At 61.5% G+C, this 43,640-nt stretch carries 34 protein-coding genes; 15 read left to right on the forward strand and 19 right to left on the reverse strand.

The window, feature by feature from the left end; translation table 11 throughout:
- Positions 1–703, forward strand: a 703-nt coding sequence (locus IJL83_07255; GenBank protein MBQ6553391.1) for a pyridoxal-phosphate dependent enzyme, incomplete at its 5' end; no start/stop codon positions are given.
- 76 nt (positions 704–779) lie between these two features.
- Here the strand turns inward: IJL83_07255 and IJL83_07260 are convergent.
- The 3 genes from IJL83_07260 to IJL83_07270 all read right to left on the reverse strand — a co-directional run bounded on the left by IJL83_07260 (position 780) and on the right by IJL83_07270 (position 5,794).
- Positions 780–2,918 (reverse strand): hypothetical protein, encoded by a 2,139-nt coding sequence (locus IJL83_07260; GenBank protein ID MBQ6553392.1) that lies wholly within the window; start codon positions 2,916–2,918, stop codon positions 780–782.
- Between the two features lies 1 nt (position 2,919).
- Positions 2,920–5,028, reverse strand: a complete 2,109-nt coding sequence (locus tag IJL83_07265; GenBank protein ID MBQ6553393.1) for an MMPL family transporter — start codon at positions 5,026–5,028, stop codon at positions 2,920–2,922.
- A 208-nt stretch (positions 5,029–5,236) separates the two neighbouring features.
- Complete coding sequence (locus IJL83_07270) at positions 5,237–5,794, reverse strand: TetR family transcriptional regulator C-terminal domain-containing protein (protein ID MBQ6553394.1); 558 nt, start codon at positions 5,792–5,794, stop codon at positions 5,237–5,239.
- A 123-nt stretch (positions 5,795–5,917) separates the two neighbouring features.
- Between IJL83_07270 and IJL83_07275 the strand changes: the two genes are divergently transcribed.
- Positions 5,918–6,772, forward strand: coding sequence for a sugar phosphate isomerase/epimerase (locus tag IJL83_07275; GenBank protein MBQ6553395.1), 855 nt, complete (start codon positions 5,918–5,920; stop codon positions 6,770–6,772).
- 48 nt (positions 6,773–6,820) lie between these two features.
- Here IJL83_07275 and IJL83_07280 read toward each other — a convergent pair whose 3' ends face one another.
- The 15 genes from IJL83_07280 to trmL all read right to left on the reverse strand — a co-directional run bounded on the left by IJL83_07280 (position 6,821) and on the right by trmL (position 23,369).
- Positions 6,821–8,260, reverse strand: coding sequence for a hypothetical protein (locus IJL83_07280; GenBank protein ID MBQ6553396.1), 1,440 nt, complete (start codon positions 8,258–8,260; stop codon positions 6,821–6,823).
- Positions 8,257–9,870: an alpha-galactosidase gene (locus IJL83_07285; protein ID MBQ6553397.1), complete on the reverse strand. Its 1,614-nt coding sequence runs from the start codon at positions 9,868–9,870 to the stop codon at positions 8,257–8,259. The genes IJL83_07280 and IJL83_07285 overlap by 4 nt, the downstream gene beginning before the upstream one ends.
- 3 nt (positions 9,871–9,873) lie before the next feature.
- Positions 9,874–11,364: an MFS transporter gene (locus tag IJL83_07290; protein MBQ6553398.1), complete on the reverse strand. Its 1,491-nt coding sequence runs from the start codon at positions 11,362–11,364 to the stop codon at positions 9,874–9,876.
- Between the two features lie 108 nt (positions 11,365–11,472).
- Positions 11,473–12,075 carry a TetR/AcrR family transcriptional regulator gene (locus IJL83_07295; protein MBQ6553399.1) on the reverse strand — a complete coding sequence of 201 codons (603 nt, stop codon included), beginning with the start codon at positions 12,073–12,075 and terminating at the stop codon, positions 11,473–11,475.
- Between the two features lie 292 nt (positions 12,076–12,367).
- The gene (locus IJL83_07300; GenBank protein MBQ6553400.1) at positions 12,368–15,142 is read right to left on the reverse strand and encodes a choice-of-anchor J domain-containing protein; all 2,775 of its coding nucleotides are present in this window, start codon (positions 15,140–15,142) and stop codon (positions 12,368–12,370) included.
- Between the two features lie 90 nt (positions 15,143–15,232).
- Positions 15,233–15,877, reverse strand: coding sequence for an HAD-IA family hydrolase (locus tag IJL83_07305; GenBank protein MBQ6553401.1), 645 nt, complete (start codon positions 15,875–15,877; stop codon positions 15,233–15,235).
- Positions 15,878–15,940: 63 nt separating this feature from the next.
- The gene (gene infB / locus IJL83_07310; GenBank protein MBQ6553402.1) at positions 15,941–18,319 is read right to left on the reverse strand and encodes a translation initiation factor IF-2; all 2,379 of its coding nucleotides are present in this window, start codon (positions 18,317–18,319) and stop codon (positions 15,941–15,943) included.
- Positions 18,313–18,630, reverse strand: a complete 318-nt coding sequence (locus IJL83_07315; protein ID MBQ6553403.1) for a ribosomal L7Ae/L30e/S12e/Gadd45 family protein — start codon at positions 18,628–18,630, stop codon at positions 18,313–18,315. The genes infB and IJL83_07315 overlap by 7 nt, the downstream gene beginning before the upstream one ends.
- Positions 18,627–18,878 (reverse strand): YlxR family protein, encoded by a 252-nt coding sequence (locus IJL83_07320; protein ID MBQ6553404.1) that lies wholly within the window; start codon positions 18,876–18,878, stop codon positions 18,627–18,629. The genes IJL83_07315 and IJL83_07320 overlap by 4 nt, the downstream gene beginning before the upstream one ends.
- A gap of 48 nt (positions 18,879–18,926) precedes the next feature.
- Positions 18,927–19,961 carry a transcription termination/antitermination protein NusA gene (gene nusA / locus IJL83_07325; protein ID MBQ6553405.1) on the reverse strand — a complete coding sequence of 345 codons (1,035 nt, stop codon included), beginning with the start codon at positions 19,959–19,961 and terminating at the stop codon, positions 18,927–18,929.
- Between the two features lie 70 nt (positions 19,962–20,031).
- Positions 20,032–20,481, reverse strand: a complete 450-nt coding sequence (locus IJL83_07330) for a ribosome maturation factor RimP (GenBank protein ID MBQ6553406.1) — start codon at positions 20,479–20,481, stop codon at positions 20,032–20,034.
- A gap of 134 nt (positions 20,482–20,615) precedes the next feature.
- Positions 20,616–21,068: a hypothetical protein gene (locus IJL83_07335; protein MBQ6553407.1), complete on the reverse strand. Its 453-nt coding sequence runs from the start codon at positions 21,066–21,068 to the stop codon at positions 20,616–20,618.
- The gene (locus tag IJL83_07340) at positions 21,065–21,925 is read right to left on the reverse strand and encodes a ParB/RepB/Spo0J family partition protein (GenBank protein ID MBQ6553408.1); all 861 of its coding nucleotides are present in this window, start codon (positions 21,923–21,925) and stop codon (positions 21,065–21,067) included. The genes IJL83_07335 and IJL83_07340 overlap by 4 nt, the downstream gene beginning before the upstream one ends.
- A gap of 76 nt (positions 21,926–22,001) precedes the next feature.
- Complete coding sequence (locus IJL83_07345; GenBank protein MBQ6553409.1) at positions 22,002–22,766, reverse strand: ParA family protein; 765 nt, start codon at positions 22,764–22,766, stop codon at positions 22,002–22,004.
- 117 nt (positions 22,767–22,883) lie between these two features.
- On the reverse strand, positions 22,884–23,369 hold the full coding sequence (gene trmL / locus IJL83_07350) for a tRNA (uridine(34)/cytosine(34)/5-carboxymethylaminomethyluridine(34)-2'-O)-methyltransferase TrmL (protein ID MBQ6553410.1): 486 nt from the start codon (positions 23,367–23,369) through the stop codon (positions 22,884–22,886).
- A gap of 212 nt (positions 23,370–23,581) precedes the next feature.
- Between trmL and rlmB the strand changes: the two genes are divergently transcribed.
- The 9 genes from rlmB to serS all read left to right on the forward strand — a co-directional run bounded on the left by rlmB (position 23,582) and on the right by serS (position 35,188).
- On the forward strand, positions 23,582–24,319 hold the full coding sequence (gene rlmB / locus IJL83_07355; protein MBQ6553411.1) for a 23S rRNA (guanosine(2251)-2'-O)-methyltransferase RlmB: 738 nt from the start codon (positions 23,582–23,584) through the stop codon (positions 24,317–24,319).
- Positions 24,316–26,853 (forward strand): hypothetical protein, encoded by a 2,538-nt coding sequence (locus IJL83_07360; GenBank protein MBQ6553412.1) that lies wholly within the window; start codon positions 24,316–24,318, stop codon positions 26,851–26,853. Before rlmB ends, IJL83_07360 begins: the two co-directional genes overlap by 4 nt.
- A 15-nt stretch (positions 26,854–26,868) precedes the next feature.
- Complete coding sequence (locus tag IJL83_07365; protein MBQ6553413.1) at positions 26,869–28,023, forward strand: isocitrate/isopropylmalate dehydrogenase family protein; 1,155 nt, start codon at positions 26,869–26,871, stop codon at positions 28,021–28,023.
- Between the two features lie 188 nt (positions 28,024–28,211).
- Positions 28,212–28,955: a sugar phosphate isomerase/epimerase gene (locus tag IJL83_07370; GenBank protein MBQ6553414.1), complete on the forward strand. Its 744-nt coding sequence runs from the start codon at positions 28,212–28,214 to the stop codon at positions 28,953–28,955.
- 48 nt (positions 28,956–29,003) lie between these two features.
- Positions 29,004–29,960, forward strand: a complete 957-nt coding sequence (locus tag IJL83_07375; GenBank protein MBQ6553415.1) for a glycoside hydrolase family 130 protein — start codon at positions 29,004–29,006, stop codon at positions 29,958–29,960.
- Between the two features lie 108 nt (positions 29,961–30,068).
- Positions 30,069–30,989, forward strand: a complete 921-nt coding sequence (locus tag IJL83_07380; protein MBQ6553416.1) for a diacylglycerol kinase family lipid kinase — start codon at positions 30,069–30,071, stop codon at positions 30,987–30,989.
- A gap of 51 nt (positions 30,990–31,040) precedes the next feature.
- Positions 31,041–32,873: a choice-of-anchor J domain-containing protein gene (locus IJL83_07385; GenBank protein MBQ6553417.1), complete on the forward strand. Its 1,833-nt coding sequence runs from the start codon at positions 31,041–31,043 to the stop codon at positions 32,871–32,873.
- Positions 32,874–32,920: 47 nt separating this feature from the next.
- Positions 32,921–33,877, forward strand: a complete 957-nt coding sequence (locus IJL83_07390; GenBank protein ID MBQ6553418.1) for an AEC family transporter — start codon at positions 32,921–32,923, stop codon at positions 33,875–33,877.
- A gap of 45 nt (positions 33,878–33,922) precedes the next feature.
- Positions 33,923–35,188, forward strand: a complete 1,266-nt coding sequence (gene serS / locus IJL83_07395) for a serine--tRNA ligase (protein MBQ6553419.1) — start codon at positions 33,923–33,925, stop codon at positions 35,186–35,188.
- A gap of 182 nt (positions 35,189–35,370) precedes the next feature.
- Here serS and IJL83_07400 read toward each other — a convergent pair whose 3' ends face one another.
- Complete coding sequence (locus IJL83_07400; GenBank protein ID MBQ6553420.1) at positions 35,371–36,213, reverse strand: GPR endopeptidase; 843 nt, start codon at positions 36,211–36,213, stop codon at positions 35,371–35,373.
- 66 nt (positions 36,214–36,279) lie between these two features.
- Between IJL83_07400 and IJL83_07405 the strand changes: the two genes are divergently transcribed.
- The 4 genes from IJL83_07405 to IJL83_07420 all read left to right on the forward strand — a co-directional run.
- Entirely contained in the window at positions 36,280–37,815 is a 1,536-nt protein-coding gene (locus IJL83_07405) for a YifB family Mg chelatase-like AAA ATPase (protein ID MBQ6553421.1), read from the forward strand.
- 9 nt (positions 37,816–37,824) lie between these two features.
- On the forward strand, positions 37,825–39,183 hold the full coding sequence (locus tag IJL83_07410; GenBank protein MBQ6553422.1) for a class II fumarate hydratase: 1,359 nt from the start codon (positions 37,825–37,827) through the stop codon (positions 39,181–39,183).
- Positions 39,184–39,646: 463 nt separating this feature from the next.
- On the forward strand, positions 39,647–40,819 hold the full coding sequence (locus tag IJL83_07415) for an NADP-dependent malic enzyme (protein ID MBQ6553423.1): 1,173 nt from the start codon (positions 39,647–39,649) through the stop codon (positions 40,817–40,819).
- A gap of 772 nt (positions 40,820–41,591) precedes the next feature.
- On the forward strand, positions 41,592–43,640 hold a 2,049-nt coding region (locus tag IJL83_07420), incomplete at its 3' end, for a hypothetical protein (GenBank protein MBQ6553424.1).

Below are 43,640 nucleotides of genomic sequence, written 5' to 3' on the forward strand. Positions count from 1 at the left end.
CACCGGCATCGGTCTGGCCTCCGTCGCCGCCGCCCGCGGCTACCGCATCATCATCGTCATGCCCGAGACCATGTCCGTCGAGCGCCGCCAGCTCATGAAGGCCTACGGCGCGGAGCTGGTGCTCACCGAGGGCGCGAAGGGCATGAAGGGTGCCATAGCCAAGGCTGAGGAGCTGGCCAAGGAGATCCCGAACAGCTTCCTTCCCGGCCAGTTCGTCAACCCCGCCAACCCCGCGATCCATAAGGCGACCCCCGGCCCCGATATCTGGCGCGACACCGATGGTAAAGACGATATCTGCGTCGCGGGCGTCGGCACCGGCGGCACCGTCACCGGCGCCGGCGAATACCTCAAGGAGCAGAACCCCGCCGTCAAGGTCGTCGCCGTCGAGCCGGATTCCTCTCCGGTGCTTTCGGAGGGCGTCGCCGGCCCGCATAAGATACAGGGCATCGGCGCGGGCTTCGTGCCGGACGTGCTGAACACCTCCGTCTACGACGAGGTCTTCCGCGCGACGAACGAGGACGCCTTCGCCGCCGCAAAGCTGCTGGCGAAAAAGGAGGGCGTCTCCGTAGGCATCTCCTCCGGCGCGGCGCTGCACGCGGCGCTGACGATCGCCGGGCGGCCGGAGAACAAGGGCAAGACGATAGTCGCGCTCCTCCCCGACAGCGGCGACAGATACTACTCCACCGCGCTTTTCACCGAATGACCGGAAGACGTAATATAAAAAAGACAGCGCCGTTGAGGAGCCCTCAACGGCGCTTTGCTGTGCACGGAAAGCGCGGCTATTTATCCGCCGCGATCCCGTTGAAGCGGTATATGAATTTAACTCCGCCGTCGGTCCCGTCGGCGATGCCGGCGAAGCTGCGGTAGTTTTCGGAAACGCGGATGATCGCCTTGAAGCGTTCGATAACGCCGCCGAGCTTTCCGCCGAGCAGCTCGGCGAGCCCGCCGAGTCCCTCGTCCGCGAACTGTTTCAGCCCGTCGGAAAGCTGCATCGCGCCGCCGCGAAGCTGCGCCGCGCCGCTTGTCAGTGCGGGCAGTCCGTTTTTGAGCGCGGTCAGCCCGTCGGAGAGCTGCGCCGCGCCCGCGGCGAGCCTGCCGGAGCCGTCTTTGAGCCCTTCGGCGCCGGCTTTCAGCGCGGATGCGCCGCCCGCGGCTTCGGCGACCGCGCCGGTGTAGGCGAGCAGTCCGAGGTAGAAGGCGTTGAAGCTGTCGAGCGAGGTTTTCAGCGCGATGACCTGCCTTGCGCCCTCGGAGGCGGCTGCGAGCTTCGCCTGCACCTCTTCGCCCGCCATATTGTCGGCGATCGCCTGCCGCACCTGCGCTTCGGTATTCTGTTCGATCAGCGCCCGCACGCCATCGCTCGCCATCTGCGCCTCGACGTTCTGCGCGATCAGCGCCTTCGTTTGTTCGGACGCCGTCTGCGCTTCGATCGCGGCGGAAACGGCGGCCTGCGTCGCCTCGTCCACGAGTCCTGCGGCGACGGCGGCTTCATAGTCGCCCTTGCTCATTCCGGTCGCGGCGGGGATGACCTGCTCCGCGACGCTCTCGCGCACGGCGGCGGCGACCTGCGCCGTCACATTTTCGCGCACGGCGGCGGCGACCTGCTGCGCTATGTATCCGCGCTGCGCCTCGACCGCCGCGGTGACTTGCTGCAGCGCCTGACTGTAAACGGCGTCCTCATCGAGCGAAGCGATAACGCCGGCGAGCGTCTGCGCGTAGTTCTCCGCCGTCAGCGGCGGCACGTCGAGCCCCGCCGCGGAAAGCTGCGTCTGCGCGGCGGCAAGCAGGGAGTCAAAGACCTGCTTTGCGCCGCCGGAAACAGCTTCATTATTCGCGGCGACGGCGGCGAGCCCCTGCGCGAGCTGCGCGGCGCCGGTCTGAAGCTGTGCGGCGCCGCCGTCGAGCTGTGCGGCGCCGTCTTTTAGCTCCGCCGCGCCCTGCGCGAGCGCGTCGACTCCGGCGACGAGCTCGGCGGATTTATCCAGCAGCGCGGTCAGCCCGTCGTAAAGCTGCGAGGAGCCGTCTATGAGCCGCGCCGCCGCGTCGCCGAGCTGATCGAGCCCGCCGGTGAGCGCGGAAGCGTCGAGCCTGCCGACGTCGATGCCGTTGAAGATGCCGTTTGCGGCGAGCGTGACGCAGGTGTTGGTCGCGAAGGCGCTCGTCTGCGCGGATATTTCGAAACAGTCCGGTATCTCAAACTCGCTTCCGGAAACGCCGAGCGATTCGGCGAGGCCGGGGAACGCCAGCCCGATGACGACCGTGCGGTCGCCGTCGTTGATTATCCTGCCGTTGGTGACCTTCACGTCGGTGAAGGCGTCGTTATCGAGCATAACTCCCGTCAGCATCGCGAAGGGGACGTAAACGCGCACCCTTTCGCCTCCGACGGAAACGATCTCGTATTGATTGTTCGTGAAATCGAAGCGCATCGTTACTCTGCCGCTTTTGCCGGCGAGCATCGAAGGCGCCGCCGCCCTGCCGTCGAGAGTATAGCTTACCCTGACGGAAACGGGCAGCTCGCGGTCGATATTGCCCTGATAATAGACGTCGCCGCCGGCGGCGTTCCAGACGCGGGTGCCGTCGCCGCCGAGGGTGAAGGTCGCGTCGCCCTTGGATACTTCGACGTCGGCAAGGTCGGTGCGGTCGGTTATCGAAGCGGCGCCGGCGGGATTCCTGATCCAGTCGCTGACGATCAGCTTTTTGACCGCGCCCTCGGCGTCCGCGAGGACATAGACGGTCTCGTCCTTGTATGCGCCCGGCGCCGGAGCGCCTGCGGAGACATCCCTGACCGCGCCTTCGGCGCCCGTGGCGGCGGGCGCATCGGCTTCCCCGCCGCCGGCGGAGACCACGCCGCCGCAGCCGGCGGCGAGCATCGCGGTGCAAAGGCAGACCGCGAGCAGCTTCATTAGATTCCTTTTCATATCATTTCTCCTCCGTATCGCAGCGGGCGGCGCCCGTTTTCTTCAGATGCCTCATTCCCGCGGTAGTCGCGCAGACGGCCCTGTCGCAGAGCAGCAGCAGCGCGGGCAGGGCGAGGATGACCATAACCATACTGATTATCGCGCCTCTCGCCATCAGCATACACATCGAGCTTATCATATCGATATCGGAATAGAGGGCGACGCCGAAGGTCGCGGCGAAAAGCCCCATTCCGGAAACGATTATCGACGGGATCGAGGTCGCCAGCGCGACGCGGACGGCTTCGCGCTTGTCTCTGCCGCCGAGGCGTTCGGTCTTGTAGCGCGTGGTCATCAGTATCGCGTAGTCGACCGTCGCGCCGAGCTGTATCGTGCTGATGCAGATCGGGGCGATGAAGGGCAGGCTCTGCCCGAAATAGTGCGGCAGACCGAGGTTTATGAATATCGCGAGCTCGATGACCGCGATGAGTATGAACGGGAGCGAAACGCTCTTTTCCACCAGCGCGATTATCAGGAATATCGCAAAGATCGATACCATATTGACGACGCGGAAGTCGCGGTCGGTCGTGTCGATCATATCCTTCATACAGGGCGCTTCGCCGATCAGCAAGCCGCCGGCGTCGTATTTTTTGAGTATCGCATTGAGCTCCGTGATCTGCGCGTTGACCTCGTCGCCGGCGACGGGGTATTCGGAGCTGACGAGCATCAGCTCCCACCTGTCGCTGCGCAGCAGGGAGGTAACGGAGTCCGGCAGCGCCTCCGCGGGCACGCGGGAGCCGAGCAGCGCGGAAAGGCCGATCACGCGCTTCACGCCGTCGACCTGCCGCATTTCACGCGTCATAGCGCGCACGTCCTTCTGCGGCACGGAGGTTTCCACCAGCAGCATATGAGTGGACGCCATATCGAATTCGTCACGCAGCTTGGCGGTCGCGATAACGCTCTCCATATCCTGCGGCATAACTTCGGTCATATCATAATATACCTCGCTGTTGGTCTTTGAGTAGCCGTAATACGCCGGCGGGATGAGCGCGACGAATATGACCAGCAGCAGCGGGAATATCCTGACGATGAATTTTGAAACGCCCTGCGTTTTCGGTATCAGCGAACGGTGCTTCGTTTTTTGCAGCGGCTTATCGAGCACGAGGATCAGCGCCGGCAGCACCGTCACGCTGCCGATAACGCCGAGCAGAACGCCCTTGGCCATAACGACGCCGAGGTCGCGCCCTATCGTGAAGCTCATAAAGCAGAGCGCGATGAAGCCCGCCACCGTCGTTACCGAGCTGCCGACGATGCTCGTCAGCGTCGATTTTATCGCGCGCGCCATCGCCGCCTTCGGGTCGTCCGGCGTCTGCTCGCGCTGCTCGTTATAGCTGTGCCAGAGGAAGATGGAATAGTCCATCGTCACGGCGAGCTGCAGCACCGCGGAGAGCGCCTTTGTTACGTATGAGATCTCGCCGAAAAAATAGTTCGAGCCGAGGTTGAGCATTATCATCAGCCCGATCGAGAGCAGAAATACCAGCGGGATCAGCCAGCTGTCCATAAAGAGCATCATCCCCGCCAGCGCGAGCGCCACCGCGATCCCGACATAGACCGGCTCCTCACGCTCGCACAGGTCCTTTAAGTCCGTGACCATCGCGGACAGGCCGGAGATAAAGCATTGCTTGCCCGCGACCGAGCGTATCTCGCGTATGGCGTCCATCGTCACGTCCTCGGACGTGGAGCTGTCGAAAAAGACCGCCATCACAGTCGCGTTTTCGCTGTTGAACGCCTCATAGAGTTCGTCGGGGAGTATTTGCATCGGCACGGATACGTCCGCAAGCGAATCGTACCACAGCACCGTTTCAACGTGCTCGACCTGTTCGAGCTTCGCCTTCAGCGCGGAAACGTCCTTCGCCGGCATCCCCTCCGCGATGATGAAGGAGAACGCGCCCTTGCCGAAATCCTCCATCAGTTCTTTCTGACCGATGACGGTGTCTATGTCCTCCGGCAGATAATCGAGCATATCGTAATTTACGCGGGTGTGTATATATCCGAACAGCGCCGGTATAAGCAGCAGCAGCGTGATAATGATGATCGGTGCGCGGTGCTTTACCACCGCCCTTGAGAACTTCATATCGTCAAGCCTCCGTTTAAGTTTATCGGTTCCGGCAAGCATAATTATATAATACGCCGGCGCAGCACAATACGGACATTAAATATACACGCGCACAGTTTTTGTGCATATGCACGATATTATCCAACTCAAATCGGACGAAAAAAACGCCGTCGCGCGGACGGCGTTTTGGGTATGGCGTCAATGGCTTGCGGAGCTTTAAGGCGCGTCAGCTCTTCGCGGCGCGGCGGAGCATCTCCTCCGGCACGCCGCGATGCAGAGCGCACAGGCGCGCCGCCCAGGCGCGCACGTCGGTCTTCATCCCGCCGGCGAGCCAATCCGCCACGATGCCGAAAAATGCGCACTTATAGAAGCCGGCGATCACTCCCCGGTCGCCTTCGCTTATCGGCGCCGTCGGCGGAACGCGCTTTGAATACGCCTCCACGATATAGTCGCAGACCTTCCAGAGATAGCGCTCAAAGATGTCGCGGCTGATGGAGTTATAGATGTGCAGTATCGCGCGGCGGTTTTCGCTGCCGAAGTCGATCGCGGCGCTTATCGCGTCCTCGGCGGAGTCGATGGTCGGGTGCGCGGAGATGATGCGCTCGGCCTCCTCGGTGATGATCTCCTCGATCAGCGCGGGGATGTCGTCATAGTGGTAATAGAAGGAGTTGCGGTGGATCCCGCATTCGTCAACGATCATCCTGACGGTGATGCGGCTCAGCGGGTTTTTATCAAGAAGAGCCATAAATGCGGATTTTATCGCGGTCTTCGTGAAGTTCGGCATAGCGTTTTCCTCCGTGGAGTTTGATTTGATTATAACATCCGCGCCGCCGGAAATCAAGTCGGCGGGCAAAAAGACTTGATTTTTCGCGCCGCGCCGGTTAGAATAGCGGTGTGGGGTGATGGTATGAAGCTTTGCGTCAGCAGCTACGGATTTTACTGGACGAGAGAAAAAACGCTCGAGGGGCTTATCGCCGTCGTGAACAAGGCGGCGGAAATGGGCTTTGAGGGCATAGAGTTTATGGAATACGACGAGGTCGGGCTGAAGGAGGCGAAGGCGCTGCGCGCCGCCTGCGCGGCGGCGGGGATAACGCCGGTGAACCTCTGCTGCGGCGCGCATTTCGCGACGCCGTCCGCGTCTGAAACGGAAGCGCAGGTCGAGGAACTGAAGCGCCGCGTGGACGTCGCCGCCGAGCTCGGATGCGTCTTCCTGCGGCACGACGCCGCGCGCGGGCCGCTGCCCGAGCCGTACCCGCAGACCTACGAGGCGGCCGTTCCGTATATGGCGGAGGGCATACGCCGCGTGACCGAATACGCCGCCTCCGCCGGCGTGAAGACGCTGACGGAGAATCACGGGCAGTTCTCGCAGGACGCCCGCCGCGTCGAATCGCTCATCAAGGCGGTCGGCCACCCGAATTTCGGCGCGCTCGTCGACATCGGCAACTTTATGTGCGTCGACGAAGACCCGCCCGTCAGCGTTGCCGTTCTCGCGCCTTACGCGCGCCACGTTCACTGCAAGGATTTCCTTTTCAGACCTGCGTCGGAGGCGGACTCCTGCGCGGACTGGCTGACGACGCGCGGCGGCAACAAGCTGCGCGGCTGTAATATCGGCCGCGGCGCGGCGAAGGCGGAGCAGAGCGTGAAGGCGCTCCTCGCCGCCGGCTACGACGGCTGGTGGTCGGTCGAATACGAGGGCTCCGACCCGCCCGAGCAGGGCATAAGGGAAGGAACGGAAAACCTGAAAAGGTATCTGAGTGAATAACGCAAAAACGCCGCCCGTGAGGGCGGCGTTTTCTTACGCGTATACGGTTTATTCAATTCCCGCGGCGAGCTTTACGCATTCATAAGCGCCGTCGTAGGCGCCCTGCGCCTTCAGCTCGTTTATGCGCCCGCAGAAGTGCGGGAGCAGCTCGCGGTCGGTCAGCAGGCGGTCGAGCGCAGCGTTGAGGTCCTTGACGTCGGGGTACTCGTTGTCGGAGTCGCCGAGCTCGCGGCCGCTGATCGCGCCGTAGACCTCGTGCCCGCCGATGTGCTTCATGAACACCTTCGGGATCGGGTAATAGACGAGCTCGCTCGGCTTCGTCACGAGAAGGTCGCAGACGGGCATCAGCATGTTCGTGCCGTAGACGGCGCGGAAGATGTCGTCGTCGCAGATGAAGGTCACGCCCTCGGCGTCGCCGTCGCGCAGGCCGCTGACGAGCTGTTTCAGCCCCGCCCAGTCGTTGCGCAGGAAGCGCGCTTCGTTCTCGACTCCGACCTTCTTCGCCATCATTTCGCAGACGTCGGCGTGGTCGCCGGCGTTGATGAAGAGCGCCGCCTTCTTCGCCCTGACGTAGGGGAGCAGGTGCTTTATCATCGCGGCGAAGGTGCCGCCTCCGGCTCCGGCTCCGCCTACGGTCAGCAGGATGCGCAGCGGTCTGCCCGCCTTCGCGCGTTCGATCCTGCGGGCGTTGTCCTCCTCCAGCCCGGCGAGCAGCTCGTGGTCGACGTAGCGGCCGACCGTCTTCAGCTGCGATTCGGGAATGCCCTTGAGCTGCGTTTTGGCGAAGCCGTCCAGCGTCTTATAGCCGAGGTAGGCGAAGGGCGTCTGCACGGTGTGTATCGAGCCCTCGGCGAGATGCAGTCCCATCGGCCAGTTATCCGGTATCGCGTTGACGACGTGAGTCATGCCCGCGTGCACCGCGCCCTGCGCGGGCCAGACGTGGGTGGCGACGTAGGGGATATCCTTCGGGATATTCTTAAAGATCGGCGCGAGCAGTTCGCTGTTTTTCTGATCCTTCGCGTTGTAGGTTATCTTCTTGAAGCCCTCGCAGTTGAGCGGCTCCCATACGAACCTGTTGAAAAGCCGCGACTTCTGCGAGATGCGGGAGGCGAGGGAATACATGTCGTTCTGCTTGCGGATCATCTTCGAGCCGGTCGCGTCGAAGGAGGCGAGGTCGAGCCAGTAGGGCGTGAAGCCCAGCGCCTTCGCGCAGGACGCCATCGCGATGGAGATGCGGTAGTGTCCGAAGCCCATGCGGATGTTGCCGACGATGAGCGGATTCCCGCCGAATTCGGCGTTTTCTTCGCCGAAGACGACGTTTTGAGCGCCGATGAAGTCGAGCGCCTCGATCGGCTCGAAGGCGAGCTTATAGTCGGCGGCGCTGTCGTCGCCGAACTTTTTGATATAGCTTTTCTTGCTCTTTTCGGCGGCGCGGACGGTCTTTTTGTCCATCGCGTTGCCAAATATGACGGCCGTTCTGTCGTTCATACGAGCACTCCTTTGTCGGTGAAGTATAGTATCGTTTTCGTTTCGCCGCCGAGCTTGTATTCGACGCTTATCATATGCCCGCCGCGGCTGAAGCCGGTGACCTCGGCTTCGCGGAAAAGCTCAAGTCCCTGCGCGAGCAGGGCTTTTTTCGCTTCGTCGTACTCCGCGAGGTTGTCGGAGGTCATCAGCACGCTGCCGAAGAGCGCGTTCAGCGTCAGCAGCGCGCGGCGCTGCTCCGGCGAAAGCTTCGTATTGCGGTCGCGGAGCAGGAAAACGTCGGGGTCGCAGCCGAACATCCGCCCGTCCGCGAAGGAGCGGTAGACGGTGTTCTGCAGCGTGACCTTCGTGGAGACGCGTTCGCGGTGCATATGCCGCATGAACCACTTGTCGTCAAAGTCGAGCGAAACGTCCGGGCCGACGCGCAGGTAGTCGAATCTGCCTGCGGAGCTCGATAAAGGCGCGCCGCAGCCGAGAATGAGCGCGTCGCCGAGCGCGTCGCGCAGGAAATCGAAGGCGCGGGCGGCGGCCTGCGCGCGGGTGAGCCCTTCATAGCGCGGCAGGCAGGCGGCGTAGAGGAAGTCCAGCTTGAAGAAGCCGAAGCCCATATCGAGATAATGCTTCAGACAGCGGCGTATATACCCGAGCGCGTCGGGATTCCCGAGGTCGAGCGCATAGAAACCGGACCAGTTGCAGCCGCACTTGACGAAGCCGCAGTCGTCGCCGCTTTTGAACCAGTCGGCGTGCTCCGCGAAGAGCTTGCTCTTCTCCTCCGCGACGAACGGCGCGAGCCATATCCCCGGCGTGAAGCCGCGTCCGCGTACGCGTTCGACGACGGGCTCCAGCCCGTTCGGGAACTTCTCCTTATCGACCTCGAGCCAGTCGCCGACGTGTTCGGCGTAGCCGTCGTCGATCTGGAAGAGGTTGAAGCGGCCGTCAAGCCCCTCGAGGTCGCGCAGCAGTATTTCTTCGTTGATATTCTGGTAGTAGTTGTACCACGACGTGTAGCCGAAGATCTTTTTGATATCGCGCTTTGGGAAATACTCGTCGGGCAGCCCCTTCCACTCGCCGCCGTAAACGAAGTCGCAGACGGTGAACTCCGCGCCGGGCGCGAGCTTCGCGCCGGCGACATCGGAAACGGCGGAGACTCCGCCTTTCCCGCGGTCGATCTCGAAGACGAGCCAGGCGTTGTTTGAATTGAGGTTTACCGCCCAGCCGCCGTCGCCGCCCTTGGCGTAGAAGACGTCGTAGCCGTGAAGCTTGCGGCGCGAATAGGGGTAAAACGTCGCGTCGCCGTAGCGGTCGAATGAGAAGGCGTTGACGAGCTTCCGCGGCAGGCGGGTGACGTCGCGCTCCTTTTCGCTGAGGCGGCGCTCCGCGCTGTCGGTCCAGGACTGGTAGCCGTTGGTGAAGCAGAGCCCGTCCCTGCTCACGCGGAAGGGGAGCTCCTCGCGGTATTCGGCGAGCTCGACCTCGTTCTTCGCGCGCGCGGTGACGACGCGGCGCCTGCCGTCGTCGGTCAGGACGACGGCAAGGTCGGCGTTTTCGGTTTCGTTTATCAGTTCGCGGCGTTCGCCGTCCGCGAAATAGGATAAAGTGAATCCGCGTTCCATAGCTTACTCGGCGTCCTTCGCTCCGGGATTGCCGGGCATTTCGGGCGCGTTGGGGGCGAGCGGTACGTCGATATACTTGCGGGTCTCGGGCAGCTCGTCGGGCGTCTTTCCGGACTTGTCGATGGTCTTCATGACCTTCTTCTCGTTATAGAGGCCGAGGATGACCGCGCCGAGCACGCAGAAGGCGACCGCGGCGAAGGCGACTATCGTCAGGCCCTTCGGGGAAGCGGTGATGTCGTTCGCGTTGACGTTCTGGGTGGTGCCGAAGATGGCGAGCGAGGTGAAGACGAGCATCGCGATGGACTGTCCCCACTTCATCGCGAAGGTGCGGGCCGCGAAGAACATACCCTCGCGGTTTTCGCCGGTGACGATGCCGTCGGCTTCCGCGACGTCGGCGACGATGGACTGCGGGATGATGCCGAGCAGCGCCATCGGGAAGGTGGCGATGATGCAGATGGCCGCGCCGTAGACGATGCCGGGCAGCGGCACGAAGCGGATCATCGCCGTGACGAGATACGCGAGCGCGAGGCCGAAGAAGCCGCACATAGTCAGCTTCTTCTTGCCGAACTTACGCACGAGCCCGGAAACGAAGGGGTAGAAGCAGGCGGAGAGCACGGTCATCGCGCCCATGAATATCATGGTGTAGCTTTCGTCGAGCGCCATCGAGACCTTGACGAAGAAGGGCAGACCGGTCTGGAAAAGCGTCAGACCGATCCAGTACATGATGTCGGAGCTGACGAAGACGCGGAACTCGCGGTTCTTGAAGGTCGCGGCGAGCGACTTGAAGACGTTGGCGTTCGAGGGCTTGGTGTCGACGTATTCCTTCTCGCGGATCAGGAAGGTCGGCAGCAGCATGCATACGCAGGCGACGACCGCGAGCACGATGAAGCAGGCGCGGTAGCTCCAGTCGTAGGCGAGCCCGGAGCCGCGCAGCATTCCCGCGAAAACGAAGGGGGTGTACGCCAGCAGCGTGCCGAAGAAGAAGGTCAGCGAGATCGCGGTGGAGATGAACATTCTGTCGTCCTGCGTCTTGCCGTATTCGCTTATCAGTGCGTTATAGGGCGTGCAGTACATAGTCATGAAGGTGTAGAAAAGGACTATGAAGATCGAGATCCACAGCACGTTTGTGCCGCTGATGGCCTTCACGGGGGCGCAGAAGAGCAGCACCGTCACGACGGAGAGCGGTATCGCCGCCCACTGCATGAAGGGATTGCGCCTGCCCCACTTGTTGTTGAAGCGGTCGCTCATGTTTGCGATCAGCGGGTCGGTGATCGCGTCGAAGATACGGCTGAGCGCGGTGATCAGGCCGAGTATCGTCAGGAATCCGAATATGACGAGACCGGGGGTGATGTACTGCGTCGCGCCGCCTTCGATGTCGACCTGCGCCGGCAGGTAGAAGGTGACGAGCCAGGTGTTGATGATGCCGCTGAGCATCGACCAGCCGAGCTGGCCGATCGCGAAGATGATCATCTTCTTTTTGGTCAGTCTTTTCATAGCGTGTTGAAGCGTTACCGTCCGGAGTAACTCTTCCCTCCCGTATTTGTATTTTGGAAAAACGTATTTTCACCGCCCGGACGAGCGGCAAAGCCCTGATGAGCGCCGTTACGGCACGAGGTTATAGAGTATCATGTCTATCAGCGCGGCGACCTCGTATTCGGGGTGCGCGTTTTCGTCCTGCCGCAGCAGCGTGTCGGCGGAGAGCGCCTTGCAGAGATTCAGCAGCGCGTGGCAGGAGGCGTAGTAGAAGACGCCAGGCTTCTCGATTTCGCGCACGGTGCCGTCGGCGAGCCCGCGCTCGTAGGCGCGCTGAAAGCGGTGGTAATAGAGAAATATGATGTCCTCGTATTCCTCCTTGCTCTCCGCGTCGCGCAGGAAGTAGGAGTCGAGCTCGCGGATGAAGCGAAAGTAGCGGCGGTCGTCCTCGAATACGCGCAGGAACGCGCGGTAAAACTCCGCGAGCGCGGAGAAGCCGTCCCTGCAGGCGTCGAGGTCGAAGTAGCGTCTCAATACGCCGAGCGCGAGGTGCGAAGCGGCCTGTACCGCGAGGTTCTGCTTCGTGCCGAAGCGGCGGTAGATCGTCGCCTCGCCGTATCCGGCGCGCGCGGCGACGTCCTTTATCGAGGTCGCTTCGATGGTGTTTTCGAGGAAAAGGTCCGCGGCCGCGGCGACTATCGCCGTCAGCTCGCTCCGGTTGAGTTTGTTCATTCTGCACCTCCGCGGGAACAGGAAAAACGGGGAAATGTAAGTATTGATAGTCTGACTATCAATAATATACAATATTTTTACCCGTTTGTCAACGGTTTTTTCACATTTTCTTCACAATTCGGGAGATAAAAAGGGCAGCCCCGCCGATTTGGGCGTGCAGATAAGGCCTTATCTGCACGCCCTTTGACGGGGCTGCGCGGTTTTTGCCGTATTTGCGGAATTCGCTTTCCTTATGCGGACGGATGCGAAAGGCGCGGGGCCTCTCGCTTCGCCGGGGACGACGGACGGGAGGTTATCCCAGACTGCTTTCGTCGGCGAGCTTCGCGGCGACGCGGAGGATCGCGAGCGCGTCGTTGACCGCGATATGTCCGTCTCCGTCGATATCGCCTATCTGTAACGCTTCGGGCGTTTCCGCAACGAGTTTAGCGGCGATGCGGAGCGCGGCGAGCGCGTCCGCGACGGATATGGAGCCGTCCTTGTCGAAGTCGCCCTTTTTGACGGAGGGCGACGCGCCGCCGTTGAAGTATACCTCGACCGCGTCGACGTCGAGCACGAACTGATCGGTGCAGTTAAAGTGGCGGATCATAACGCGGATCGTCTTGCCCGCGAAAGCGCTGATGTCGGCGGTGTACTGCGCGTACGTCCGACCGTAGTTTATCACCGTTTCGGGAATGACCTGTGTTTCGGTACCGTCGGGAGCGGAGCTTTCGCTGACGTAGACGGCGAAGTGCTCACGGTAGTCGCTGGTATCCTGACCGCACGCCCAGAGCGAGAGGGTGACCAAACCGTCGGCGGGTATGGTGACCGCGGGAGAGACAGCCCAGTTGTCGGGAGTCAGCGGGCCGACTTGGTTAACGTAGGATTCGGAGATCAGTATGCCCGTACCCTCGTAGACGTCGAATTTGTCGGTCGTGCTCATGTTCCACTTCCAATTATAGCCGTCGCCGTCGGAATCGATGAAGGTCCAGCCCTCGGCGGCGGGATCCTGCTCGAAGTAGAAACCCTTTAATACGTCACCCTTGCCGGGGAGAACGGTGACGGCGCAGCCGGCGGCGAAGCCGCCCTGCGCGGTGGTCGCGGTTATGGTCGCGTAGCCCTCGCCGACGGCGTGGATAACGCCGTCCTGCGTGACTGTGGCGACGCTTTCATCGGTGGATTCCCAGACGACGTTGCGGTTCGTCGCGAAGAGCGGGAGGACGGTCGCGTACGCGACGAAGTAATCGTCGACTGTGAGTTCAACTGCGGGGGGCGTAACGATAATGCCGGCGGCGTTGGCCGACGTGAAGGGGCTGGCGGGCTCCGCCGACGGAACTATGAACATACCGACCAGCTCGGCTCCGCCGCTGCAGGCGCGTCCGACGAGGGCCGCCTCGCCGGTGTCCTTCGCTATGCGGTAAATGCCGTCGGTATCCTCGGCGCAATGCGCCCAGTAGAAGCAGTGGCTGTCGAAGTCATAAGCGATATCCTGCGCGTATTCGGCGTCGATGTTGTTGTTGCGTATCGAACGCGCAGAGGCGGTATCGAGGTCGATGCTGTAGAACGTGCCGTAGGTGTCTACGCCGTAGCCGACGCCGTTCTCGTCCGCGGCGATGGCGATCAGATTCGAGGGGAGCGAGCCGATCGCGTCATATTCGAGCGTAATCGGATCTATTCTGACGAGCGTCTTGTAACCGTCTGCGGAGAACAGGGCGAAGAGCTTGTTGCGCGTGTAGTCGTAGGTCATTGAGAGCGGCTTATAATTTGAGTCAAAGCAATTGAAGACGTAGGTGGCGTTGCTCATATCGCTGAGCGGCGCGACGAAGAAGTTGCCTTCCTTTTCGATAACGAATACGTAGCCGTACGCGTAGGCCGTGGCATAAGCGGAGGGCGCATCGGCGTATACGCTGAAAGATGAGGGGTTTACGGAGTTGAACGTAGCCCACTTGCCGTCGTTATTACTATCCGCGTTATCATAAGCGATGATCGCGTGGATATCGACGCTTGCCGGCTGGATTTTGACGACCTTGGGCTCCGAGTTGTCTTTGTTGAGTACGGAGCCGTTGGAGACTTTCGAGTTCTCGGGGGCGGTCACGGAGCAGGCGTTGAAGGAAATGCCGCCCTTCCAGCCGTTTATGACCTTGCCGTTTTCGCACTGGGCCTCGACGCTCGATGCCGTGAAAACGAGGGAGTTCGAGCCGGTAGAGACCAGGCCGCCGGTCGCTCCTTGCGCGTAGACGCTGGCGTTGTCGAAGGTGACGGTCCTGCCGCTGCCGGAGCAGAGCAGAGCGTTGCCCTGCAGCGACATAAGCGAGAGCTTGCCGCCGCGGGAGGTTATCACGGTGTCGCCCGTAACGGCGAGTCCGGCGTAGGCGCCCATAGACATCAGCGTTGCGTTGGCGGTGACGATTATCTTCAGGCCGCCGATCTCGCTGTAGACGACGTGCTGGCTGTGGGACGCGCTGCCTATTATGAAGAACTCATTTGCGATCGGGTCGTAGGAAAACTTCCCGTCGCCCGCGGGGTCAAAGCAGTTGACGCTGTTGACCTGCTGTCCCTTGATATAGAGCGGATAGCTGTCTATGCCGACGCGGACGTTGTCGATGGCGAAGTAGTCGCCCTCCGGGTCGTCGGTATCGTCCTTGTTATATACCCACATAAGGGTGTGAGCGCCGGCGGGAAGGAGCGCAATGAACTGCGTCCAATCGTTATCGAGCGCGCCGAATTGGAAGACGAGCTCGCTGTCGATGTAGAATTCACAGGCGTCCCACGCCGTGCTTTGTCCCTCGCCCCACGCCTTGTAGTCGAAGAATACGGAGGTATCCTTCGTCGGCGCGACGCTCATGCTTATCGACGAGTATGAGCCGCTCTGCCCGGCGTTGCCGGACATGGCGAAGGTTCGCCCGCCGTCGTTCTGAACGATCCACGGCACGTTGTTGTCGGTGTTGCTGCTGATGAAGTGCAGGTTGCCGCCGGAAACGTTAAGCGCGGTGTCGAGGTCGCTCGCCGCAGCGGCGGTGATCGCCGTCAGCGGGAGCAGTCCGAGCAGGAGCGCGAACGCGAGCAGCACGGAGAGTAAGCGTTTTTTCATAATAAACCGTCCTTTCGTTGATCCCGAAGGGAGTAATATTCTGATAATATAATAACCGCATCAAGCGGAATTTGTCAACCGAAAAAATAATTACACTATCAATCCGATCAGCTCGTCGGGTGAATCGACGATCGTTTCCGCGCCGACGGAGCGCAGGAAAGCGGCGCCGCGAAAGCCCCACGCGACCGCGATCGCGGGCAGTCCGGCGTTGGCGGCGGTCTGCATATCCACCTCGGAGTCGCCGATATAGACGGCTTCGGAGGCGTCCGCGCCGAGCGCCTTCAGCGCGGCGAAGACGGAGTCCGGCGCGGGCTTCGGCTTCGAGCCGGCGGTGACGCCTATCTGCGCCTCGAAAAGTCCGGGGAAGAAGCGTTCGCAGAGCGCGCGTACCTCCGGTTGTGACTTGTTGGAAACGACGGCGGTGCGCACTCCCGCTTTTCGCAGCGCGGCGACGGCTTCGACGACGCCGTCGTAGGGGCGGGTGTTGTCGGCGCAATGCGGGCCGTACCATTCGCGGAAATCCGCGTGCAGCTTATCGAATGCGGCGCCTTCGGCGTCCGGTGCGGCGCGGCGCAGCAGCATCACGATGCCGTTTCCGACGAAGGAGCGCACCTCGTCGAGAGTCCGCTCGGGGCGGCCGGAGAGCCGCAGCGCGTAGTTCAGCGCGTCCATCAGGTCGCGCAGCGTGTCAAGTATCGTGCCGTCCATATCGAAGACGGCGCATTTGTATTTCATTCCGGAAATCTCCCTGAAAAGCAGGAAAGCCCCCGAAATTATTTCGGGGGCTTCCTCCGTTTGTTATTCTCTGTATTCCTCGATCGTGAAGGCCTCCAGCACGTCGCCTTCCTTGATGTCGTTGAACTTCTCGAGCTTGATGCCGCACTCGAAGCCGCTCTTGACCTCCTTGACGTCGTCCTTTACGCGGCGCAGGGAGTCCATTTCGTCCTCGGCGACGACGACGTTGTCGCGCAGGACGCGGATCTTGCTGCCGCGGACGATCGTGCCGTCGGTGACGTAGCAGCCGGCGATGACGCCGAGCTTGGAGACCTTGAAGGTCTGTCTGACTTCGGCGTGGCCGCCGACGACCTCGCGGAACTTCGGCGCCATCATGCCCTTCATGGCGGCCTCGATCTCCTCGATGCACTGGTAGATGACGCGGTAGAGGCGGATATCGACGCTGTTCGCCTTCGCGGTCTCGGCGGCGGTGGCGTCCGGACGGACGTTGAAGCCGACGATTATCGCGTTGGAGGCGGAGGCGAGCATGACGTCGCTCTCGTTGACGGCTCCGACGCCGCCGTGGATTATATTCACGCGGACCTCCTCGTTGGAGATCTTCTGCAGGGAGGCGCTGACCGCCTCCACGGAACCCTGAACGTCCGCCTTGACGATGATGTTGAGGTCCTTCAGCATACCTTCCTGAATGCGGGAGAAGAGGTCCTCGAGCGTGACGTTGCCGGCGTTCTTGGACTGATGCTCGCGCTCCTCGACGCGGCGCTGCTCAACGAGCTTGCGGGCGAGGGATTCGTCCGCGACGACGTTGAAGACGTCGCCCGTTTCGGGCACTTCGGCGAGACCGGTGATCTCGACGGGGGTGGAGGGGCCGGCTTCCTCGATGGTCGCGCCTCTGTCGTTGGTCAGCGCGCGGACGCGGCCGACGCTCTTGCCCGCGATGATTATATCGCCGGCGCGGAGGGTGCCGTTCTGCACCAGCAGGGTGGCGACGGGGCCGCGGCCTTTGTCGAGGCGGGCTTCGATGACGATGCCCTTCGCGGGACGGTCGGGGTTCGCCTTGAAGTCCTTGACGTCCGCGGTCAGAAGCAGCATTTCAAGCAGCGTGTCGAGGCCTTCTCTGGTCTTGGCGGAGACGGGCACGCAGATGTTTTCGCCGCCCCACTCCTCCGGCACGATGCCGTATTCGGTGAGCTCCTGTTTGACGCGCTCGGGATTCGCGCCCGGGCGGTCGATCTTGTTTATCGCGACGATGACGGAGACTCCCGCCGCCTTCGCGTGGTTTATCGCCTCGACGGTCTGCGGCATGACGCCGTCGTCCGCGGCGACGACGAGGATCGCTATATCCGTCGCCTGCGCGCCTCTCGCGCGCATCGCGGTGAACGCCTCGTGGCCGGGGGTGTCGAGGAAGGTTATCAGCCGGTCGTTGAGTTTGACCTGGTAGGCGCCGATGTGCTGGGTTATGCCGCCCGCTTCTCCGGCGGCGACGTCGGAGTGGCGGAAGGCGTCCAGCAGGGAAGTCTTGCCGTGGTCGACGTGTCCCATGACGACGACGACGGGCGGACGCGGAACGACGTTGCCTTCGGCTTCGTCCTCGCCCTCGGCGATGTGGAGGCGCTCTTCTATCGTGACGTGGACCTCGCGCTCGACCTTCGCGCCGAATTCGTCGGCGATGATCGCGGCGGTGTCGTAGTCGACGGTCTCGGTGACGTTCGCCATAACGCCGACGCTCATCAGCTTCTTGATGACCTCGGCGGCGGTCTTCTTCAGACGGGTGGCGAGCTCGCCGACGGTGATCTCGTCGGGGATGGTTATCTTGAGCTGCGCGTTGCGCGCCTTCTCGAAGGCGATGCGCTTCATCTTCTCCGCCTCGGTGTCCTTGCGGCTCAGCACGGGACGGCGGAAGCCCTGCTTCTTGCCGACCTTCTGCTTCTGGCGGGAGAGCTCCTTCTGACGCTCGGGTACGAGATTGTCGATGCGCTCGTCGTAGCGGGCGAGGTTGACGCCCACGAGGCCGGACTTCGTGTCGACGACGCGGACGGTCTGCGCTCCGCGGATGGGGCGCTCGCCCTTCGGCTTATCCTGCTTCTGCGGACGCGGCGGGATCGCGGCGCCCTGCTGCGCGGGCTTGCCCTCTTTCTGCTCGGGCTTCTGCTCCGGCTTCGCCTGCTTTTCGGCGGGCTTCTCCGGTTTCTTTTCCGGCTCGGCGGGCTTCTCCGGCTCCTTCGCGCGCGGCTCGTTGGCGGCGGCGAAGTAGGCGAGCAGCGCTTCCGGCTTCGGCTTGCGCGTATCGAGCACGGTCTGGAAGATGATATCCAGCTCGTCGAGCTCGAGGATCGCGCCCGACGCTCTCTCCGCGTTGAGCTTATCCTTGAGAATGGCGCTTATGTCCTTTGCCTGCATGTCGAGATCTTTCGCAAGATCGCCGAGCTTGTATTTATTTAACATACGCTTTCCTCCGTAACTTTCAGAATGGCGGCGGCAAGTCCCTTGTCCCTGACGCCTGCGACGGTAGTTGCTCCCGAGCCGACGGCCTTGCCGAGCGCGGCCTTGTCGAAGCCGCCCGTCAGCACGGGCACACCCGCTTCCTCGCAGGCGCGCTTCGCCTTTTCGGCGGTGCGCTCACCGTCCGAGGCGAACACCGCGAGCTTCAGTTTGTGACGCTTCAGCGCGGCGAGCGTCTTGTCGACGCCCAGCTCGGCGTTCCGCGAAACGACTGCGAGCCCGAGGTAATGAAGTATTCTTTCGTCAGCGGTCACTTTATCGCCTCCGTCAGCTCTTTTTCGAGCATATCATAAACCTCCGGCGGTATCTGCCTGTCGAACGCGCGTTCGAGCCGACGCGCTTTCCTTGCCTTCGCGAGGCAGGCGGGGTCGGCGCAGACGTATGCGCCTCTGCCGGCGGCCTTGCCGGTCGCGTCGAGGAATACCTCGGCGTCCTTCGGCGAGACGACGCGGAGCAGATCGCGCTTCGGCTTCGATTCGCCGCAGCCGACGCATTTTCTCATCGGGATCTTCTTTTCCTTCAAATTGACCTCCGGATCATTCGGCGGCGATCACATCGCCGGCTTGATGTCTATCTTCCAGCCGGTCAGCTTGGCGGCGAGGCGGGCGTTCTGGCCCTCCTTGCCGATCGCGAGCGAAAGCTGATCCGCGGGAACGGTAACGTGGCAGGTGTGCTCCTCCTCGTTGACGTCGACGGCGATGACTTCGGCGGGGGAGAGTGAAGCGGTGACGAACTCGGCGATATCGTCGCTGTAGCGGACGATGTCGATCTTTTCGCCGCGCAGCTCCGTCTTGATGTTGTCGACGCGGGTGCCCTTCTGGCCGATGCAGGCGCCGACGGGGTCGACGGAGGGATCGTTGGAGGCGACGGCGACTTTGGAGCGGCTGCCGGCTTCGCGGGAGATGGCGCGGATATCGACTATACCCTCGTTGATCTCCGGCACCTCGAGCTCGAAGAGACGGCGCACGAGGCCGGGATGGGTGCGGGAGATGACGATGCGCGGTCCGCGCTCGGTCTCCTTGACCTCGACGACGTAGATGCGCACGCGGCTGCCCTCGGTGAGATATTCGCCCTTGACCTGCTCGGATGCGGGCAGGACGATGCTGTTTCTGCCGACCTCGAGGGTGGCGTTTCTGCTGACACGGTCAACGCTGGTGACGAGCGCGGTGATTATCTCGTGCTCTTTGCCGCGGAAATCGGCGAGCAGCTTGAGCTTCTCGGCCTCGCGTATCGCCTGGATTATGACCTGCTTGGCGGACTGCGCGGCTATGCGGCCGAACTCCTTGGTCTGTATCTCCTCGACGACCTCGCCGCCGAGCTTCGCTTTTTTGTTTATCTTTTTCGCTTCCTCGAGCGTGAGCTGGCAGTTCTCGTCGGTGACGTCGTCGATGACGGTCCAGCGGCGGATGAGACTGATGGAGGAGGTCTCCTCGTCTACGAGCACTTCGATGTTGTCGATGTTTCCGTCGTCGCGCTTTACCGCCGTTTCCAGCGCCGCGCGGACGCGGTCCAGCATATATTCCTTGGAAATGCCGTTCTCTTTTTCGAGCATATCCAGCGCTTCAAAAAATTCCTTGTTGACCATTGTTTTGCTCCTTTTCGATTTTCTCCTTTGTATGTGATGTCGGCCGACCCGTGCCGGCCGTTATTAAAAACTAAAAATCCAGCTCCTCGTGCCGGCGCAGGGAGGCGACGGCGCTTTTCGGCACCGCGGTACCGCCGATGACGAAGCCGTCGGCGTCGAAGGAATCGAGCGTGCCGATCAGCTCCTTGCCGCCGCCCAGGGCGGTGTAGAGCTTCGCGCGGACGTTCATTCCGACGGAAGCGGCGTAATGCTCCGGCGTTTTCAGCTCGCGGAAGATGCCGGGCGAAGAAACCTCGAGGTTGTAGGACTGCTCGATGGGATCGGCCTCGTCGAGCATCGGGTCGATGGCGCGGCTGACGGCTTCGCAGTCGTCGATGCCGATGCCTTCCGGACTGTCGATATAGAGCCGCAGATAGTATTCGCCGCCCTCGCGGACGAACTCGAGATCCCACAGCTCGACTCCGCAGTCGGCGGCGGCCTTCTGCGCCAGCGGGAGCACCTTTTCCTTGATATTCGCCATTTATCGCACCTCCGCAAAAAAGGTCTTAACAAACGCTTGAGAGTGGGCGCGAACCCACTCTCAAAACAAAACCTTCATTAACAATGTCATTCTAACACGCGTTTGCGAAAAAATCAAGTCTTTTTTGCAAAAAATCAGTGCACGCGCTTATACATTCTTTCGTAAGCCGCGAGCTCGTCCTCCGTCAGTATCTCCGTATCGACGAGATCGAGCTGTTCGCGGGCGAGGGAATACTTGCCGTTTATGATATGCATACCGGCGCTGGCGATCGCGTCGAGCGAAGCGATGCGCGCCGCGTCCGCCTCCGCCTGCGAGGAGAGCTCGTCGTTCTGCGCCGTTATTTCGTCGATGCGGTTGTTCGCATCGGCTACGAGCTTGCGGAGCGTGTCGTTTTCCTGCTGGATGTTGACGAGGGTGGTCTGCGCCCGCTGCGCGCCCTGCTGCGTGACGTCGACTTCGTTTTCAAGCCGCTTTGTGTTGCGGACGTTGATTATCAGCGACATAGTTATCAGCAGCGCCGCGACGACGAAGAGCACCGCGCCGTAGATGACTACAGACATAACGGATTTCTTTTTTTCTTCTGTCATCTGCGATCATCTCCGTTTCCGGAAAGGCGGTTGACGAGGTCAATCAGATCGCCCTCGCCGCAGTAATCGACGGTGAGCTTGCCTTTTTTATCGCTGCCGCTTATGGTTACCCTGCGGCCGAGTTTTTCCTTCAGCACTTTTTCGGATTCGACTATCAGCGCGGTGCGCGAAACGGCCTTCGGCGCCGGCTTCTTCGCGGGCTTGCCGGCGGCCTTCGCCAGCTCTTCGCAGGCGCGGACAGAAAGTCCCTCCGCGGCGCAGCGCGCGGCGAGCGCGGAGGCCTGCGCGGCCGGCAGCGCGGCGAGCGCCTTGGCGTGACCGAGCGAAAGCTTGTCCGCGCGGAGAAGGTCGAGCACGTCGGCGGGAAGGGAGAGTATGCGGAGCAGGTTCGCGATCGCGCTTCTTGGCTTGCCGAGCTCGGAGGCGAGCGCCTCCTGTGTCAGCCCGTGTTCGTCCATGAGCTTGCGGCAGCCCTCGGCGGTCTCAACGGGGTTGAGATCCTCGCGCTGCAGGTTTTCGATAAGGGCGATGACGGCGGCTTCCTGCGCGTCGGGACGGCGGATCATCGCCGGCACCTTCGTGAGCCCCGCCATACGCGCGGCGCGCCAGCGGCGTTCGCCCGCGATTATGACGTAGCCGTCGAGCGCTGTCGGCTGAAGGATCAGCGGCTGGAGTATCCCGCGCTGCTTTATCGAGTCCGCGAGCTCCGCGAGGGATTCCTCGTCGAAGGCGCGGCGCGGCTGTTCGCGGTTGGGGGATATGTCGTCGATATTCACCAGCTCGCAGGCGCTTTCGTCAACGGTATTTTCGGCGAAGAGCGCGTCGAGCCCCTTGCCGAGTCCGGTAAGTTTAGCCATACGTTTTTCCTTTCTGCGTTCGGCGAAGCCGAACTCTCGTCCCGAAGGGACACATCGTGCGCAAATGCGCATATCGCTACCTGTCGTTCGCGATTATCTCTTTCGCCAGCTCCATATAGGCGAGCGCACCCTTGGAGCTGCGGTCGTACTCGAAGATGTTTTTGCCGAAGCCGGGCGCTTCGCTGAGCCGCACGGTGCGCGGGATGACCGTCCTGAACACCTTGCGCGGGAAGAACTTCTTGACCTCTGCGGCGACCTGGTTCGTGAGGTTGAGCTGACTGTTATACATCGTCAGCAGCACGCCCTCGAGGTCGAGCGAAGGGTTGGGGCCGCGCCGCACGAGGCGTATCGTCGCCATAAGCTGCGAAAGCCCGTCCAGCGCGAAAAACTCCGTCTGGAGCGGCACGAGCACCGCGTCCGCCGCGACGAGCCCGTTGAGGTTGAGCAGGCCGAGCGCGGGCGGAGAATCGATGATGATATAGTCGTAATCGCCGCGGACGAGGTTGAGCGCGTCGCGCAGGCGTGAATCGCGTTTTTCAAGTCCGGCGAGCTCGAGCTCCGCGCCCGCGAGGTCGACGGTGGCGGGCAGCAGATCGGGTTTGCCGTTTTCCGTGCGGATTATGGTGTCGGCGACCTTGGCGCCGCCGATGAGCACGTCATAGATCGTCGCGGAAAGCTCCTTTTTGCCTATTCCGCAGCTGACGGTGGCGTGTCCCTGCGGGTCGATGTCGGCGAGCAGAGTCTTTTTGCCGCAGAGCGCAAGCGCGGCGGCGAGATTGACGGAGGTGGTCGTCTTGCCGACGCCGCCCTTCTGATTTGCGACCGCTATTATCCTGCCCAAAGCGCACACTTCCCTTCGTTACCGCGGTTGCGGATTTCTGCATTTTCCGTTTCATACATTATAGCACATGCGCGAAGAAAAAGAAAGAGTTATTTTCCGCGCCCTGCAAAGCGCGCCCTACTCCGCCATTTTGCCGGAGTTTTTCAGCTTCGGGAAGCCCCACTGCCGCAGCGCCTCGAAGACGCCGACGGCGACGGAGTTGGAGAGGTTGAGCGAGCGCGCCTCGTTTATCATCGGGATGCGGACGCAGCGGTCGCGTTCGCGCTCGAGCAGCTCCTCCGGCAGTCCCTTCGTCTCGCGGCCGAAGATCAGCCACGCGCCGTCGGGATACTCGACCTCGGTGTAGGCGCGGGGCGCCTTCGTGGAGAAAAAGAAGCGTTCGCCGCCGCACTCGGCGAGGAATTCGCCGAGCGAGCCGTAGTAGGTGACGTCGAGCAGCGGCCAGTAGTCGAGACCGGCGCGCTTCAGCTTCGCGTCGTCGATCTTGAAGCCCATCGGGCCGACGAGGTGCAGGCGGCAGCCCGTCGCGGCGCAGGTGCGTGCGACGTTGCCGGTGTTCTGCGGTATCTCCGGCTCGACCAGGACGATATTCAGCGCGGGCATAAGCATACCTCCGTAAAGCGTTTTCCGCCTTTTCGGGAGAGGCGGTTTTCAACCTTCACCGATAAGTATAACCTCCGCCGGCCGATACCGCAATAATTATTGTAATTTTTTTGAAAAACTTGATAAAAAACGCTTTATATTTGCCGATATATATGGTACAATTAGAATCGATAATATATAATCCCACAATATGTAGTATTTCGGGTGAAGATATGGCGAATTTCGAACAGCGCGTCGCCCTCGGAAGAAACGCGGTCGCGGAAGCGATGAAGGCGGGCGAGAGCGTACAGTGCGTATACGTTGCCAACGGCGTTTCGGAATCGGAGGTCTCGCTGCTCCGGCGACTCTGCCGCGAAGCGGGCGTTCCGCTGAAAAACGTCGACCGCCGCAAGCTTGAAAAATACGGCAGCAAAAACCAGGGCGTCGTCGCGCTTCTCGCGGACGCCGAATACTCCACCCTCGAGGACGTTTTCAAGCGCGCCGAGGAGAAGGGCGAGCCGCCATTCATAATCGTCTGCGACGGCATCGAGGACCCGCACAACCTCGGCAGCATAATCCGCAGCGCCAACCTTTTCGGAGCGCACGGAGTCATAGTGCCGAAGCGGGGCGCGGCGGGGCTGACCGCCGTCGTTTCAAAAGCGTCCGCGGGCGCGGTCTGGCATACGCCGGTCGTCCGCGTGACGAATATAACCGAAACGCTGAAGGAACTGAAAAAGCGGGGGCTCTGGGTTTACGGAGCCGACGCGGAGGGCGTTTCCGTCGACGGCGACGTCGATCTTTCGGGCGCGGCCGCGCTCGTAATAGGCGCCGAGGGGGACGGTATCTCCCGCCTCGTGCGCGAGAACTGCGACGTTATGCTTTCGATCCCGATGCGCGGCGATATCGAGTCGCTGAACGCTTCGGTCGCCGCCGGGATCCTTATGTATCTGTTTATGGAGGGACGCAAATGAGCAAGGAAAGAGAAAAGGAATATCTTGAAAAGTTAGGCGTGCCCTCGAAGGACTATTCGGGAGTGCCTGTCGACCGCACCTTCTCGCTGGACGACATCCTGCGCGAGATCGAGGGAGACAAGGCGGTGCCGTTCGCGAAGGAGGAACCGAAGCCCGAGCCCAAGCCCGAGCCGAAACCCGAGCCGAAACCCGAGCCCGTAAAAGCGCCTGTCATCCTGAACGAAGTGAAGGATCCCACGCCTTCCGCAGAACCTCTGCAAAAGGAAGGGGATTCCTCGTCGCCGGCGGCTCCTCGGAATGACAGTCACGCGCCCGCGCCGGAGGCGAAACCCGCGCCCACAGCGGAAGAAAAGCCCGCGCCCGTGCAGCTTCCGGAGCCGGAGATCGCCGCGACCGTCCGCGTTCCCGCCGTGAAGAAAAAGCGCCCGTCGCTTGAGGATACCCGCAGTCTGAAGCTTTTCAGCACCATCGAGATCGAGGCGCAGCCCGAGGAATACGCCGTCACCGTCGAGGAGGGCGGCGAGCCGAAGGTCGAGGGCGGCACGGTCGTTTTCGCGCCGCCGGCGAAGGAGGAGCCACCGAAGAAGCGCGCTCCGCGCAAGCCGCGCAACAGCGAGGCGGAGCCGGATCAGCTCTTCTTTGACGGAGCCGGACCGGTCAACGTGATGACAAACGCCAAGGAGCCGCCGGCGGAGAAGGCGGACGCCGACGCCGTCGCCGCGGGCTTCAAGGAGAGCGTTGAGAACAATATCAGAGAAAACGTCCGCAAGACCTACAACGTGCCCGAGCCGGAAGAAGCGGCTCCGGACGAGGAAGCCGAATACCACGGCGAGCCGGATGATTACTACCTTGTCGAAGAGGAGCTTCGCGCCCGCCGCAGCGACGGCGTGCTTAAGACCGTTTTCCTCGCGGCGTGCTCACTGCTGCTGCTCATCATCGACGTTTTCGCGCTGAAATCCGAATCCGCGGCGACCGAACGCGACATCGCCGTAGTCTATCTTTTCATCAGCGCGGTCGTCAGTCTGCTGACGCTTGCGTTCAGCATTCCCTTCGTCAAGCGCGCGTTCGCGCAGCTTCAGTCGCTGAAGATCCGGGCGGAATCCGCCGCCGTGATATGCACGGCCGTCGCGGTGATACAGAATATCGCCCTTATAATAGACCCGTCATACATATCCGAGGGAACGGTCGGAGTCTATAACTTCCTGCCCGCCGTGATGCTGTTGTTCATACGGCTCGGCGACCTGCAGATGGTGCGCCACATCCGCGGCAACATGAAGTTCGTCAGCGAGCGGAAGCGGCTCGCCGCCGCCGTGATGGTCGACGACGAGGAGCTCGCGGAGGACGTCTCCGGCGGCCAGATCTCCGGCGAAGCCCGCCTCTGCGCGCCGCACCGCACCGACGCCGTCGTCGGAGTGGTCGAAGCGTCCTCAAAGGAGAGCGACGCGGATAATTCCGTCGGCAAGCTCTTCATCGGAGCCGCCGCCGCGGCGCTGCTGATCGCGCTCGTTTCGGCGATCTGGAGGGGAGCGTCCTTCGGCATCGCGCTGTCGGTGTTCACCGCCGCGCTCTGCGCCGGAACGCCGCTGATGAGCATTTTCGTCACCGTTCTTCCGCTGACGCGTATCAACCGCCGCCTCAACCGCAAGGGAGGCGCGATCCTCAACTTCGAGTCCGCCGTTGCCATCGCGGAGGCGAACGGCATCGTCATTTCCGATACGGACGTTTTTCCGGACAGATCCATAATCCTGCACGGGATGAGTCTTTTCAACAACGCGCCGATGGACGGCGTCATAGCGGATACCGTCAGCGTGCTTAACGCCGCCGGCGGAGCGCTCGGCAAGGTCTTTGAGGGCAGCGTCGCCGATAAGTCCATCCTGCGCGAGATAGACAGCATCGAATGCGTCGACGAAATGGGCGTCGTCTGTCGCAGTCAGGGCAGGGAGCTCCTGCTCGGCAGCCGCGACTTCATGAAGGCGTATCAGATACCCGTCCCGTCGTCGAGCTACGAGGCGCGCGTTTCCGGCGGAGACCGCCACGTCTTCTACCTCGCCTCCGATATGCAGCTTTGCGCGATGTACGTCGTGACCTACGGCGTCGCGGACGTCGCCAAGCGCCGCCTGCGCCGCGCCGAGGACGCGGGGCTGACGCTGCTCATCGCGACGAAGGACACCAACGTTACCAAAGAGATACTTTCCAACCGCATGAAGCTCAGCAACGCGACCGTCAAGGTCATCAGCGCCCGCGCGCTCGACAAGCTGGAGCGCAGGTATAAGAAGGCGCGGAGCATTTCCGCCGGCGTCGTCGTCGGCGATGACTGCTGCGCCCTGCCGGAAGCGGCCGTCTGCGCGTCGAAGCTCAAGAGCAGCGTGGCGTTCAATATCGCGGCGCTGATCGCTTCCGCGGTGATAGGCCTGATCTTCGTCGCGGTCTTCTCATTCGCGGCGACGCCGTCGGCGATCGAGGCGTGGAAGATACTCATCTACGCGCTCTTCTGGACGCTGCCCGTGCTGGTGCTGTCGTCCTCGCATAAGTAAAAAAGGAGTACCCCAATGACAGAAAAAGCAGTAGAACATTTCAGACAGCTCATCGAAGAACAGCTCGCGCGCGTCGAGCGCATGAAGGCGGACGCCGGCTTCGTCGACTACGCGGCGCTGGATAAGCTCGTCATCGGCGTCTGCGGCGGCGACGGCATCGGACCCGTCATCTCCCGCGAGGCCGCCCGCGTGCTCGAATACCTGCTCGCCGGCGAAGTCGCCGCGGGCAAGGTCGAGTTCCGCTATATCGACGGGCTGACGATAGAGAACCGCGTCGCCTGCGGCAAGGCGATACCGGACGACGTCATGGCGCAGCTTAAAGGTTGCCACGTCATCCTCAAAGGCCCGACCACGACTCCCCAGGCGGGCGGCGATATGCCGAACATAGAGAGCGCGAACGTCGCCATGCGCAAGGCGCTCGACCTCTTCGCGAACGTCCGTCCGGTCAAGATCCCCGAGCAGGGCATAGACTGGACCTTCTTCCGCGAGAACACCGAGGGCTCCTACGTCCTCGGTTCGAAGGGCGTGAACGTCACCGACGACCTCGCCTTCGACTTCACCGTCACTACGAAGCAGGGCAGCACCCGCATCGCGCGCCTCGCCTACGAGTTCGCGCGCGCCAACGGCAAGCCCCGCGTTTCGCTCATCCAGAAGGCGAACGTCATCAAGACGACGGACGGCAACTTCCTGCGCGACTGCCACGCCGTCGCGGCGGAGTACCCCGAGATAATCACGGACGAGTGGTATATCGACATCACCACCGCGAAGCTGCTTGACGAGAAGCGCCGCCGCGACTTTTCCGTCTTCGTGCTGCCGAACCTCTACGGCGACATCGTCACCGACGAAGCCGCGGAGCTTCAGGGCGGCGTCGGCACCGCCGGCTCCGCGAATATCGGCACGCGCTACGCGATGTTCGAGGCGATCCACGGCTCCGCGCCGCGTATGGTCGCCGAGGGGCGCGATATCTACGCCGACCCCTGTTCGATGCTCCGCGCCGCCGTGATGCTGCTCAACCACGTCGGCAGGAACGGCAAAGCCGCGCTGCTCGAGCGCGCGCTTGATATCTGTATGATAGAAGAAAAACGCCTGACCATAACCGGCCGCAGCGACGGCGCGACCTGCTCCGCCTTCGGCGACTACGTTATGGAAACGGTGGAAAAGCTGAAGTAGAGCGTTCGTATCGGCTCCCCTGTGCAAGGGGAGCTGTCGTCGCCGGAACGGCGATGACTGAGGGGTTGTCGGCTTCCGGAAAGCCGGCTGAGTAATTTTCACAACCCCTCCGTCATTTTTGCAAGCAAAAATGCCACCTCCCCTTGCACAGGGGAGGCATACCAACGCCACACAAGGAGGAACCCCATATGTCAGTCTACACCAACATCGCCCTGCAGCTCTGGAGCTGCCACGAAGACGCCGAAAACGACCTTGAAGGCACCCTGCGCCGCCTCGCCGGGACGGGCATAAACGGCTTCGAGCATTTCAAGGTCACCGACTACACGCGCGACGAGTTCGCCGCGCTTATGAAGGAATACGATATGCAGACTCCGTCCATCCACCTCGGCTACGAGCTGTTGCTCGAGCACTGGCGGGAATACTGTGACTACCTGCTCCCGCTGGGGCTGAAGCGCTTCGTCATGCCCGGCTGGCATCCGCAGAACGACGACGAGTACTACCGCTTCGTCGAGGGCTTCGACGAGCTGGGCAGAAAGATCCGCTCCGCCGGCGCGGACCTGCTCTATCACAATCACATCGTCGAGTTCACCGAGTGCAAAAAGGACGGCAAGCCATACTGGTTCCGTATGGCGGAGGACTGCCCGGAGATCGCCTTCCAGCTCGACTGCTACTGGGCGAAGCTCGGCGGCTGCGACATTATGGAAATGCTGGATAAATACCCCGACCGCATCCGCAGCTTACATATCAAAAACGGCAAGGGCGAACACCCCTCCTGCGATATCGACAAGGGTATCATCGACTTCGAGCCGATCCTCGCCCGCGCCGAACAGCTCGGTATGGACTGGACGGTGCTGGAGTTCGAGGCGGAGCCGAAGGATACCTACGTCTTCTGCGAAAACGCCGTCAGATACATCAAGGGGCTTAAAAAATAATATACTCTCTGTATAATTATTCAAAATAATTCTACCCGGAGGAAAACTATGGGAAAAGTAATGCTTAAAAAATACGAAGGCAACCCGATAATCACGCCGAAGGATATGCCGTTCAGGTGCGAAACGGTCTACAACGCCGGCGCCGCGAAGCTGGGGGACGAGTATATACTCCTGCTCCGCTGCGGCAGAACGGACGGCCGCTCGGTCTTCGGCCTCGCGCGGTCGAAGGACGGCTACAACTTCGAGATACATCCCGAGCCGGTCTTTCAGAAGGCGGAGAGCGGGATATTCAAGAACCCCGAGAACAAGGGGGTCGAGGATCCGCGCGTCACTCAGATAGGGGATACCTACTACATCTTCTATTCCTGCTTCGCGACCTACGGCTTCCAGATAGGCATCGCGAAGACGAAGGATTTCCTGCACATCGAGCGCATGGGACTTACCACCGCGATCGACTACCGCAACTGCGTGCTTTTCCCGGAGAAGATAAACGGCGAATACGTCCGCTTCGAGCGCCCGAACTTCGCGAACGCGGGCAACAGCGGCATCTTCATCAGCTATTCGCCCGACCTGATCCACTGGGGCAATCAGCAGTTCATCATGACGACCGACCCCTACGATATATGGCAGGATAACAAGATCGGCCCCGGCGCGCCCCCGATAAAGACGCCGCGCGGCTGGCTGAATATCTATCACGCGACCACGAACACGATGGCGGGGCAGATCTACCGCCTCGGCTGCGCGGTGCACGACCTGAACGATCCGCGCAAGGTCATCGGCAGGATGCACGACTTCATCCTTGCGCCGGAAGCGCCCTACGAGCGCAGCGGCTACGTCGCGAACGTCGTCTTCACCTGCGGCGCGGTCGCGGACGACGACGGCACGCTGAAGGTCTATTACGGCGGCGCGGATACCGTCATGTGTGTCGCGGAGGGCAATATCGAGGAGCTGGTGGACGCCGCCCTCGCCGACGGCCCCGACACTACGGTAAAGGTCGAATTCTGACCTCGGCAAAGACCGGGACCCGACCTCTGTCATTCCGGGCGTAAGCGAGGGATCTCCCATAATAAGCGGGGATTGTAAAGATAAAAAACAAAGGGTAGAGGGAAACGAATGAGGCACGTATTCATCATCAACCCGAACACAGTCAAAAAACTGCGCTCGAAGCTTGTTTCCGACGTTGAATCCGCCTGCGAAAAGGCGGGCGTCGATTGGGAAATATACTATACCGACGCGCCCCGCGCCGCTGAAAAGTACGTCCGCGAGCTGGCGGAAACGGGCGCGTCGCTGCGTTTTTACGCCTGCGGCGGCGACGGCACGATAGCGGAGGCGGCTAACGGCGCTTTCGGCTTCCCGAACGTCGAGATCGCGGCGATCCCGTCGGGAACGGGCAACGACTTCGTGCGAAACTTCGCGCCTGCGGAGGCGTTCACCGACGTCGCCCGCCAGATAAACGGCAGGGCGGCGGCGTTCGACCTGATAAAAGCGAACGACCGCTTTGCCGTCAACACCATAAACATCGGCTTCGATTGCGCGGTGGTCGACCTCGTCGAGCGCAGGCGCGGCTTCCCGCTTTTCAAGGGTGCGAACGCCTACACCGTCGCCGCGTTCCTCGAGATGTTCCCGATGCCGAAGTGCGAGCTGAAGCTCGAATGGGACGGCAGGGTCGAGGAAAGACGGCTGACGCTCTGTTCGATAGCGAACGGGCGCTACTGCGGTGGCGGCTTCATGTCGAATCCGACCGCGCGGCTTGACGACGGGCTGATAGACGTCTTCCGCGCCGACGGAAAGGTCGGCCGCGTCGGCTTCCTGAAGCTTGTCGGCGACTACCGCAAGGGCACCCACCTCGAGAATCCGAAAATGAAGGATAAGCTCGATTATTTCCAAACGAAAGAAATGACGATCAGCGCCGCCGAGCCGTTCAGATACTGCTCCGACGGTGAAGTCATGACCGCGGACGAGCTGAAGATATCGGTCGTTCCCGCGGCGCTGCGCTTCGTAATTCCGGAGGGCGCCGCGCTGACGAGCTTGTGACGCGCGCCGCGGCGCGTTTTATGAAAGAGAGGATAAAGAGAGGATAAACTTATGAAAAAAACCGCTGCCGTCATTCTCACGCTGACGCTGCTGCTCGGACTCTTTCCGGCGGCGCTCGGACCCGTGACCGCGAAAGCGAACACTTACAAAAATATCGTGAAAACGCTGTATGAAAACGCCTTCGAGACCAACCCCTTCAAAGGGAGCTGGACGAGCAAGGACGCCGACGGAGACGGACACGACTGGACTTTCTTCACTTCTTCGAGCGCAGTCGCCCACAGCGGCAACGGCGCTATGATGTCGCGCTCCTACGACGACGCCGGCCACCCGCTCTTCCCGAATAACTGGCTCGTTTCGCCCTATATCGATATCCCGCTCACCGGTTATACGTATATCGGCTTCTGGGCGAAGGGTATGGACGCGGATCGCCCCGAGGAATGCTTCAACATCAGTTATATAGATAAAGAATTACCCGGCGCGCCTACCGTGCTGTCACAGACCTGTACCACCGGCGGCGAATGGAACTCATACGTTTTTGACCTTACGCAATTCGCCGGCAGGACGATATCCATCGTCATAGCGCATACGCAGCCGGAGTCCGCGTTCAATCATTCCGCGCTCTGCATCGACGATTTCCTCGTTGATAATCACAGGTCCGTTGCGTGCATGCTTGACGAGGATTTCGAGACGGATCCCTTTGACAGAGGATGGGAAGCGATCGAATACGACGGCGACGGCTTCAACTGGGATTACTATTACGGAACGGGCTCACAAGGCAGATCGCACGGCGGAAACGGCTCCGTCTTTTCGCTGTCTTACGACGAAGCGGCGGGCAAACCGCTCGAAACGATCCACTGGTTGTATTCGCCATACTTCACCGTGCCGGAGGATGACTGGACGACGCTTCGCTTCTGGGCGAGGGAGTTCGATCCCAAAGGCACGAAGAATGATTATTTCAGAGTCGCGTATAAAGTGCAGGGAGGCACCAACGCCTACGTCATCACGGACACAACGAAAACGGCGGCCAACTGGAAAGAATATACCGTCGACCTGACCGGTCTTGCCGGCAAAACGGTGCAGCTCGTTTTTATTCACTCGACTTATAACGGGTATCAGCTCTTACTGGACGATATATCCGTCACCAACGAGAAGGACCCCTACGGGATATACAGTTACGATTTCGAGGAAGACCCGTTCCTGAACGGCTGGACGAGGACGGACGCGGACGGGGACGGTATCGACTGGTTCTGGTCGCATCCCGTTCCGACGCTGCAAGACGGCACGCGCCTTTCGCGCAGCGGAACGGGCGCGGTCTGCTCGGAGTCGTTCTACGATACGAAGGCGCTGACGCCGAATAACTGGCTCACGAGCCCCTTCTTCGACGTCCCGGCGGAGGGCGAAACGACGGTTTACTTCTGGGCGCGCGGCTCCGCGACCGGAGCGGACGCCGAGAAATTCAACGTCAGCTATTTGATTTACGGCGAGCCGCAGATCCCGACCGTGATTTCGGAGACCTTCACCTCGAAATACGAATGGCAGCGGTTCTCCGTGACGCTGCCCGATAACCTTAAAGGCAAGCGCGTCCGCGTCACGATCGCGCATTGCGACTGCACGGATATGTACCGCCTCTACCTCGACGATTTCTACGTGCGCTGCGTGCCGCCTGAGAAGGCGGACGTGATGAAGGGCGATATGGATAAAGACGGCGAAATCACCGTAGCCGACGCCCTCATGGCGCTGCGCATCGCGGCGAAACTCGCCGACGCGAGCGACGAAGCGGTCGCCGTCGGCGACGTCGACGCCGACGGAAGCATCACCGTAGCCGACGCGCTCGCGATCCTCCGCGTCGCCGCGAAGCTCGCGGATCAGAGCAGTCTGGGATAACTCCGCTCGCGATCGCGCTCAAATAACAACGAAAGGTCGGTCAAAGCATGCTTGAAACCATACGCATTTCCGCCGAGCAGGTCGCGATGCTGTTCGTGCTCATCGCGGTCGGTATAATCCTGCGCCGCGCGCACATCTTCGAGGGCAAGGGCATCACCTGCGTGACCGATATCCTCTTTTACATCATCAGCCCGGCGATAATCATCGAGCGCCTCGTGCTGACCGCGAAGGAGAACGGCGAAAACGCCTTCGCCATCCTCGGCTGGTCTGCGCTCGCTTCGGCGGTCGGCTTCGGAGTGCTATTCGCGGCGGTGACGCTGATATTCATCGGCAGGAAATCCCGCGACGTGAACGCCGTGAAGTATTCCGCGATCTTCGCGAACATGGGCTTTATGGGCATCCCGCTGGTCGAAGGCATACTCGGCAAGGAAGCGACCGCCTACGTCGGCGTTTCCGTCGCCGTCTTCACGATGCTGAACTTCATCGTCGGCATCTCGCTCTTCACCGAGAACCGCAAGAAGCTGCTTTCGGTCATCCTCAACCCCGGCACTATCGCGATAATCGCGGCGCTCGGGATAATCTTGCTTCCCGACGCGGTCACGGACAGCGAGCCGATGAAAATAATTATGAATCCGGTCTCCTGGCTCGCCTCGGCGCAGACGCCGATGTCGATGATGCTCTGCGGAGCGATCCTCGGCGGCGTTACGCTGAAGGGCTGGTATAAGGATAAGTATATGTGGATCGGAGTCGTGCTGCGTCTGCTGCTGCTTCCGGCGCTGACGACGGCGGCGCTGCTCGCGCTTCCGCTGATACTGCCGATCCAGCGCGAAATAGTCGTGGCGCTCGCCATCGCGTTCGCGTGTCCGTCGGCGGTCGCGGGCGCGATGTTCGCCGAGAAGTTCGGCGGCAACACCGACCTGCTGACCAAGACCGTCGCGATCACCACTCTGCTTTCAATAATCACGATACCCGCCGTGTGCGCCGTCTGTCAGGCGGTCGCGTAGGGCTTGAATAAGTTTATATATCATTTATAAAGGAGTCTTGTAAAAATGCTTGACATCAGAAGGATCAGAGCCGACCTTGAGGGCTGCAAAAAGCTCCTCGCCGGCAGAAACGGAAACTACGATCTCGACGCGCTGCTCGCCGCCGACGACGAACGCCGCGCGCTCATCGCGGAAGCGGACGCCAAAAAGCAGCAGCTGAACGCCGTCTCCAAGGACATCGGCATCAGAAAGAGCCGCGGCGAAGACGCCTCCGAGGATATGGCGCAGATGAAGGCGCTTTCCGACAGTATAAAGGAATACGACGTCAAGCTCCGCGAAGCGGAGGAGAAGGTCAGAAATATGCTGCTTTCGATCCCGAACATCCCGAACGAATCCGTTCCCGTCGGTCCGGACGACACCTATAACCGGGAGGTCCGCAGGGTAGGCGAGGTGCGCGACTTCGGCTTCGAGCCGAAGCCCCACTGGGAGCTCGGCGAAAAGCTCGGCATCCTCGATCCCGACCGCGCCGCGAAGGTAACGGGCGCGCGCTTCCACTTCTACAAGGGGCTCGGCGCGCGGCTCGAACGCGCCGTCATGTGCTTCTTCCTGGATACCCACACCGCCCACGGCTACACCGAGATATTCCCGCCGTTCATGGCTAACCGCGCCTCGATGACCGGCACCGGCCAGCTCCCGAAGTTCGAGGAGGACGCCTACAAGGTGACCGGCACCGACTGCTTCCTCATCCCGACCGCCGAAGTGCCGGTGACCAACTACTACCGCGACGAAATACTCGACGGCGGCGAGCTGCCGATAAAGTTCTGCGCCTACTCCGCCTGCTTCCGCTCCGAGGCGGGCAGCGCCGGCAGGGACACCCGCGGCCTTATCCGTCAGCACCAGTTCAACAAGGTCGAGCTGGTCAAGTTCACCACCCCGGAGAGCAGTTACGAAGAGCTCGAAGAGCTGACTCACGAGGCGGAGCTGACGCTTCAGCTGCTCGGCCTGCCTTACCGCGTCGTATGCCTCTCCAGCGGCGATATGGGCTTCTCCTCGGCGAAGACCTACGATATCGAGGTCTATATGCCGTCCTACGGCAGATACGTCGAGATTTCCAGCTGCTCGAACTTCGAGGATTATCAGGCGCGCCGCATGAGCATCCGCTTCAAGCGCGATATAAAGGGCAAGGCGGAGCTCGTCCACACCCTCAACGGCAGCGGCCTCGCCGTCGGCAGAACCACCGCCGCGATACTCGAGAACTTCCAGCAGGAAGACGGCAGCGTGGTCGTGCCGGAAGTCTTGCGTAAGTATATGGGCTGCGACGTAATAAAATAAAGCGAAACGCCGAACACCTCCCTCAGACGAGGGAGGTGTCGACGCAGGCGACGGAGGGAGGGAAGGCCCTGCCTTTGCCGCGATGATTTGTATAAGGGAAAGCGTTTTCCCTCCCTCAGTCTTGAAGGGCGTCGCCCTTCTCGACAGCGTCCTCGGCCGAGGGAGATGCGCGCATAACGGGCTCAGGCGAGCGCGTGCATGATGTCCTCGATCGGCAGCTGCGGATTGAGCGCCTCGTTTATCCCCCGCGAAACTATCCGCGCCGCCGTGTCGACGAGCGCGTCCACCTCGCGCGGAGTGACGAAGAACCCGTGCTTCTGAAAGTACCCGCCGGAGTAGTCCTCCGCCACCGTCGCGGCGTCCACCACCGTCGGCACGCCGACGGCTATCACGGGCACGCCGAGCGTCTTTTCCGAAAGCTCCGCCCGCCGGTTTCCGACGCCGGAGCCGGGGGAGATGCCCGTGTCGCATATCTGCACCGTCGTGCCGAGCCGCTCGGTCGATAGCGAGGCGAGCGCGTCCACGGCGATGACGAGCGAGGGCTTCACCTCGCCTACCGCGCCGCGCAGCAGCTCCAGCGTTTCCACTCCGGTGCGCCCGAGCACGTCGGTCGCGATAACGCTGACCGGACGGGTATTCTCGATGCCGGCGAACTCCTTGAGCGCCGCCGCGATGTGCCGCGTCGCGAGGACGCCGTCCGCGGCGCGCGGGCCGAGCGCGTCGGGAGTCACGCGCCTGTTGCCGAGTCCGGCGACGAGCGCGCCGCCCTCGCGGAGCATCGGCTTCAGCTCCTCGGCGATGAGCCGCCCCGCGTCCTCCTCGTCGATATCTCCGGTTTTCAGACCGGAGAGCTCTATGGTAACGTATCTGCCCGGCGATTTGCCGAGCTTTTCGCCCGCCTCTGCGGTTGAAATGACCGTCTCCGTCACGGTAACGTCCTCGACCGTGCGCGTTCTGACCTCGACTCCGTCGAGTTCTCCGTATTCCGTCCGCGCCTCCGCGGCAAGGTCGGTGCGGTGCGCCATACTATCGCCACTTTCTGCATTCATTCTGCCCCGCGAAAGACGAAATAAAACAACGGGAGGGAAAATATGTTCGCGAGAATAAACTCCTTCGGACTTTTCGGCCTCGACGCCTACAAGGTGGAGGCGGAGATAGACGTCTCCGGCGGCCTGCCCGGCTTCGACGTGGTCGGCCTGCCGGATACGGCGGTGCGCGAATCGCGCGACCGCGTGCGCTCCTGCATAAAGAACCGCGGCTTTATCTTCCCGGTCAGCCACATAGTCGTGAATCTCGCCCCCGCGGACCGCAAAAAAGAGGGCGCGATGTACGACCTGCCCGTCTTCGTCGGCATCCTTTTTGCAACGGAACAGCTCCGCGCCGATATTTCGGACGCCGCCTTCGTCGGCGAGCTTTCGCTCGACGGGGAGGTGCGCCGCGTCAACGGCGTGCTGCCGATAGCGGTCAGCGCGGCGCAGTTCGGGATAAAGCGCCTTTTCATCCCATACGACAACGCCGCCGAAGCGTCGGTGGCGAAGGACGTGGAGATCTACCCCGTCCGCGACGTGACCGAGCTTGTCGACCACCTTAACGGCGGCGCGAAGCTCACTCCCGTCACCGAAATGAACTTCCCCGTCGCGGAGCAGACCTACGCCTGCGACATGGCGGACGTAAAGGGCCAGCCCGTCGCCCGCCGCGCGCTTGAAATAGCCGCCGCAGGCGGACACAATCTGCTCATGGTCGGCCCTCCCGGCACGGGCAAAAGCATGCTCGCCCAGCGTCTGCCGACGATCATGCCGCCGATGACTACGGCGGAATCCCTGCAGACGACCAAAATATACTCCATCGCCGGCCTGCTCCCCGAGGGAGTGCCTACGATGCTTTCGCGCCCGTTCCGCGCGCCTCACCACACGATGAGCAAGATCGGCATGACGGGCGGCACCCACAATCCGCGCCCCGGCGAGCTTTCGCTGGCGCACAACGGCGTGATGTTCCTCGACGAGCTGCCGGAATACCCGCGCGATACGCTCGAGGCGCTCCGCCAGCCGCTTGAGAACGGCAGCATCACCATAACCCGCGCCGTCGGGAGCATGACCTTCCCCTGCGAAATGATCCTCGTCTGCGCGATGAACCCCTGCCCCTGCGGCAACTTCGGCAACCCGAAGAAGCGCTGTACCTGCTCGCCCGGGCAGATCCATAAATACCTGTCGAAAATATCCGGCCCGCTGCTCGACCGAATGGATATCCACGTCGAGACCGAGCCGCTTGAATTCAACGACCTGCGCAGCGAAGCGCCCGCCGAGAGCAGCGAAGCCGTCCGCGCCCGCGTCGCCGCCGCGCGCAAGCGGCAGGAGGAACGCTACGCGGATATCGGCGTTTCCTGCAACGCCCGCCTCTCCGGCGGCAAGACGAAGAAGCTCTGCGCGATATCGGACAGCGCGGCCGAGCTGCTGCGCCGCTCGTTCGAGAAGATGTCGCTTTCCGCCCGCGCCTACGACAAGGTCCTGCGCGTCGCGCGCACGATCGCCGACCTCGCCGCCGAGGACGGCATCCGCGAGGAGCACGTCGCGGAGGCGCTTCAATACCGCTGTCTCGACCGCAAGTATTGGGACAGAACGATTTTCTGAGGTAACGAAATGGAAGAAAACTACCGTATCGAAAAGGACTCGATGGGGGAGATGAAGGTCCCCGCCGACAAGCTCTGGGGAGCGCAGACGGCGCGGAGCTTAAAAAACTTCCGCATCGGAGGCGACCTTATGCCGTCGGTCGTCGTCCACGCGCTCGCGATGCTGAAACAGGCGGCGGCGACGGCGAACCGCGACCTCGGCAAGCTTGACGAAGCGCGCCGCGCCGCGATCTCCGAGGCGTGCGCCGAGGTCTTCACCGGCAAGCTGGACGCGCATTTCCCGCTCTCCGTCTGGCAGACGGGCAGCGGCACGCAGACGAATATGAACGTCAACGAGGTCGTCGCCAACCGCGCGATGCAGCTCCATCCTGAGCTGAAGATCCACCCCAACGACCACGTGAATATGTCGCAGAGCTCTAACGATACCTTCCCATCGGCGATCTCCGTTTCCGCGGTGCTGACGCTGGAAGGGCTGCTCCTTCCCGCCGCGGAGAAGCTCGTCAAAGCGCTTTCCGCGCTTGAGGAACGCTACGCGGAAACGCCGAAGGCGGCGCGTACGCATATGCAGGACGCCGTACCGATGACCTTCGGTCAGGAGGCGAGCGGCTGGCGCGCCGCGATCGAATCGGATATCGACGGCGTGCAGCTTTCGCTTCACAAGCTCCGCGCTCTGCCGATAGGCGGCACCGCCGTCGGCAACGGGCTCAACTGCCCGGACGGCTTCGACGAAGCGGTCTGCGCCTTCATGACGGAAGCATGCGCGACTGACTTTTATCCCTGCGAAAACAAATTCGCCGGCCTCGGCTCAAAGAACGCAGTCCTCGCCGCGCACGGCGCGCTGAAAACGCTCGCCGCCGACCTGCACAAGCTCGCTTCGGACGTCCGTCTGCTCGGCAGCGGACCGCGCTGCGGCATCGGCGAGCTGAAGCTGCCCGCCAACGAGCCGGGCAGCTCGATAATGCCCGGCAAGGTCAACCCGACGCAGTGCGAGGCGCTGATAATGGTCTGCCACGAGGTCTTCGGCAACGACGCGGCGCTGACCGGCGCCTGCGCCGCCGGCGTCCTCGAGCTGAACGTCTGCATGCCGCTGATCGCCTTCCGCTTCCTGCGCTCGGTCTACCTGCTGACCGACGCGATGACCTCCTTCACGGATAACTGTCTCGCGGGTCTGACCGCGGACGAAGCCGTGATGCGCGAATACCTCGAGCGTTCGCTCATGACGGTCACGCGCCTGACGCCCGTCATCGGCTACGACGCCGCGGCGAAAGCCGCAAAGTGCGCGCTTGAAGAGAACATCACCCTCCGCGAAGCCGTCGTCGGCGCCGGCCTGATGGACGCGGATAAGTATGACGAAATAATGAAGATATAAAAGCGCGCTGCGGCGCGCATGATTTGCAAGCTTCGCTTGCATGATTTGCTCGCGTTGCTCGCATGAATTGATTGCTTCGCAATCATGATTTGTCGCCGCGGGCGACATAGGTTTCCGAACGCTGACACGTCGGCCGGCTCCCTCAGACGAGGGAGCTGTCGCCGAAGGCGACTGAGGGAGGGAAAAGCCCTGCCCATATCGCTTCGTTTGCGTTTGAGACGCCGTCTTTCACTCCCTCAGTCTTGCCGTCGCTTCGCGCCGTCAATCCAGCTCCCTCGTCTGAGGGAGCTCTGATACGTTCAAATCGCCTGCGGCGATTTGTTCCTTCATGCAAGCGCGCCGCGCTTGCAATTCACGGCGAAGCCAAATCATGACGGCGGAGCCGTCAAATCATGCCGTCGAAGACGGCGCACAAAAAGCTGACCTCTCGTTTTAGCTCAACTTCTCGAAAAAGGAAAAAACCATGGACGTATACGAAAGATCGCTCGCCCTGCACGAAGAGCTCGGCGGAAAAATCGAAATCTCGGTCCGCGCCCCGCTTGAAACGCGGGAGGACCTCTCGCTCGCCTACACGCCGGGCGTCGCCCGCCCCTGCAAGGAGATCGAAGCCGACTACGCGAAAAGCTTTACGCTCACGCGGCGCGGCAACGTCGTCGCCGTCGTGACGGACGGCTCGGCGGTGCTCGGCCTCGGCGACGTAGGAGCCGCCGCCGGCATGCCCGTCATGGAGGGCAAGTGCGCGCTCTTCAAGCGCTTCGGCGGAGTCGACGCGGTGCCTATCTGCGTCGACAGCCGCGACACGGAGGAGATAATCCGCACCGTGTATCTCATCAGCAAGTCCTTCGGCGGCATCAACCTCGAGGATATCTCCGCGCCCCGCTGCTTTGAGATCGAGGCGCGGCTGAAGGAGCTCTGCGACGTGCCCGTCTTCCACGACGATCAGCACGGCACGGCGATAGTCGTCGCCGCCGCGATGCTGAACGCCGCGAAGGTAACGGGCAGGAAGCCGGAGGAAATGCGCGTCGTCGTCAACGGCGCGGGCAGCGCGGGCATCGCGGTGTCGAAGCTGCTGCGCGACATCGGCTTCGGCGAGCTGACCGTCTGCGATATCGGCGGCGTCCTCGATCCCGAAGGCGATATAAATCCCGCCCAGCGCGAGCTTGCGCTGACGGTCAACCGGAGCGGCATACGCGGCTCCCTCGCGGACGCCGTTCGCGGCGCGGACGCCTTCGTCGGCGTTTCGGTCGGCAGGGTGCTGACCGGAGAAATGGTCGCAGCGATGAATGAGCCGATAATCTTCGCTATGGCGAATCCCGTTCCCGAGATAACGCCTGAGGAAGCCCTCGCCGCCGGAGCCGCCGTCGTCGGCACCGGGCGCAGCGACTATCCGAACCAGATAAACAACCTGCTCGCGTTCCCGGGCATATTCAAGGGCGCGCTGAAATGCCGCGCGAGAGCGATAACGGAAGAGATGAAGCACGCCGCCGCCCGCGCCCTCGCCGCGCTCGTGCCGGAAGCGGAGCTTTCGCCGGCGAAGATAATCCCCGACGTCTTTTTCCCCGGCGTCGCCGACGCCGTCGCCGCGGCGGTGATCGCGGCTCGCTTCGCGAGCAATGATATATCACGCGATGCGTGATATGATATACGCTATTCGCGTATGATATATCGCCGGCGCGATATGATATATTCGCTGCGCGAATATTAAGGAACAAAGCGGCTCCCGAAAGGGAGCCGCTTTGAATTATTCAAACCGCGCTCATCGGGCGCGGTTTGCTCCTTAATGCTCGCAACGCGAGTATATCATATTTGACTTCAGGCAAATATATCATGCGGCTTTAAGCCGTATATCATATCGGCGAAACGCCGATATATCATTGCGGCACCTTGCCGCCGCTCAGGATGACAAACCGCCCGCGCCGTGCGCGGCCTTGCCTCCCTCTGGGGGTGACGAGCCCGACCGCCGCCTGCGGCGGAAAAAGGGAGGGCGAGGAAGTGCCGCGGTCGATAGGCGCGAGGGTGATTTATCGCCCGAAGCGCATATCGGGCACCGCAAACGGGCAAAGGTGTTATTTTTTGCTCCGCAAAAAATAACGGAGGGAGGGAAAGAGCCCTGCCTTTGTCGCGAAGTTTGCGGTTGAGATGAGGTTTTTCCCTCCCTCAGTCATCGCCGTTTTCAACGGCGCTGACAGCTCCCTCGTCTGAGGGAGCTCCCCGCACACGTCCGTCAGCCTCCGGCTGTGCCGCCGGCGCGCAAAAAACTTGAAAAAACCGGCGCTTTTTCACAATTTTTTCTTGCAATCCCGCCGAGCAGGTGATAGAATAAAAAAGATGTGGCTCATTTTGAGAATGAGCGTGCTTTTACATATAAAATAAATATATAAAAAAGCCGAAAGGCAAGGAGGAAAAATATGAAAAACAAACTGACGAAAAAACTGCTCAGCGCGGTGCTCAGCGTCGCGATGCTGCTCTCGCTCGTGCCTGCCGCGAGCCTGACGGCGTGGGCGGATAATGCCGCTGTCACCTATCTCGATGCGGACGGTAATGAACAGACCTGCACGGAGTACACCGTTTTCGACAGCAGCATGACTATGATCGAAGAGGCGGGCTGGTATGTGGTCAAGGAAAATGTGCCGATCAGCGGGGAAATGTACATTAGCGCTGACGTGAACCTGATCCTTTGCGACAGAGCGACGCTTACCGTAACGGCGGAAACTTATGGCGGAGCTGTCAATGGATATAAAAACCTTACGATATATGCTCAAAGCACCGGCGAAGACATGGGTGGATTGAGCGTGACGAATCAACAAAGCTATGGCTACGCCCTTGATTTCTCAGACGGCAGTATTATTATCAATGGCGGCAAGATCAGTGCGACCGGTGGAATAAGTATTTATAATGGCGATATTACTATCAATGGCGGGAACGTTACAGCCGCCGGTGTTTATACTAATGGGATCTGCGCCAGTACTAATAACAACCTTACGATAAATGGCGGAACCGTTACCGTGTCGACAACTGACAATAGTCACGGCGGCATCGAAATGGGCGGAAATGTGATCGTAAACGGAGGAACTGTCAGCGCGATCGGCGGCTACAACAGTGCCCTCTGCTCCACCGGTGTAACGGTCAGCGGCGGCGCCCTGACCGTAGCGACAACCATGAGTGGAACTTACGGCATCAACTGCGAAAACAAGGGAGACGTAACGATCAGCGGCGGCGAGCTTACCGCAAGCGCTCCCGGAGGCGGCATTGCATATGCCAACGTCAAGAACGCCGTCCCCGGCACCGGCTGGACGGATGTCGCCGGCACCTCGGGAGAGACCGAGATCGCCGTCAGCACCACCGGACAGGATCTGAGCGCCTATAAGAAGGTAGTAATAGGGACCCCCGCGCCCGAACCCGTATCCTATAAGAACGCGGCGTATGACTCTGCCACCAACACGGTAACCTATACCGACGCAACCTGTGATGATTACACGGCTGTTGCCGCGACCACCACTGAGTGGGGCGCGAGCGGTACGACGAGCTGGTACGTCGTCAACGACACCGTGGAGATCACAAGCAGCATCACCGTTTCCGGCACGGTCAATCTGATCCTCTGCGACGGCGCGTCGCTGACTGCGAGCGCGGGCGTCAACGCCTCCGGCGCGACGCTGAACATTTACGGCCAGAGCGCGGGCACCGGCGCGCTGATCGCCAATGCGGCCAATGGCAGCGACGGCGATGATGATTCTAATGGTGGCGCCGGCTCCACCGCCATCACCTGCGGCACGTTGTCTGTCAATGGGGCCGCGGTCACGGCCACCGGCGGCAACGGCGGCTACGGCTTCAACGGCGGCAATGGCGGCAGCGGTATTTCCGGCAATGTGACCGTCAACGGCGGCACGGTCACGGCCACCGGCGGCAACGGCGGCAGCGGCTTCTACGCCGGCAATGGCGGCAGCGGTATTTCCGGCAATGCGACCGTCAACAACGGCACGGTCACGGCCACCGGCGGCGTCGGCGGCCAAGGCCATCAGTTTGGCAGCAACGGCAGCGACGGCAAAGCGGTCACCGGAAACATAACCGCGACCGGAACCGGCGCGACTGTTCAGGAAAGTGATAATAATATCGATTGGAGTTATGTTTCCGGCGGTTCTTCCGATAAGCGGTTTATACACGGTGAAGCTACCGCCTCCGCGCCCGTATCCTATAAGAACGCGGCGTATGACTCTGCCACCAACACGGTAACCTATACCGACGCAACCTGTGATGATTACACGGCTGTTGCCGCAGACACTACAACCTTTGAGGACGGCAAGTGGTACGTTGTTAATTCGAATGTAACCGTTAACGGAAGCATTACCGTAAACGGCGCTGCAAACCTTATTCTTGCCGACGGATATACGCTGACGGTAACGAAGGGCGTTGCAGTTACAGACCCGAGCAGCCTGACGATTTTCGGTCAGGAAAACGGC

It is taken from the genome of Clostridia bacterium (assembly GCA_017438525.1).
Taxonomy (GTDB): Bacteria; Bacillota; Clostridia; order Oscillospirales; family RGIG8002; genus RGIG8002.

What these genes read in the sequence shown, in the direction of transcription:
- IJL83_07260 (MBQ6553392.1), bottom strand. Translation starts at nt 2,918, where the DNA reads ATGAAAAGGAATCTAATGAAGCTGCTCGCGGTCTGCCTTTGCACCGCG.
- IJL83_07265 (MBQ6553393.1), bottom strand. Translation starts at nt 5,028, where the DNA reads ATGAAGTTCTCAAGGGCGGTGGTAAAGCACCGCGCACCGATCATCATT.
- IJL83_07270 (MBQ6553394.1), bottom strand. Translation starts at nt 5,794, where the DNA reads ATGCCGAACTTCACGAAGACCGCGATAAAATCCGCATTTATGGCTCTT.
- IJL83_07275 (MBQ6553395.1), top strand. Translation starts at nt 5,918, where the DNA reads ATGAAGCTTTGCGTCAGCAGCTACGGATTTTACTGGACGAGAGAAAAA.
- IJL83_07280 (MBQ6553396.1), bottom strand. Translation starts at nt 8,260, where the DNA reads ATGAACGACAGAACGGCCGTCATATTTGGCAACGCGATGGACAAAAAG.
- IJL83_07285 (MBQ6553397.1), bottom strand. Translation starts at nt 9,870, where the DNA reads ATGGAACGCGGATTCACTTTATCCTATTTCGCGGACGGCGAACGCCGC.
- IJL83_07290 (MBQ6553398.1), bottom strand. Translation starts at nt 11,364, where the DNA reads ATGAAAAGACTGACCAAAAAGAAGATGATCATCTTCGCGATCGGCCAG.
- IJL83_07295 (MBQ6553399.1), bottom strand. Translation starts at nt 12,075, where the DNA reads ATGAACAAACTCAACCGGAGCGAGCTGACGGCGATAGTCGCCGCGGCC.
- IJL83_07300 (MBQ6553400.1), bottom strand. Translation starts at nt 15,142, where the DNA reads ATGAAAAAACGCTTACTCTCCGTGCTGCTCGCGTTCGCGCTCCTGCTC.
- IJL83_07305 (MBQ6553401.1), bottom strand. Translation starts at nt 15,877, where the DNA reads ATGAAATACAAATGCGCCGTCTTCGATATGGACGGCACGATACTTGAC.
- infB (MBQ6553402.1), bottom strand. Translation starts at nt 18,319, where the DNA reads ATGTTAAATAAATACAAGCTCGGCGATCTTGCGAAAGATCTCGACATG.
- IJL83_07320 (MBQ6553404.1), bottom strand. Translation starts at nt 18,878, where the DNA reads ATGAGAAAATGCGTCGGCTGCGGCGAATCGAAGCCGAAGCGCGATCTG.
- nusA (MBQ6553405.1), bottom strand. Translation starts at nt 19,961, where the DNA reads ATGGTCAACAAGGAATTTTTTGAAGCGCTGGATATGCTCGAAAAAGAG.
- IJL83_07330 (MBQ6553406.1), bottom strand. Translation starts at nt 20,481, where the DNA reads ATGGCGAATATCAAGGAAAAGGTGCTCCCGCTGGCGCAGAAGGCCGCC.
- IJL83_07335 (MBQ6553407.1), bottom strand. Translation starts at nt 21,068, where the DNA reads ATGACAGAAGAAAAAAAGAAATCCGTTATGTCTGTAGTCATCTACGGC.
- IJL83_07340 (MBQ6553408.1), bottom strand. Translation starts at nt 21,925, where the DNA reads ATGGCTAAACTTACCGGACTCGGCAAGGGGCTCGACGCGCTCTTCGCC.
- trmL (MBQ6553410.1), bottom strand. Translation starts at nt 23,369, where the DNA reads ATGCCCGCGCTGAATATCGTCCTGGTCGAGCCGGAGATACCGCAGAAC.
- rlmB (MBQ6553411.1), top strand. Translation starts at nt 23,582, where the DNA reads ATGGCGAATTTCGAACAGCGCGTCGCCCTCGGAAGAAACGCGGTCGCG.
- IJL83_07360 (MBQ6553412.1), top strand. Translation starts at nt 24,316, where the DNA reads ATGAGCAAGGAAAGAGAAAAGGAATATCTTGAAAAGTTAGGCGTGCCC.
- IJL83_07365 (MBQ6553413.1), top strand. Translation starts at nt 26,869, where the DNA reads ATGACAGAAAAAGCAGTAGAACATTTCAGACAGCTCATCGAAGAACAG.
- IJL83_07370 (MBQ6553414.1), top strand. Translation starts at nt 28,212, where the DNA reads ATGTCAGTCTACACCAACATCGCCCTGCAGCTCTGGAGCTGCCACGAA.
- IJL83_07375 (MBQ6553415.1), top strand. Translation starts at nt 29,004, where the DNA reads ATGGGAAAAGTAATGCTTAAAAAATACGAAGGCAACCCGATAATCACG.
- IJL83_07380 (MBQ6553416.1), top strand. Translation starts at nt 30,069, where the DNA reads ATGAGGCACGTATTCATCATCAACCCGAACACAGTCAAAAAACTGCGC.
- IJL83_07385 (MBQ6553417.1), top strand. Translation starts at nt 31,041, where the DNA reads ATGAAAAAAACCGCTGCCGTCATTCTCACGCTGACGCTGCTGCTCGGA.
- IJL83_07390 (MBQ6553418.1), top strand. Translation starts at nt 32,921, where the DNA reads ATGCTTGAAACCATACGCATTTCCGCCGAGCAGGTCGCGATGCTGTTC.
- serS (MBQ6553419.1), top strand. Translation starts at nt 33,923, where the DNA reads ATGCTTGACATCAGAAGGATCAGAGCCGACCTTGAGGGCTGCAAAAAG.
- IJL83_07400 (MBQ6553420.1), bottom strand. Translation starts at nt 36,213, where the DNA reads ATGGCGCACCGCACCGACCTTGCCGCGGAGGCGCGGACGGAATACGGA.
- IJL83_07405 (MBQ6553421.1), top strand. Translation starts at nt 36,280, where the DNA reads ATGTTCGCGAGAATAAACTCCTTCGGACTTTTCGGCCTCGACGCCTAC.
- IJL83_07410 (MBQ6553422.1), top strand. Translation starts at nt 37,825, where the DNA reads ATGGAAGAAAACTACCGTATCGAAAAGGACTCGATGGGGGAGATGAAG.
- IJL83_07415 (MBQ6553423.1), top strand. Translation starts at nt 39,647, where the DNA reads ATGGACGTATACGAAAGATCGCTCGCCCTGCACGAAGAGCTCGGCGGA.